The 55853-nt window shown below is 71.3% G+C and carries 51 protein-coding genes, 2 tRNA genes, 9 pseudogenes and 1 riboswitch (2 of these 63 running past the window's edge); of the genes and pseudogenes, 35 read left to right on the forward strand and 27 right to left on the reverse strand.

Going from position 1 to position 55853, the window contains the following annotated elements; translation table 11 throughout:
- The 3 genes in view from treZ to glgX are tightly spaced (each overlapping or abutting the next) and all read right to left on the reverse strand, a layout consistent with a single transcriptional unit that may run on beyond the window.
- Positions 1-556: the start of a malto-oligosyltrehalose trehalohydrolase gene (treZ, locus tag JN350_RS08190; RefSeq protein ID WP_205464180.1), read on the reverse strand. Its footprint begins 1199 nt before the window's first position; only the first 556 of its 1755 coding nucleotides appear in the window; it begins with the start codon at positions 554-556; its stop codon lies beyond the left edge, outside the window.
- Positions 553-3054 (reverse strand): malto-oligosyltrehalose synthase, encoded by a 2502-nt coding sequence (gene treY, locus JN350_RS08195; RefSeq protein WP_205464181.1) that lies wholly within the window; start codon positions 3052-3054, stop codon positions 553-555. The genes treZ and treY overlap by 4 nt, the downstream gene beginning before the upstream one ends.
- The gene (gene glgX, locus JN350_RS08200) at positions 3051-5285 is read right to left on the reverse strand and encodes a glycogen debranching protein GlgX (RefSeq protein ID WP_205464182.1); all 2235 of its coding nucleotides are present in this window, start codon (positions 5283-5285) and stop codon (positions 3051-3053) included. The genes treY and glgX overlap by 4 nt, the downstream gene beginning before the upstream one ends.
- 129 nt (positions 5286-5414) lie before the next feature.
- On the opposite strand from glgX, the gene JN350_RS08205 reads away from it, so the two are divergent.
- The 7 genes and pseudogenes from JN350_RS08205 (at position 5415) to JN350_RS08230 (ending at position 9738) form a co-directional block, all read left to right on the forward strand.
- A complete protein-coding gene (locus JN350_RS08205) occupies positions 5415-5735 on the forward strand; it encodes a hypothetical protein (protein WP_111086838.1) in 321 nt (106 codons plus the stop codon).
- Between the two features lie 99 nt (positions 5736-5834).
- A riboswitch (TPP riboswitch) is annotated at positions 5835-5946 on the forward strand.
- On the forward strand, positions 5942-6580 hold the full coding sequence (locus JN350_RS08210) for an ECF transporter S component (protein ID WP_123294023.1): 639 nt from the start codon (positions 5942-5944) through the stop codon (positions 6578-6580). Its footprint overlaps the riboswitch before it by 5 nt.
- A gap of 76 nt (positions 6581-6656) precedes the next feature.
- Positions 6657-7085, forward strand: a pseudogene (locus JN350_RS20740) (ABC transporter ATP-binding protein); the annotation flags it as partial.
- A gap of 497 nt (positions 7086-7582) precedes the next feature.
- Positions 7583-7678 (forward strand): annotated as a pseudogene (locus JN350_RS20745) (ATP-binding cassette domain-containing protein); the annotation flags it as partial.
- Positions 7679-7785: 107 nt separating this feature from the next.
- A pseudogene (locus JN350_RS20750) lies at positions 7786-7980 on the forward strand (ABC transporter ATP-binding protein); the annotation flags it as partial.
- 263 nt (positions 7981-8243) lie between these two features.
- The gene (locus JN350_RS08225; protein WP_205464406.1) at positions 8244-9059 is read left to right on the forward strand and encodes an energy-coupling factor transporter transmembrane component T family protein; all 816 of its coding nucleotides are present in this window, start codon (positions 8244-8246) and stop codon (positions 9057-9059) included.
- On the forward strand, positions 9052-9738 hold the full coding sequence (locus JN350_RS08230; RefSeq protein ID WP_275898023.1) for a nucleoside/nucleotide kinase family protein: 687 nt from the start codon (positions 9052-9054) through the stop codon (positions 9736-9738). Before JN350_RS08225 ends, JN350_RS08230 begins: the two co-directional genes overlap by 8 nt.
- A 105-nt stretch (positions 9739-9843) precedes the next feature.
- Here the strand turns inward: JN350_RS08230 and JN350_RS08235 are convergent, their stop codons facing one another.
- Entirely contained in the window at positions 9844-11226 is a 1383-nt protein-coding gene (locus JN350_RS08235; RefSeq protein ID WP_240347640.1) for an MFS transporter, read from the reverse strand.
- Between the two features lie 102 nt (positions 11227-11328).
- Between JN350_RS08235 and JN350_RS08240 the strand changes: the two are divergent.
- Positions 11329-12749, forward strand: a pseudogene (locus JN350_RS08240) (LLM class flavin-dependent oxidoreductase).
- Positions 12746-14008 carry an acyl-CoA dehydrogenase family protein gene (locus JN350_RS08245; RefSeq protein WP_240347641.1) on the forward strand — a complete coding sequence of 421 codons (1263 nt, stop codon included), beginning with the start codon at positions 12746-12748 and terminating at the stop codon, positions 14006-14008. Before JN350_RS08240 ends, JN350_RS08245 begins: the two are co-directional and overlap by 4 nt.
- Before the next feature lie 216 nt (positions 14009-14224).
- Here JN350_RS08245 and JN350_RS08250 read toward each other — a convergent pair whose 3' ends face one another.
- The 5 genes and pseudogenes from JN350_RS08250 to JN350_RS08270 form a co-directional block, all read right to left on the reverse strand.
- Positions 14225-14569, reverse strand: a complete 345-nt coding sequence (locus JN350_RS08250) for a metallopeptidase family protein (RefSeq protein ID WP_240347704.1) — start codon at positions 14567-14569, stop codon at positions 14225-14227.
- A gap of 124 nt (positions 14570-14693) precedes the next feature.
- Positions 14694-14769: transfer RNA gene (locus tag JN350_RS08255), tRNA-His, on the reverse strand.
- A gap of 75 nt (positions 14770-14844) precedes the next feature.
- Entirely contained in the window at positions 14845-15483 is a 639-nt protein-coding gene (gene orn / locus JN350_RS08260) for an oligoribonuclease (protein ID WP_205464185.1), read from the reverse strand.
- An 812-nt stretch (positions 15484-16295) separates the two neighbouring features.
- A pseudogene (locus JN350_RS08265) lies at positions 16296-17536 on the reverse strand (MFS transporter).
- Complete coding sequence (locus tag JN350_RS08270; protein WP_205464186.1) at positions 17533-17976, reverse strand: MarR family winged helix-turn-helix transcriptional regulator; 444 nt, start codon at positions 17974-17976, stop codon at positions 17533-17535. Before JN350_RS08270 ends, JN350_RS08265 begins: the two are co-directional and overlap by 4 nt.
- A gap of 71 nt (positions 17977-18047) precedes the next feature.
- Between JN350_RS08270 and JN350_RS08275 the strand changes: the two genes are divergently transcribed.
- Together JN350_RS08275 and JN350_RS19230 are read left to right on the forward strand one after the other, a co-directional pair.
- Positions 18048-18476: a hypothetical protein gene (locus JN350_RS08275; RefSeq protein WP_205464533.1), complete on the forward strand. Its 429-nt coding sequence runs from the start codon at positions 18048-18050 to the stop codon at positions 18474-18476.
- Positions 18463-18627: a thioredoxin domain-containing protein gene (locus JN350_RS19230; RefSeq protein ID WP_240347642.1), complete on the forward strand. Its 165-nt coding sequence runs from the start codon at positions 18463-18465 to the stop codon at positions 18625-18627. The genes JN350_RS08275 and JN350_RS19230 overlap by 14 nt, the downstream gene beginning before the upstream one ends.
- On the opposite strand, the gene JN350_RS08285 is transcribed toward JN350_RS19230, so the two are convergent.
- The 3 genes and pseudogenes from JN350_RS08285 to JN350_RS08295 all read right to left on the reverse strand — a co-directional run bounded on the left by JN350_RS08285 (position 18571) and on the right by JN350_RS08295 (position 21854).
- The gene (locus tag JN350_RS08285) at positions 18571-20178 is read right to left on the reverse strand and encodes a DUF6716 putative glycosyltransferase (RefSeq protein ID WP_205464187.1); all 1608 of its coding nucleotides are present in this window, start codon (positions 20176-20178) and stop codon (positions 18571-18573) included. The two genes, JN350_RS19230 and JN350_RS08285, sit on opposite strands and share 57 nt — an antisense overlap.
- Before the next feature lie 41 nt (positions 20179-20219).
- Positions 20220-21091: pseudogene (locus tag JN350_RS08290) on the reverse strand (N-acetylneuraminate synthase family protein).
- Between the two features lie 31 nt (positions 21092-21122).
- On the reverse strand, positions 21123-21854 hold the full coding sequence (locus tag JN350_RS08295; RefSeq protein ID WP_205464188.1) for an acylneuraminate cytidylyltransferase family protein: 732 nt from the start codon (positions 21852-21854) through the stop codon (positions 21123-21125).
- A 112-nt stretch (positions 21855-21966) separates the two neighbouring features.
- Between JN350_RS08295 and JN350_RS08300 the strand changes: the two genes are divergently transcribed.
- Positions 21967-22039, forward strand: a tRNA-Arg gene (locus JN350_RS08300).
- Between the two features lie 110 nt (positions 22040-22149).
- Here JN350_RS08300 and JN350_RS08305 read toward each other — a convergent pair.
- Complete coding sequence (locus tag JN350_RS08305; protein ID WP_205464189.1) at positions 22150-23442, reverse strand: hypothetical protein; 1293 nt, start codon at positions 23440-23442, stop codon at positions 22150-22152.
- 89 nt (positions 23443-23531) lie between these two features.
- On the reverse strand, positions 23532-23798 hold the full coding sequence (locus JN350_RS08310) for a hypothetical protein (RefSeq protein ID WP_111086795.1): 267 nt from the start codon (positions 23796-23798) through the stop codon (positions 23532-23534).
- 158 nt (positions 23799-23956) lie between these two features.
- Between JN350_RS08310 and msrA the strand changes: the two genes are divergently transcribed.
- The 3 genes from msrA to JN350_RS08325 all read left to right on the forward strand — a co-directional run bounded on the left by msrA (position 23957) and on the right by JN350_RS08325 (position 25457).
- Entirely contained in the window at positions 23957-24484 is a 528-nt protein-coding gene (msrA, locus tag JN350_RS08315; protein WP_205464190.1) for a peptide-methionine (S)-S-oxide reductase MsrA, read from the forward strand.
- 37 nt (positions 24485-24521) lie between these two features.
- Positions 24522-24725 carry a methyltransferase gene (locus tag JN350_RS08320; RefSeq protein WP_205464191.1) on the forward strand — a complete coding sequence of 68 codons (204 nt, stop codon included), beginning with the start codon at positions 24522-24524 and terminating at the stop codon, positions 24723-24725.
- Between the two features lie 123 nt (positions 24726-24848).
- A complete protein-coding gene (locus JN350_RS08325; RefSeq protein WP_205464192.1) occupies positions 24849-25457 on the forward strand; it encodes a single-stranded DNA-binding protein in 609 nt (202 codons plus the stop codon).
- Between the two features lie 29 nt (positions 25458-25486).
- Here the strand turns inward: JN350_RS08325 and JN350_RS08330 are convergent, their stop codons facing one another.
- On the reverse strand, positions 25487-26083 hold the full coding sequence (locus JN350_RS08330) for a hypothetical protein (RefSeq protein ID WP_205464193.1): 597 nt from the start codon (positions 26081-26083) through the stop codon (positions 25487-25489).
- 253 nt (positions 26084-26336) lie between these two features.
- Here JN350_RS08330 and ettA point away from each other — a divergent pair.
- Both ettA and JN350_RS08340 read left to right on the forward strand, forming a co-directional pair.
- Positions 26337-28021, forward strand: a pseudogene (gene ettA / locus JN350_RS08335) (energy-dependent translational throttle protein EttA).
- 32 nt (positions 28022-28053) lie between these two features.
- Entirely contained in the window at positions 28054-28509 is a 456-nt protein-coding gene (locus JN350_RS08340) for an acyl-CoA thioesterase (RefSeq protein ID WP_205464194.1), read from the forward strand.
- Here JN350_RS08340 and JN350_RS08345 read toward each other — a convergent pair.
- A complete protein-coding gene (locus JN350_RS08345; protein WP_123294002.1) occupies positions 28496-29359 on the reverse strand; it encodes an acyl-CoA thioesterase in 864 nt (287 codons plus the stop codon). The two genes, JN350_RS08340 and JN350_RS08345, sit on opposite strands and share 14 nt — an antisense overlap.
- Positions 29360-29579: 220 nt before the next feature.
- Here JN350_RS08345 and JN350_RS08350 point away from each other — a divergent pair, with 220 nt between their 5' ends.
- Both JN350_RS08350 and JN350_RS08355 read left to right on the forward strand, forming a co-directional pair.
- Complete coding sequence (locus JN350_RS08350; protein ID WP_461964245.1) at positions 29580-30098, forward strand: hypothetical protein; 519 nt, start codon at positions 29580-29582, stop codon at positions 30096-30098.
- Positions 30099-30143: 45 nt separating this feature from the next.
- Positions 30144-30986, forward strand: a complete 843-nt coding sequence (locus tag JN350_RS08355; protein WP_205464195.1) for an NAD-dependent epimerase/dehydratase family protein — start codon at positions 30144-30146, stop codon at positions 30984-30986.
- 167 nt (positions 30987-31153) lie between these two features.
- Here JN350_RS08355 and JN350_RS08360 read toward each other — a convergent pair whose 3' ends face one another.
- The 3 genes and pseudogenes from JN350_RS08360 to pepN form a co-directional block, all read right to left on the reverse strand.
- On the reverse strand, positions 31154-31666 hold the full coding sequence (locus JN350_RS08360; RefSeq protein WP_461964247.1) for a globin: 513 nt from the start codon (positions 31664-31666) through the stop codon (positions 31154-31156).
- Positions 31663-32730: a mechanosensitive ion channel family protein gene (locus JN350_RS08365; protein ID WP_205464196.1), complete on the reverse strand. Its 1068-nt coding sequence runs from the start codon at positions 32728-32730 to the stop codon at positions 31663-31665. The genes JN350_RS08360 and JN350_RS08365 overlap by 4 nt, the downstream gene beginning before the upstream one ends.
- A 77-nt stretch (positions 32731-32807) precedes the next feature.
- Positions 32808-35386: pseudogene (gene pepN / locus JN350_RS08370) on the reverse strand (aminopeptidase N).
- 122 nt (positions 35387-35508) lie between these two features.
- Between pepN and JN350_RS08375 the strand changes: the two are divergent.
- Complete coding sequence (locus tag JN350_RS08375; RefSeq protein ID WP_275898024.1) at positions 35509-36162, forward strand: mycothiol-dependent nitroreductase Rv2466c family protein; 654 nt, start codon at positions 35509-35511, stop codon at positions 36160-36162.
- A 36-nt stretch (positions 36163-36198) separates the two neighbouring features.
- On the opposite strand, the gene JN350_RS08380 is transcribed toward JN350_RS08375, so the two are convergent.
- Complete coding sequence (locus JN350_RS08380) at positions 36199-36726, reverse strand: GNAT family N-acetyltransferase (RefSeq protein ID WP_240347643.1); 528 nt, start codon at positions 36724-36726, stop codon at positions 36199-36201.
- Between JN350_RS08380 and JN350_RS08385 the strand changes: the two genes are divergently transcribed.
- Genes JN350_RS08385 through JN350_RS08395 form a run of 3 tightly spaced genes read left to right on the forward strand, consistent with a single transcriptional unit; the run spans position 36725 to position 38825 of the window.
- Positions 36725-37366, forward strand: a complete 642-nt coding sequence (locus JN350_RS08385) for a helix-turn-helix domain-containing protein (RefSeq protein ID WP_205464198.1) — start codon at positions 36725-36727, stop codon at positions 37364-37366. The two genes, JN350_RS08380 and JN350_RS08385, sit on opposite strands and share 2 nt — an antisense overlap.
- A 22-nt stretch (positions 37367-37388) precedes the next feature.
- Complete coding sequence (locus tag JN350_RS08390) at positions 37389-37886, forward strand: ribose-5-phosphate isomerase (RefSeq protein ID WP_205464199.1); 498 nt, start codon at positions 37389-37391, stop codon at positions 37884-37886.
- Between the two features lie 9 nt (positions 37887-37895).
- A complete protein-coding gene (locus tag JN350_RS08395; RefSeq protein WP_205464200.1) occupies positions 37896-38825 on the forward strand; it encodes an Fpg/Nei family DNA glycosylase in 930 nt (309 codons plus the stop codon).
- Between the two features lie 6 nt (positions 38826-38831).
- On the opposite strand, the gene JN350_RS08400 is transcribed toward JN350_RS08395, so the two are convergent.
- The 3 genes from JN350_RS08400 to JN350_RS08410 form a co-directional block, all read right to left on the reverse strand.
- Entirely contained in the window at positions 38832-40301 is a 1470-nt protein-coding gene (locus JN350_RS08400) for an amidohydrolase (RefSeq protein ID WP_205464201.1), read from the reverse strand.
- Positions 40298-40936 (reverse strand): FMN-binding negative transcriptional regulator, encoded by a 639-nt coding sequence (locus JN350_RS08405; RefSeq protein WP_205464202.1) that lies wholly within the window; start codon positions 40934-40936, stop codon positions 40298-40300. Before JN350_RS08405 ends, JN350_RS08400 begins: the two co-directional genes overlap by 4 nt.
- 133 nt (positions 40937-41069) lie before the next feature.
- Positions 41070-41213, reverse strand: coding sequence for a hypothetical protein (locus JN350_RS08410; protein ID WP_205464534.1), 144 nt, complete (start codon positions 41211-41213; stop codon positions 41070-41072).
- A 52-nt stretch (positions 41214-41265) separates the two neighbouring features.
- On the opposite strand from JN350_RS08410, the pseudogene JN350_RS20120 reads away from it, so the two are divergent.
- The 8 genes and pseudogenes from JN350_RS20120 to JN350_RS08445 form a co-directional block, all read left to right on the forward strand.
- A pseudogene (locus tag JN350_RS20120) lies at positions 41266-41763 on the forward strand (ABC transporter substrate-binding protein); the annotation flags it as partial.
- 70 nt (positions 41764-41833) lie between these two features.
- Positions 41834-42676 carry an ABC transporter substrate-binding protein gene (locus JN350_RS20125; protein WP_275898025.1) on the forward strand — a complete coding sequence of 281 codons (843 nt, stop codon included), beginning with the start codon at positions 41834-41836 and terminating at the stop codon, positions 42674-42676.
- Positions 42677-42692: 16 nt separating this feature from the next.
- Positions 42693-44084: a M14 family zinc carboxypeptidase gene (locus JN350_RS08420; RefSeq protein WP_205464203.1), complete on the forward strand. Its 1392-nt coding sequence runs from the start codon at positions 42693-42695 to the stop codon at positions 44082-44084.
- A complete protein-coding gene (locus tag JN350_RS08425) occupies positions 44084-45025 on the forward strand; it encodes an ABC transporter permease (RefSeq protein WP_205464204.1) in 942 nt (313 codons plus the stop codon). Before JN350_RS08420 ends, JN350_RS08425 begins: the two co-directional genes overlap by 1 nt.
- Positions 45026-45137: 112 nt before the next feature.
- Positions 45138-45911 carry an ABC transporter permease gene (locus tag JN350_RS08430; protein ID WP_240347644.1) on the forward strand — a complete coding sequence of 258 codons (774 nt, stop codon included), beginning with the start codon at positions 45138-45140 and terminating at the stop codon, positions 45909-45911.
- A gap of 96 nt (positions 45912-46007) precedes the next feature.
- Complete coding sequence (locus JN350_RS08435; RefSeq protein WP_240347645.1) at positions 46008-47417, forward strand: serine hydrolase; 1410 nt, start codon at positions 46008-46010, stop codon at positions 47415-47417.
- Positions 47414-47998 (forward strand): MarR family transcriptional regulator, encoded by a 585-nt coding sequence (locus JN350_RS08440; RefSeq protein ID WP_240347646.1) that lies wholly within the window; start codon positions 47414-47416, stop codon positions 47996-47998. Before JN350_RS08435 ends, JN350_RS08440 begins: the two co-directional genes overlap by 4 nt.
- Complete coding sequence (locus tag JN350_RS08445; protein WP_205464205.1) at positions 47995-49647, forward strand: dipeptide ABC transporter ATP-binding protein; 1653 nt, start codon at positions 47995-47997, stop codon at positions 49645-49647. Before JN350_RS08440 ends, JN350_RS08445 begins: the two co-directional genes overlap by 4 nt.
- An 82-nt stretch (positions 49648-49729) precedes the next feature.
- Here the strand turns inward: JN350_RS08445 and JN350_RS08450 are convergent, their stop codons facing one another.
- Entirely contained in the window at positions 49730-50311 is a 582-nt protein-coding gene (locus JN350_RS08450; RefSeq protein WP_205464206.1) for a hypothetical protein, read from the reverse strand.
- Positions 50312-50442: 131 nt separating this feature from the next.
- On the opposite strand from JN350_RS08450, the gene JN350_RS08455 reads away from it, so the two are divergent.
- From JN350_RS08455 to JN350_RS08465, 3 genes are read left to right on the forward strand one after another with little or no spacing between them, the layout of a single operon-like run.
- The gene (locus JN350_RS08455) at positions 50443-51999 is read left to right on the forward strand and encodes a sensor histidine kinase (RefSeq protein WP_205464207.1); all 1557 of its coding nucleotides are present in this window, start codon (positions 50443-50445) and stop codon (positions 51997-51999) included.
- A gap of 39 nt (positions 52000-52038) precedes the next feature.
- On the forward strand, positions 52039-52701 hold the full coding sequence (locus tag JN350_RS08460) for a response regulator transcription factor (RefSeq protein ID WP_111084503.1): 663 nt from the start codon (positions 52039-52041) through the stop codon (positions 52699-52701).
- A 13-nt stretch (positions 52702-52714) separates the two neighbouring features.
- On the forward strand, positions 52715-53578 hold the full coding sequence (locus JN350_RS08465) for an EamA family transporter (RefSeq protein ID WP_205464208.1): 864 nt from the start codon (positions 52715-52717) through the stop codon (positions 53576-53578).
- 8 nt (positions 53579-53586) lie between these two features.
- Here the strand turns inward: JN350_RS08465 and JN350_RS08470 are convergent, their stop codons facing one another.
- The 3 genes from JN350_RS08470 to JN350_RS08480 form a co-directional block, all read right to left on the reverse strand.
- Positions 53587-53739, reverse strand: coding sequence for a hypothetical protein (locus tag JN350_RS08470; protein WP_159572741.1), 153 nt, complete (start codon positions 53737-53739; stop codon positions 53587-53589).
- A gap of 100 nt (positions 53740-53839) precedes the next feature.
- A complete protein-coding gene (locus JN350_RS08475; RefSeq protein ID WP_205464209.1) occupies positions 53840-54148 on the reverse strand; it encodes a hypothetical protein in 309 nt (102 codons plus the stop codon).
- Positions 54149-54272: 124 nt separating this feature from the next.
- Positions 54273-55304 carry a LacI family DNA-binding transcriptional regulator gene (locus JN350_RS08480; protein ID WP_205464210.1) on the reverse strand — a complete coding sequence of 344 codons (1032 nt, stop codon included), beginning with the start codon at positions 55302-55304 and terminating at the stop codon, positions 54273-54275.
- Between the two features lie 115 nt (positions 55305-55419).
- On the opposite strand from JN350_RS08480, the gene JN350_RS08485 reads away from it, so the two are divergent.
- Positions 55420-55853, forward strand: the 5' end (the start) of a protein-coding gene (locus JN350_RS08485) for an ABC transporter substrate-binding protein (RefSeq protein ID WP_205464211.1). It continues 859 nt past the right edge of the window; the window shows 434 of its 1293 coding nt (coding positions 1-434); it begins with the start codon at positions 55420-55422; its stop codon lies beyond the right edge, outside the window.

Raw genomic sequence — 55853 nt, forward strand, 5'->3', positions numbered from 1 at the left:
CGACGTCCTGGATGACCCCCAGACCGAGCGAGTGCGCCGTGTCGACGAACCGGTCGTAGGCGTCGGGGCCGCCGTACGGGGCGTGCACCGCGTACCAGGCGACCCCGTCGTACCCCCAGTTCCACTCGCCGTTCACACCGTTCACGGGCAGCAGTTCGACGAACTCGACGCCGAGCTCGACCAGGTGGTCGAGCTTCTGCGCCGCCGCGTCGAGGGTGCCCTCCGGCGTGTAGGTGCCGACGTGCATCTCGTAGATCACGGCGCCGCGGGCCGGTCGTCCGGTCCACGACTCGTCGGTCCACGCGAAGCGCGCGGGGTCGACGACGGCGGACGTGCCGTGCACCCCGTCCGGCTGGAAGCGACTGCGGGGGTCGGGTCGGACCGCGTCGTCGTCGCCGAGGCGGAACCCGTAGCGGGCACCGACGACCGGCATGATCGCGTCGGTCGACCACCAGTCGTCGTCGGCCCGGGTCAGCGGGTACTCGACGTCGTCGACGACCAGCCGGACGCGGTCCGGCTCGGGCGCCCAGACGGCGTAACGGTCGGGTGCGGTCATGCGTGACCCTCCAGGATGTCGATCTCCGCTTGCGCGTCGGACTCGGTCGCCGGGGTGGTCCGGGCGGTCGACCGGGAGGCCCGTTCCGCGTCGGACGCGTCGGTCACCGTGTCGGCGTGGCCGGGCTCCCCGACCGTGGCGGCCGGCACGAGCAGCGCGATCGGGTAGGTGGTGAGCAGGTCCGCGAGTGCGATGCCGCGGCTGGCCGGGAAGGTCCTGCCGGTGAGCAGGTCGACCCGGTCGACGGGGACGGCGTGCACGAGGGTGTCACCCCAGCCACCGACCCGTTCGAGGCCGATCGGCAGTCGCGTGGCGACCGTGACGGCACCGCCGCGGTCGAACGCGACGACGTGGTCCGCCGCGCTGCCCGTCGCTTCGAGCGCGAGGTACCGCGTGAAGAGCTCCGGCTGGTCGCGGCGGAGACGGAGTGCACGGGCGGTCACGAGGAGCTTCGCGGCGCCGTCGATCCCGATCGCCGGAAGGTCCTCGGGGCCGTCGTCGTCCGGGCCGTCGATCTCGGCGAGGACGTGGCGCCGTTCGGCGTAGTCCACGGCTCGGCGGTTGTCGGGGTCGACGAGGGACCGGTCCCAGAACTCGGTGCCCTGGTACACGTCGGGGACGCCGGGAGCCGTGAGCTGCACGAGCTTCTGCGCGAGCCCGTTCGACCACCCCGCGGCGTCGATCTGCTCGTCGAGGGCGTCGAGCACGGCGACCACGTCCGGGTCGTCGAACGCGGCGTCGACGATCGCGTGCATCTGCTGCTCGAACGCCTCGTCGGGCTCGGTCCAGGTGGTGCTGTCGCCGGCTTCGCGTGATGCCTTCTCGGCGTAGGCGTGCAGCCGCTCACGACTCGCGGGTCGGGCACCGACGATCGCCTGCCAGAGGAGGTCGGCGAACACGCGGTCCTCGAGCGGGACGAGGGACTGCAACCGGTCGAGTGTGTCGGCCCACTCGCTGCCGAGCTCGGCCAGGACCGCGATGCGTGCGCGGGTGTCCTCGCTGCGCTTCGTGTCGTGGGTGGTGAGCGTCGTCATGGTGTGCGGCCAGCTGCCGAGCCGGTCGCGCTGCGCCTGGTGGAAGTCGGCCACGGACACCGCGAACACGCTCGGGTCGCCACCGACCTCGCTCAGGGACGTCAAGCGAGAGGTGCGGTAGAACGCCGTGTCCTCGACGCCCTTGGCCATCACCATGCCGCTCGTCTGCTGCAGGCGGATCGCGGCGGCGTTCTCCGGGTCGACGAGCGCCGGGGCGATCCGGTCGATGACGTCGTCGAGGTCGGGACGTGCCTCTGCCGCGCGTTCGAGCGCCGCGATGAGGTGGTGCGCGCCCTCGGGCAGGTAGGTGCGGTACACGTCGAACGATGACACGACCTCAGCGAGGGCGTCGACGAGCCGTTCGTGCGTGATCGCGTCCGCTCCGGCGGCGACCGGAGCGAGCAGCCGGGCGAGTCGCTCGACCTCGCTGCCCAGGATCCCGTCGGCGATGCCGCGGCGGGTGTCGTGCGTGAGGCGCTGCCAGTCGGCTGGTTCCGCGCCGGACGCAGCGGTCAGCGAGGGTTCGCCCGCGGGGTCGACGAGCACGCGGTCCAGGACGCCCAGGGCGTCGTACCCGGTCGTGCCGTCGACGGGCCAGGAGCTCGGGAGCTCCTCGCCGGGTTCGAGGATCTTCTCGACGAGGGTGTACGCACCGCCGGTCAGCGCGGCGAGGTCCTGCAGGTAGCCGGCGGGGTCGTAGAGTCCGTCCGGGTGGTCGATGCGCAGTCCGTCGACGAGGCCGTCGCGGAACCAGCCGCCGATGACGCCGTGCGACGCCGCGAACACCTCGGGTTCCTCGACCCGGATGGCGGCGAGCGTATTCACCGCGAAGAACCGGCGGTAGTTCAGCTCGTGGTCGGCACGCTTCCAGTGCACGAACGCGTAGTGCTGCAGCGCGTGCACGGCCTCGACCGAGTCGCCCGGGTGGGCGGTGCCCGGCGCGGTCGGGTACGCGGTGTCGCCGACCCGGAGCACCGGGCGCTCGGCGTCGGACGTGTCGAGCGTGACTGCTTCGAGCAGCCGGTCGTCGAGGACCGGCACCCGGACCTTGCCGTCGCCGGCGTCCCAGTCGACGTCGAACGCCCAGGCGACGGGAGAGCCCTGGCCGAGTTCGAGCAGGGACCACCACCACGGGTTGACCGCAGGGGTGGCGACCCCGACGTGGTTCGGGACGACGTCGACCAGCACGCCGAGCCCGACCGCGTGCGCGGCCTCGGCGAGGACCCGGAGGGCTTCGTCCCCACCACGGTCGGTGTCGACGTGCGTGTGGTCGACGACGTCGTAGCCGTGGTCCGAGCCGGGCTCCGACTGCAGGACCGGCGACAGGTACAGCCAGTCGGCGCCGAGGTCGTGCACGTAGTCGACGAGGTCGCGTGCCGCGGCCAGGTCGAAGTCGGCGGAGACCTGCAGGCGGTAGGTCGAGACCGGGACGCGACGCCCGGCTCCCGGTGTGCCGGCGCTCATCGTGCGGTGCCGCTCGGCGCGGTGGAACCGGCGGGGTTCGCTGGCGTCACGGCGTCCTGCGGGGACCGGAGCTCTGGATCGCCCTCGTGGTGCTGGACCTCGACCGGTGCGACGGAGACCTCGTGGTTCGGCTCGGCGCGGAGGACGATCATCGACCGGGCGGGGACGTCGAGCGGCGTGCCCGCCTCGACGATCTCGTCACGGGCGCCGGGCTCGGCGGTGTCGATGCGGACCGTCCAGCCGGGTGCGTACTCCTCGGGCGGCAGCGTGAAGGTCACGACGTCGTCGTGGGCGTTGAAGTACGTGATGAACGCCACGTCGGTGACGCGCTCGCCGCGGGAGTCGCGCCCACGGATGCCGTCGCCGTTCAGGTACATGCCGACGCTCTTGCCGAAACCGGAGTCCCAGTCCTCCGGCGACATCGCGTCGCCCTCGGGCGTGAGCCAGACCACGTCGGGCAGCGGCTCGTCCTGACCACGGCGCACCGGGCGCCCGTTGAAGTACCGGGTGCGGCGGAACGTCGGGTGGTCGTGGCGCAGCTTGACCACGTCGGCGGTGAACTGGACGAGGTCGTCGTCCGCGGACTCCCAGTCGATCCAGCTGAGCTCGGAGTCCTGCGCGTAGACGTTGTTGTTGCCGGACTGCGAACGGCCGAGCTCGTCACCGTGGGCGATCATCGGCACGCCCTGGCTGAGGAGCAGCGTCGCCAGGAAGTTCCGGCGTCGCTGGAGCCGCAGGGCGTTCACGGACTCGTCGTCCGTCGGACCCTCGGCGCCGGAGTTCCAGGACCGGTTGTGGCTCTCGCCGTCGTTGTTGTCCTCGCCGTTGGCGTCGTTGTGCTTCTCGTTGTAGGCGACGAGGTCGTACAGCGTGAAGCCGTCGTGCGCGGTGATGAAGTTGATGCTCGCCTTGGGCGTCCGGCCGTCGTGCTCGTACAGGTCGGCCGAGCCGGAGATGCGCGAGGCGAACTCACCGAGGGTCGACGACTCGCCGCGCCAGAAGTCGCGCACGGTGTCGCGGTACTTGCCGTTCCACTCGGACCACTGGGGCGGGAAGTTGCCGACCTGGTAACCGCCGGGGCCGACGTCCCACGGCTCGGCGATGAGCTTGACCTGCGACACGATCGGGTCCTGCTGCACGAGCTCGAAGAACGCGGACAGCCGGTCCACCTCGTAGAACTCGCGGGCGAGCGCCGAGGCGAGGTCGAAGCGGAAGCCGTCGACGTGCATCTCGGTCACCCAGTAGCGCAGGGAGTCGAGGATGAGCTGCAGCGAGTGCGGGTGCCCGACGTTGAGCGAGTTCCCGGTGCCCGTGTAGTCCATGTAGAACTTCTTGTCGTCGTCGACCAGGCGGTAGTACGCCGCGTTGTCGATACCGCGGAACGACAGCGTCGGCCCGAGGTGGTTGCCCTCGGCGGTGTGGTTGTAGACGACGTCGAGCACGACCTCGATGCCGGCGCGGTGGAGCTCCCGCACCATCGTCTTGAACTCCTGCACCTGCTGCCCCTGGTCGCCCGAGGACGAGTACGAGGAGTGCGGCGCGAAGAAGCCGATGGTGTTGTAGCCCCAGTAGTTCGACAGCCCCTTGTCCTGCAGGGTCGAGTCGTTCACGAACTGGTGCACCGGCATGAGCTCGAGCGTCGTGATGCCGAGTCGCTGCAGGTGCTCGATGACCGCCGGGTGCGAGACGCCGGCGTAGGTGCCGCGCTGCTCTTCGGGCACGTCGGGGTGGGTCTCGGTGAGGCCCTTGACGTGCGCTTCGTAGATGACCGTCTCGCCGTAGGGCGTGCGCGGTGCGCGGTCGCCCTGCCAGTCGAAGAACGGGTTGATCACGACGCCCTTCATCATGTGCGCCGCGGAGTCGTCGTCGTTCGTCGAGTCCGGGTCGCCGAAGGTGTACGCGAAGAGCGACTGGTCCCAGTCGATCTCGCCGCTCGTGGCCTTGGCGTAAGGGTCGAGCAGGAGCTTGGACGGGTTGCAGCGTGCGCCGTTGTCGGGGTCGTACGGGCCGTGGACACGGAAGCCGTACTCCTGGCCGGGACCGATGTTCGGCAGGTAGGCGTGCCAGACGTAGGCATCGACCTCGACGAGGGGGACGCACTCTTCGTTGCCGTCGGTGTCGAACAGACAGAGTTCGACGCGCTCGGCGACCTCGCTGAAGAGCGCGAAGTTCGTGCCGCTTCCGTCGTAGGTCGCCCCGAGCGGGTACGGGTTGCCGGGCCAGGTGTGCAAACGGTCCTCCAGGTGATGGTCGCGCCAACATATCGGTGACACCCGTCCGCGTCCGCAGACAAGCGCCAGCTGTGTACCCGTGCGCGCGTGGCCCGGCCTGTGGAGGAACGGACGAGTAGCGTCGCGCGCATGGCCAACATCGTCACGCAGATCGCAGACAAGGTACGCCCGATCGGCGTCTCCACGAACTACGGGGACCCCGTCGAGGTCGGCGACCAGACCCTCATCCCGGTGTCCCTCGGCTGGTTCGGCTTCGGGGGCGGTGGGGACGACGAGAACGGCGGCGGCGGTGGCGGCGGCGCGTCGATCCCGGTCGGCGCCTACATCCGTCGCCCCGGCAAGGACCTGGAGTTCGAACCGAACCTCATCTCGCTCGTCGCGGTGAGCATCCCGCTCGTCTGGGTGACCGGCACCGTGCTCCGCAAACTGGTGCGCGTCCTGAAGAAGTAGCGACACACCGGACGGGAGGCCCGTGGCGGACCCGCCACGGGCCTCCCGTCCGATGTGTGGTCGCGACCCGTCACGTGGACGCGACCACGTCTAGACTGCTGGGACACACACGGGAGTCCGGGACCGCCGGGCTGAGAGGGAGCGAGTGGCGCTCCGACCGTCGAACCTGATCCGGATCATGCCGGCGCAGGGAGGAGTCCAGCACCATGTCTTCTGGCACGTCATCAACCGTCCACACCGCCCCGCGGCGATCGCTGCGCTGGCGGGTCGTCGACATCGTCGTCGCGAGCGTGCTCGCGGTTGCGCTCGGCGTCGTCTTCCGGCTGTGGGAGTTCGGATACGAACCCATCAGCGCCGTCATGGACCTCGTCCTCCCGGGAACGAAGGCCCTGTTCGGCGGAGTGTGGTTGCTCGCCGGACCGCTCGTCGCGATCGTCGTCCGCAAGCCCGGCGCTGCGCTCTACGGCGAGATGGTCGCCGCGTCCGTCGAGGCACTGTTCGGCACGCAGTGGGGGTGGCTGACGCTCGAGGCCGGACTCGTCCAGGGGCTCGGCGCCGAGATCGTCCTCGCACTCTTCCTCTACCGCGTGTACCGGCTGCCGGTCGTCGTCCTGGCGGGCGCCGCAGCCGGCCTCGCGCTCGGAATCAACGACACCGTGCTGTGGTACCCGGGTCTCGACGCCGCGTTCAAGGTCGTCTACGTCGTGTGCGCGATCGTGTCGGGTGCTGTCATCGCGGGCGCCGGCTCGTGGCTGGTCGTCCGCGCGCTCGCACGCACCGGCGTGCTGTCCTCGTTCGCGGCCGGCCGGGAGCACAGCCGGCGTCGGCCGCGCGAACTGGTGTGACGGTGTCGGCTCCGTCGTCGACGTCCCCGGACGTCGTCGGCGTGCGCGCCGCGCGCATCGTGTTCCGTGACTGGGGATGGCGCTACCCAGAGCGTGCCGAGTGGGCTGTCCGGGGCGTCGACCTGACCGTCGAGCCGGGGAGCGGGTCGCGATCGTCGGGCCGTCCGGCTCCGGCAAGTCGACACTGCTGCGGGCGGTGGCCGCCGTGCTGCCCGACGAACCCGACCCCACCGACGACACCGCAGCTTCCGTGCAGGGCTCGGTCCTGGTCGACGGTTCCGACCCCCGCGCGGTCCGCGGGCGTGTCGGCCTCGTCATGCAGGACCCTGAGGCGCACACCGTGATGTCGCGGATCGGCGACGACGTGGCCTTCGGGTGCGAGAACCTCGGCGTCCCGCGCAACGAGACCTGGGCACGGGTGCGGTCGGCGCTCACGGTCGTCGGACTCGAGTTGCCCCTCGGCCGTTCGACCGCGATGCTCTCCGGCGGCCAGCGGCAACGACTGGCGCTCGCCGGGGTGCTCGCGATGCGTCCGGGAGCCCTCGTGCTCGACGAACCGTGCGCGAACCTCGACCCGGCCGGCGTGGCCCAGGTGCACGACGCCGTCGCTGCGCTGCTCGACGAGACGGGGGCGACCCTGCTCGTGGTGGAGCACCGGATCGGCACCTGGCTCGACCTGGTCGATCGGCTCGTGCTGCTCGAGCCCGGCGGCGGGGTCGTCGCGGACGGCGCGCCTGCCGAGGTGCTCGCACGCCACGGCGCCGCGCTCACTGCGGCGGGGGTGTGGGTGCCCGGCGCCGAACCCGAGCGGGGCGCCGCCCGCGGACGGCTCCGTCCGGCTGCGCGAACGGGCGGAATACCCGGGTCGGCCGCCGAGGTGACCGCGGCATTCCGCCCGCTCGGCGAATCGGCGGGCTCGGGCATCGGCGAGGGGCCCGCGCGGGGGCGGGCGTGCTGCTCGAGGCGCGGGACCTCGGGACCGGCCGGGCCAAGCGGCAGCGGGTGGGCAGCGGCATCGACCTCGGGCTCCGAGCCGGACAGGTCCTGGCGATCACGGGGCCGAACGGGATCGGCAAGTCGACGCTCGGCCTCACGCTCGCGGGGCTCCTGCCTCCGGCCGCGGGGAGCTCGCCGCCACGACGGACCTCGCCGTCGGCCTCGACCCGGCGCCGCACACGTGGTCGAGTCGCGAACTCGCCGCCCGCATCGGCACCGTCTTCCAGGACCCCGAGCACCAGTTCGTCGCCGGCTCGGTCCGCGAGGAGGTCGAGGCCGGCCCCCGCGCGACCGGCGCTCCGGACGTCGCCGGCCGGGCGGACGCGCTCCTCGGCGAGTTCGGCCTCGCCCACCTCGCCGAGGCCAACCCGTTCACGCTGTCCGGCGGCGAGCAGCGACGGCTCGCCATCGCCGCGGTCGTCGCCGCGCGGCCACCGGTCGTCGTGCTCGACGAACCGACCTCCGGGCAGGACCGGTCCACGTGGGACGCTGTCGTCCGGCACCTCGGGGCACTCGCCGACGCCGGCACCACCGTCGTCGCCGTCACGCACGACCGCGACCTGATCCGGGCGCTCGACGCCGACGAGGTCGTACTCGGGGCGGACGGCGCCCGGCGCGTGGACCGCGACCAGGGGGTGCGACGGCGACCGCCCCGAAGCCGAGGCCGATGTCGACGGGCCGAGCCGCGCCTCCAGGCCGAACCGACGCGACGACCGCCACCGACCCGACCGATCACCACCGCGGCGTCCGAGCCGTCCAACCGGTGGCCTCGCTCCTCGGCGTCCTCGCGCTCGGCGTGTGCCTCGTGCTGAGCCTGGACGTCGTGTCCGCAGCCGTCGCCCTCGCGGTCGAGCTCGCGCTCCTGCCACTCCTGCGGCTGCCGGTGCGGACACTGCTGCTGCGGGTGTCACCGGTCCTGGTGGCCGTGCCGCTCACGGCGGTGAGCATCGCGCTGTACGGACGACCCTCCGGACGAGAGTGGTTCGACTTCGGCTTCGCCCACGTCACCGACGGGTCGCTGACGCTCGCCCTGGCGACGGCGCTCCGCGTGCTCGCGGTGGGGCTGCCCGCGGTCGCGCTGTTCATCCGCGTCGACCCCACCGACCTGGCCGACGGGCTCGCGCAGGTGCTGCGGCTGCCGGCCCGGTTCGTGCTCGGGGCCCTCGCGGCCATCCGGATGATGACGTTGCTGGTGGACGACTGGCGGCAGCTCGCGATGGCGCGGCGTGCGCGGGGTCTTGCCGACACCGGGCGGCTGCGGCGCGGGGCGTCGATGGCGTTCGCGCTGCTGGTCCTGGCGTTGCGACGGGCGACGACGTTGGCGGTGGCGATGGAGTCGCGCGGGTTCGGGGCTCCCGGGCGACGCACGTGGGCGCGGGCCGCACGGTTCGCGTGGCCGGAGTGGGCGATGGTCGCTGTGCTCGTCGGGATCGGTGTCGCGTCGATCGCGGTCGCCGTGGCAGCGGGGACCTGGCGTGCGTGAGTCGGCGGACCCGGCGGACCCGGTGAACCCGGCGGACCCGGCGGACCCGGCGGACCCGGTGCACCCGGCGGACCCGGTGCACCCGGCGGACCCGGTGCACCCGGTGCACCCGGCGGACCCGGCTGGCCCGGCGGACCTGGCGGACCCGGCGGACGGCGAGGGCCTCGCCGCAGGCGTCGCCGCGGCCGCAGCCGGTGCTGCGGCGGCATCGGGCGGGCGCCTCGTGGTCCTCGTCGACGGCCGTTCCGGCACCGGCAAGACGACCCTCGGCGACCAGCTCGCGCAGGCGCTGGGGGCGCAGGTCGTGCACCTCGACGACGTCTACCCGGGGTGGGACGGACTCCGTGCGGCGGCCGACGCCGTGGTGCGCGACGTGCTCGGGCCTCCCAGCGGGTACCGCCGGTGGGACTGGGTGGCCGACGGCCCGGCTGAGTGGACCGCGGTCGACCCCGACCTGCCGATCGTGATCGAGGGCTGCGGGGCGGTGTCCCGGGCATCGGTGCCGCTGGCTTCGCTGGCGGTGTGGCTCGAGGCAGACGATGCGGTCCGCTGGGACCGGGCGATCGGCCGTGACGGCGACACCTTCGCGCGCGAGTGGGACCGGTGGGCGGCGCAGGAGCAGGACTTCATCGCCGCCGAGGACCCGGCGTCCCTGGCCGACGTGGTGCTGCGGACGTAGCGGGTCGGTCGCCGCGACCATCAGGCCGCGCCGAGTCTCGGGCTGGCCGCGCCGAGTCTCGGGCTGAGCGACAGTTCACGGGCTCACGAGCGAGAGAACTGTCGCTCACCGCGAGACTCGGCCCCGCGCAGCGCCCGCCCGCGCAGCGCCCCGCGCAGCGCCGCGCGCCCGCGCGACCGGATCCACCGCGAACACCGCCGCCACGACGGTCAGCACCGCGTACACCCCGAGGTACCCGCACAGGATCCACGGCGAGCCCCCACCGAGCTCCACGAACACCGCGGCGAGCAGCGGCGTCAGCCCCACCGAGAAGATCGACCCGATCTGGTACCCGAGCGACATCCCCGAGTACCGCCGCCCGGTCGGGAACTGCTCCGCGAACCAGGCTGCCTGCGGCCCGTAGATGCTGTCGTGGAACACACACATCCCGATCAGGGCCACGAGCGGCAGCAGCACGAGCGGCCCGGCGTCGAGGAACGCGAAGAACGGCCAGATGAGCACGGCGATCCCCACGGCCGACCAGATCGTGAGCACTCGGCGCCCCACCCGGTCCGACAGCCAGCCCCAGAACGGCGTCGACACGAGCGACACCGCCGAGATGACGAGCACGGCCTGCAACCCGGCGTCCGAGCCCGACGGTCCCCGTACGGCCGCGAGGTAGGTCAGCGAGTACGTCGTCAGGATCGAGTACAGCGCGGGCTGCACCAGGCGCAGTCCGGCGGTCACCAGGATCGCGCGCGGGTGGTGCCGGATCGCCTGCCAGACCGGGAACCGTTCGACCCCGCCGGAGGCCCGCAGCTCCTGGAACACCGGAGCGTCCTGCACGCCGAGCCGGATGACCAGGCCGACCGCCACGATCACCGCGGAGAACAGGAACGGCAGCCGCCAGCCCCAGGCCAGGAACACCTCGTTGCCGAGCAGGGACCGCACCAGGGTGAACACGCCGGTCGCGAGCAGCATCCCACCCGCCGACCCCATCTGCGTGAACGCCCCGAACAGCCCGCGGTGCCGTTCGGGTGCGTGCTCGACGGACAGCAGCGCGGACCCGCCCCACTCCGCGCCGGCCGCGACGCCCTGCAGCAGCCGCAGGAACACCAGCGCGACGACGGCACCGACCCCGATGGTCGCCGCCGACGGTACGACCCCGATCAGGGTCGACGCGATGCCCATCAGCACCAGGGACGCGACGAGCAGCTTCTTGCGTCCGATGCGGTCGCCCAGGTGTCCGGCGATCACCCCGCCGAGCGGCCGGGCGACGAAGCCGACCCCGTAGGTGGCGAACGACGCGATCACCCCGACCGCGGGCGTCACCGACGGGAAGAAGGTGGGCGCGAACACCAGGGCGGACGCCGTCGCGTACAGGTAGAAGTCGTAGTACTCGACGGTCGTGCCGACGAACGAGGCGAGGGCGACGCGACGGCGGGTCGCGGTGGTCGACGGTGCGGCGGGACGGCCGGGAGGCGCGGTGACGGTGCTCGGGGTCGGCATGCCTCAGGAGCATGGTCGCCTCCAGGGCCGGGGGGAACACCGCGCGTAACGGAGGGTCACGTCGCTGTCGTCGGGCGGTGCCCGCCGACCACGATGGGATGCATGAGCGATGCACCGAACCGACCGCTGCGCTTCGCGGCCTTCGTCATGAACACGACGTCGCACATCCAGCACGGCCTCTGGCGGCACCCCGACGCCCGTCAGGCGGACTTCGACGACGTCACGCTCTGGACCGACCTGGCGAAGACCCTCGAGCGCGGCCGGTTCGACGCGATGTTCTTCGCCGACGTCGTCGGGACCTACGGGCCGGGGCGCGGCGACTACTCGACGAACCTGCGCGAGGGGCTGCAGATCCCCTCGAACGACCCATCGGTGTTGCTCTCCGCGCTCGCCGTGTCGACCGAGCACCTCGGCCTGGCGTTCACGTCGAGCGTCATCCAGTCGCACCCGTTCGACTTCGCCCGCAAGGTCTCCACCCTCGACCACATCACCCGGGGCCGGATCGGCTGGAACGTCGTCACGAGCGCCCTCGACAGCGCCGCCCGGAACTTCGGCGCCGACCGGCTCGAGGAACACGACGAGCGGTACGTCTGGGCCGAGGAGTACCTCGAGGTCTGCGCGAAGCTCTGGGAGGGCTCGTGGGAGGACGGCGCCGTGCTGAAGGACCCGGTGCGTGGCTACGCCGACCCCGACAGGGTGCACCGCATCGACCACCACGGGAAGCGCTACGACGTGCAGGGGCCGCACCTGAGTGCGCCGAGCCCGCAGCGGACGCCGGTGCTGTTCCAGGCCGGTTCCTCGCCCGCCGGTCGGGCCTTCGCCGCACGGAACGCCGAGGCCCAGTTCATCCTGACCTCGAACCGCGACGCCACCGAGCAGCTCATCCGCGAGACCCGCGACCTCGCCCGGGCAGCCGGGCGTCGACGGGAGGACATCGCGTTCTTCCTCGGGCTGACCTTCGTCACCGGGTCCACCGAGGCCGAGGCGAAGGCCAAGGAAGCGGAGATCGACGAGTACCTGGCGGCCGACGGCTTCCTGGTGCACTCGAACCTCGGCTTCGACCCGGCCACCGGCGAGGCCCTCGACCCGGACACCCCGCTGTCCGAGGTCCGCACCCACGCCGGGCAGTCGCACCTGCAGTGGCTCCGCGAGGCTGCCGGCGACCGCGAACCGACGATCGCCGACCTCGCCCGCCTGTCCGCCAAGCTCCGTGCGCGGGTCGTCGGCACCCCGGAGCAGATCGCCGACGAACTCGCCGACTGGCAGCGCGTCGGCGTCGACGGGGTGAACGTCATCAACTGGACGCTGCCTGGCTCGTACGAGGAGTTCGTCGACCACATCGCGCCCACCCTGCAGGAGCGTGGGTTGATGCAGTCCGAGTACCGCGAGGGAACCCTGCGCGAGAGCTCTTCGGGCACGCGCAGCTGCCGGACTCGCACCCCGCCCGGCAGTGGCGCGGCGCGTTCTCCGGCGGCGCGAGCGGTGTGGCGGACGCGGCACGTGCCGTGGAGGTGACCGCATGACGCACGCGACGACGACCGACGGACGGGTGACGGGCCTCCCGGCCGATCGTCTGGCGACCCTGCGCGAACGCTTCGCACCCGTGTTCGCGACCATCCGCGAGGGCGCGGTCGAGCGTGAGCTCGCCTCGGGCACCCCCGGCGACCGGCCGTTGCCGCACGCCGAGGTCCGTGCACTCGCCGACGCCGGGTTCGGGCGGCTGCGCGTGCCGGAGGACCGCGGCGGGTTCGGCGTGAGCCTGGTCGAACTCGTGCACCTGGTGGCGGACCTGGCGGCCGCGGACTCGAACATCGCGCACCTGTGGCGTGGTCACTTCGGGTACACCGAACTCGTGCTGCTCCGGCCATCGTCGGCCGGACGGGACGAGTGGCTCCAACGCATCGTCGACGGGGCGATCGTGGGGAACGCGACCTCGGAGCGGACCGGGGCGACCCTGGCCGACATCTCGACGACGGTGACGCCGGCTGGCGAGTCCCTCCGTCTCGACGGGCGGAAGTTCTACTCGACCGGCACGCTCTACGCCGACTGGATCTACCTGGCGGCGGACCGCTCGGGGGACCGCGTGACGTTCGCCGTGCCGGTGGACGCGCCGGGCGTGACGAGCGTCGACGACTGGGACGGGTTCGGGCAGCGGCTGACCGCGTCCGGCACCACGGTCTTCGAGGGTGTGCCGGTCGACCCCGCCGTGGTGTCGGCGTACAAGGACGCACCGCTGTCGCACATCCAGGCCTTCTTCCAGCTGTACCTGCTGGCCGTCCTGGCCGGCATCGGACAGGCGGTGTCCGACGATGCGGTCGCCTTCGTGCGGCCGCGGACCCGGACGTACATCCACGCGAACGCCGCCACTCCGGGGAGGACCCGCAGGTCCTGGCGGTCCTCGGGCGGTTGTCCGCCGGGGCGTTCACCGCGCGGTCGCTCGTCGTCGCTGCCGCGGGGCTGCTCGACGCGGTGGTGGCGACGAACGAGCCGGGCGTCGGGGTCGACCACGCACTGCTCGATGCCGCCGAGAACGCCGTGTACCAGGCGCAGGTCGAGATCGGGCCGCGCGTGCTTCGGTCGGCGTCCGAACTGTTCGAGGTCGGGGAGCCTCGGCGGCCGACCGCACCCGGGCGCTCGACCGGCACTGGCGGAACGCCCGCGTGGTGGCGTCGCACAACCCGGCCGTCTACAAGGAGCGGCTCGTGGGGAGTACGCGCTGCACGGGCGGGGGCCGGTGGAGGCGTGGGAGAAGTACCACGAGGTGGGACCGACGCGGTTCTGACGGGCACTGTGCAGCGTCCGATGCCGGAGCTCGTGTGTCAGTCGCGCGTGCCGCGGGCGCGGCGCGGCGCGGCGCGGGCGCGGCGCGGCGCGGGCGCGGCGCGACCTTTCGCGATGAGCGACAGTTCTCGCGCTCGTGCGCCCGAGGAGTGTCGCTGAGCCCGAAACTGGGGCGCCGGGCGCCGGGCGCCGGGTGCCGGGTGCGCCGGGTGGGCGCCTACGCCCAGCCGAGCTCGTGCAGCCGCTCGTCGTCGATGCCGTAGAAGTGCCCGATCTCGTGGACGAGGGTGGTGTGCACCTCGTCCTTCAGCTCCTCGACGGTGTCGCACTCGGCCAAGTGCTGCTTGCGGAACACCACGATGCGGTCGGGCAGTTCACCGAAGCCGTACTGCCCGCGCTCGGTCGCCGCGATGCCGTCGTACACGCCGAAGAGCTCGTCGCCGTTCTCTGGTTCGTCCTCGACGACGAACACCACGTTGTCGAGCCCGTCGACCATCTCGTCGGGGAGCAGGTCGAGTTCGTCGGTCACGAGCTGCTCGAAGTCGTCGGCGGACATCTCCATCACGCAGGGATCGTCCCACACCGCGCTGACCACTCGCGGCGAAGCCGCACGGCGCCGGAGGCGCCCGGACAAACACTGAGGGAGAGCCCCGGTTGCGTCACACGCAACAGGACTCTCCCTCGACTGGGGTGAATAACGGGTCTCGAACCCGCGACCTCCTAGACCACAACCAGGCGCTCTACCAACTGAGCTATATCCACCATGCACACACCGGCGGACCGGCGCGACCACTCAATAGTAGTACATGCTGCGGGCGGTGCTGACCACCCGTGTCGTCACTCGGCCGCAGGCTGGGCCAGGCGCGGTTCCCACTTCTCGACGACCTCGGCCTGGACGGCGCGGACGTCGTCGGTGGTCGGCCCGGGCTCGGCGACGAAGCCGGCGCGACGGTAATACTCGAGCTCACGGATCGACTCGAGGATGTCCGCGAGCGCGCGGTGCCCGCCGTGCTTCTCCGGCGAGTTGAAGTACACGCGCGGGAACCAGCGGCGGCAGAGCTCCTTGATGCTCGACACGTCGACGCTGCGGTAGTGCAGGTGACCGTCGACGCGGGGCATGTACTTGGACAGGAACGCCCGGTCGGTGCCGATCGTGTTGCCGGCCAGGGGAGCGGTGCCCTCGGCGGGGACGTGCTCGAGGATGTACTCGAGCACCTGGTACTCGGCGTCCGCCAGGCTGACGCCGTTCGGGATCTCTTCGATGAGCCCCGACGTGACGTGCATGTTCGTCACGAACTCGTTCATGTTGTCGAGCGCGGACTGGTCCGGCTTGATCACGATGTCGAATCCGGGGTGCACGGGCTCGAGGTCGAAGTCGGTGATGACCACGGCCACCTCGACGAGTTCGTCGACCTCGAGGTCGAGGCCGGTCATCTCGCAGTCGATCCAGACGAGGCGGTCATTCGCGGTTGCCATGTGCACGATCCTATTCCCGGCCCGCGTGCGCCCCGTGCGCGGGTGGCGTGCGGCCGGTGCGCGGTCGCGTCCCCCGCTGGTGCGCGGTCGCGTCCCCCGCTGGTGCGCGGTCGCGTCCCCCCGAACCCGCGAGCGGGCGAAATGCCCGGGTCGCGTCGCGAGGCACACGGGTGTTTCGCCCGCTCGCGGGCGCGGCGGGGCCGAAGGCGCGTGGGGCGGTGGTGGTGACGGCACGGAGGCCCGGTGCCGGTCCGCGGGGCGGGTGCCGGGCCTCCAGGCTGGTCGCGTCCAGTGCGCGCACCGCGAGCGGGCGAAATGCCGCGGTTGCGCGGCGGGGTGACGCGGACATTTCGCCCGCTCGGCGAGACGCTCGGCGAGACCTTGGGGAGGGGCTGCGCTCTGGCCACTCCGCGCCAGCGCGAGCGGGCGAAATGCCCGGGCCGCGTCGGGAGGCACCCGGGTGTTTCGCCCGCTCGCGGAAGAGGGGCGGGGCGGATGGTGAGGGGGCCGTGGTGGTGACCGCCTGGAGGCCCGGCGGCGGTCCGTCGGACTGGTGCCGCGCCTCCAGGCTGGTCGCGCCCAGTGCGCAGAGCGCGAGCGGGCGGAATACCCGGGCCACGTTGCAGGGAACCCAGACATTCCGCCCGCTCGCGGCCAGCCAGCCAGCCAGCCGGGCGGACGACCGCTGGCGGACGCGCGTGCGAGCAGTGCGCAGAGCGCGAGCGGGCGAAATACCCGGGCCGCGTCGGGAGGCACCCGGGTGTTTCGCCCGCTCGCGGAAGCGGAAGCGGCGGGGAGGGTGAGCTGTGCGGCTAGGACATCTCGCCGGCGCCGATGGCCTCGGCCTCGACGCGCTCCGGCTCGGCACCGTCGTCCACGCGGCGCAGGACCTTCGTGGTGCAGAGGATGACGACGAACGCGACGGCGACGGACGCGCCGGCGAAGACGTACGCGGCTGAGGGGCGTACGCGTCGGCGAGCAGGGTCGCGACGGGCGGGGCGATGGCGCCGCCGATGAAGCGGACGGCCGAGTAGGCGCTCGAGGCGACCGAGCGGGGCAGGTCCGTGGCCTCCATCACGCACTCGGTGAGGACCGTGTTCAGGACGCCGAGGACCAGACCACCGACGATGACGCAGATGATGAGGCCGACCTGCGAGTCCACGACGACGGCCGCGGCGAAGAGGTCGAGTGCCAGCAGGGGCAGCGCGATCTTCAACACGGTCGTCCTGCGGAGACGGGCGGTGAGCATCGGGGCGACCCAGACGGAGGTGATCGCGAGACCGAGCCCCCAACCGAAGAACGTGAAGCCGATGCCGAGTGCACCGAATCCGAGTGGGAACGGCGTGTAGGCGAGCAGGACGAAGAAGCCGATGTTGTAGAAGAGCGCGGTCGCGGCCAGTGCGGCGAGCGCGGGACGGCCGAGGGCACGGAACGGTGCCGAGAGCTTGGTGGGCGTGGGCTTCTCGAGGCTGCCGGTCTTGAGCAGCGCCACGATGGCGATGAACGCGACGGCCATCAGCGTGGTGACACCGAAGAACGGGCCACGCCAACTCACCGACCCGAGCAGGCCGCCGACGAGCGGGCCGACGGCGATGCCGAGACCGAGTGCTGCCTCGTACAGGATGATCGCCGAGGCGGTCCCACCCGACGCTGCACCGACGATGGTCGCCAGGGCGGTGGAGATGAAGAGCGCGTTGCCGAGGCCCCAACCCGCGCGGAAGTCGATGATGCTCCACACGCTGTTCGACGTCGCGGCGAGGACCGAGAACACGACGATGAGCGCCAGGCCGATGAGCAGGGTGCGCTTCGCGCCGATGCGGCTCGAGACCCAGCTCGTGAAGAACATCGCCACACCGGTGACGGCGAGGTAGCTCGTGAAGAGCAGTTCGGTCTGCGCCGGGGTCGCCTTGAGCGATGCGGCGATCGCGGGGAGGATCGGGTCGACGAGGCCGATGCCCATGAAGGCCACGACGCAGGCGAAGGCGATCGCCCAGACCGCTGAAGACTGCTTGAGGATGGAGCCGGACTGGCCGGCAGGTGCGTGGGCGTTCACGCGGTGGTCTCCGTTCTGGTGGGTGCTGTGCGCTGGGCGATCAGGACGGACGCGTGGTGCAGCACATCCCAGTCGTCGTCGGTGAGGTCGGCGAACAACGGGCCGACCGTTTCGGTGAGCGTGGCGCGCCAGGCGGTGAGTCGGGCGCGGCCTGCGTCGGTGATCTCGATGAGCTGGCCGCGGGAGTCGTCGGGGTCGACGCTCCGTGTGACCAGACCGTCGGCGAGCATGCCGGTCACGAGTCGGGTCATCGTGGGCTGCGCGACGCGCGAGGCCGCCGCGAGTTCACCGAGCCGGAGCGGCTCGTCGGACTCGAGGATGCCGAGCGTGCGCCAGACCGCGGCCGACGTGGTGTTGCCCGTCGACTGCACGGCGCCGCGGATCAGGCGGTTGACGGAGACGAGGAGCGTCTCGACCGTCTGCGCTCGTGTTGTTTCCATAGCTGAACTATATAGCGATGCTATGCGTTGCGCAACAGACCGCATCAGGGGCCGCCTGGTAGAAGGGATGCATGAGCGACATCACCATCCACGAAGGCGACGAGTACACCGCGATCTTCCACGGCGGACCCTTCGACGGCACGACCGACACCCGCACCGCGACGAGCGACGCGCTGGACGACGAGGTCACGGTGTTCGCCGACGTCGAGGGCCTGCAGACGGCCTTCACCTACCGCGCCACCAAGTCCCGTCAGGTCCTCGACCAGACTTCGGTCGAGTTCACCTACGAGCCGGGGAGTCCGACCCGGTGGACGACCTGGCCGACCGCGGCGACCGCAGCGGCGAGTTCGACCGGGAGTAGAACCCCGCGCCGCCGCGTTGCACGGTCACATGCAGCTCGACCTCTGGACGTCCGCCTTCTGTGCGCCGTGCGCCGCCGCCCGCCGGGTGTCGGCCGAGGCGTCGGCGCTCGTCCCCGGGCTCGCCGTGACCGAGCGTGACGTGGCGTCGTACCCCGACGACGCAGAGGACCTCGGCATCCGTTCCACGCCCACGATCATCGTGCGGCGGGAGGACGGCGCCGAGGTCTTCCGTTCACCCGGGGTCCCCACCCGCGACCAGCTCCTGCTGGCGATCGCCAAGGCCCTCTGACCCGCCGCCGGCCGCGCTGCTGGCGCCCGCCGCGCTGCTGGCGCCCGCCGCGCTGCCGGCACCCGCGCTTGCCGCGCGCTGCGACGTCGGCGTCGCCACCACGACCGGCTCCGGCGGGTCGACCAGCGCCCTGGCCTTCCGAGCCAGCCGCTTCGTCGTCCGGATCGGTGCCCCGATCACGAGTGCGAGCCAGCCCAGCGCGGAGCGGTCCGCGCCGCCGAGTGCGTTCTTCCGCTCCCAGGCCCGGCGCAGCACACCGCCTCGGCTGCGGCGTGCGGGTTCCCGGTCGACGAGCGTCCCGGCGTCCCGTTGCACCATGAGCTCCGTGAGCCGACGCTGCCAGTCGTCGTCCGCAGCTGGGTGGAAGTAGTTGTCCTGCATCCAGCTCGGTCGGACCGTCCCGAACCGGCCGTCCACCAGGTCGACCGAATCGCCCTCGAGGCCGCTCGACACGAACACCTCGTTGATGAGGTGGCGGCCGATGCCGAAGTCGGTCAGGGTCAGCGCGGGCACACCACGTGCGGCGGCTTCGAGCACCGCCGTCGAGCTGATCGTCACGAGGGCCACCGCACGGTCGAGGTGTTCGGCCATCGGCCCGCTCTCGACCACGAGGTTCGCCGGTGCGTCGGCCGGGACGAGGTCGGGGTAGGGATGTTCCTCGCGGTGCGTCTGGTGTTCGCCGGCGGCCGCGCGGGTCTTGATCACGACGCGCCACTCCGGGTGCTGCTGTGCGGTGGCGACGAGCCACTGCACGACGAGGGCCCGGTCGACGCGCTCCAGTGGGACGCTCGGCTGGGCGGCGAAGACGACGGCGTCGCGGACGGGCGCACCGGTCGCTCCGGGGACGCCCGTGCTGACGCTGGCGGTCGCGCCCGCGCCCGCGCCCGCGCGCGCGCTGGCGATCGCGCCCGCGCCCGCGCCCGCGCCCGCGCTCGCGCTCCGGGCGAAGGGCAGCGTGGCGAGCGCGAAGTGCGGCTCGACACCGCCCTCGATCGCCATCTCCTCGTACGCCCGCACCTCGCGGTGGCTGTGCAGCACGAACAGGTCCGCACGCGCGCGGAAGAAGATGCCCTTCCACTTCGCCGGGAACGAGATGCCCGGCAGGCCGGACACCAGCACCGGCCGGTCCGGGATCCGGCGGTGCACCTCGTCGATGACGAGTTCGGCGACCGGGCCGATCAGGGACACGAGGACAGCGTCGGGCGGATCGACGCGCAGCTCCTCGACGACGGCATCGACGTCCTGCGGCGTCGGCGGAGCCGTCCGCAGGTGTGCGAGCCGCGCGTCGAGCCCGCGAAACGCCGAGCGCAGCTGCTTCGCGCTGGCCGAACGCGGCGTCGCGACGGTCCGCAGGTCGAGGTCCCAGTCGGCCGGTGCCGCCGCGAGCAGGTGGGCACCCCACTTGGCGAACGAGTCGGTGTCGACCAGGGCGACCACCCGTCGGCCGCGGGGTGACGGGCCGGACGGGAGGCGCGCCTCCCGTCCGACGGTCGACGCACCCCCGTCAGCCGGCACGTCCAGGGCACCCGTCTCGTCGACCGGGCCGCTCACGCGGTCTCCGCTCACGTGGTCTCTGCTCACGTGGTCTCCGCTCACGCGCCGACGCGGCGCAGCTTGGCGAGCGGTACCCGCTCGCCGGGGAAGATGCGCTTCACCCCGTCACCGAGCGCGGTTTCGATGATCCGGATGTCCCGCGCCAGGGTCTTCAGGCCGTGCGGCTCGAGCGAGGCCGCGTGGTCCGAGCCCCACATCGTGCGGTCGAGGGTGATGTGCCGTTCGACGGCGGTCGCGCCGAGGGCGACGGCGGCGATCGAGATCTGCAGCCCCGGCTCGTGACCGGAGTACCCGACCGGCACGCCCGAGTAGCGGTGTGCGAGGGTGTCGATCATGCGCAGGTTCGCCTCCTCGGCGGGGAGCGGGTACGTCGACGTCGCGTGCATGAGCACGAGGCGGTCGGTCCCGAGGGCGTCGACTGCCGCGTCGATCTGCTCGAGCGTCGACATGCCCGTCGACAGGATGACGGGCTTGCCGGTCGCGGCGACGGCGGCGAGCATCCCGAGGTCGGTCACCGACGCCGAGGCGATCTTGTACGCGACGACGTTGAGGTCCTCGAGGAAGTCCACGGACGGCTCGTCCCAGGGGAGGCGAACCAGTCGAGGCCGCGGAGCGTGGCGTGGTCGCCGATCTCGATGTACTGGTCGCGGTCGAACTCGACGCGGTAGCGGTACTCCAGGTAGGTCATCTCGCCCCACGGGGTGCTGCGGGGCGTGTGCTTCATGTGCTCGGGCGTGGAGATGGCCGGGGTGCGCTTCTGGAACTTGACGGCCTGCAGTCCGGCGTCGGCGGCGACGTCGATGAGATGCTTGGCGATGTCGACGTCACCGTTGTGGTTGAGGCCGATCTCGCCGATGAGGTACGCGGGGTGGCCCGCGCCGATCGTGGACGTGCCGATGGTGACGGTCATGGTGCTCCGTTCAGTGCGGGGGCTGCCCGCGTCAGGGATGGGTCGTGGTCCGTGATCTGGGGGCGACGGCTTCAGCTGTGGCGTCGGCTGTGGCTTCGGCCGCGATCAGGTCGGTCTCGTCGTCGATGTCGATCGCGCCTACGGGGTCGACGGCGATGAGTTCGACGCGGCCGTGGAACCGGTGCCGGTGCTGCCGGAAGCCGTCGGTCCGCATGACGTACGAGGCGCCGGTCTCGCGGTACTCGGCCGCGCGGTCCTGGCGACGCGGACGGGTGGCCGCGTCGTGGTTCACGGCGACGGCGGAACCGTCGTCGGCGACGCGCCACAGGAACACGTGCGACGGCGCCGCGGCGAACACGACGTCGGCGTGCCCCTCCGAGACGCGCCGGATCGCCGTGTCGAGGTCGTCCGGGTCGATGAACGGCGAGGTCGCCTGCAGGAACACCAGGACCTCGGGCAGCGCATCGCCGGCGGCCTCGAGTTCGTCGAGCACGTGGAGCAGCGCGGACTCCGACGACGCCTGGTCGCCCGCGAGGTCGGCCGGCCGTCGGACCACGTCGGCACCGGCGGCGCGGGCCTCCGCGGCGATGGCGTCACCGTCGGTCGTGACGACCACGGCGTCGATCAGTGCCGCGCTGCGTGCCGACTCCACGGCCCGACGGACGAGCGACCGGCCTCCGACCGTCCGGAGGTTCTTGCCCGGGATGCCCTTCGAGCCGGCGCGTGCGGGGACGACGGCGAGGACGGTGGCAGAGGAGTGCATCTCCCGGACGGTACGAAGCGCGGGTGTCCCGGAGGCGAACTGCGGGCAGACGACGGCCGAACCGTTCCGGAACCGCTCGACCGGCGGGTCCCGGTTAGAATCGACGTCGCTCGCCTCCGTAGCTCAGTGGATAGAGCAGGTGGTTTCTACCCACCGTGCCGCGGGTTCGATTCCTGCCGGGGGCACGACGCGAACGGGCCGCCATCCGATCGGATGGCGGCCCGTTGCTCGTTCGTGGCGGAGTCGGACGCTGCGTGCTGGGCGCTGCGTGCCGCGTGCTGGGTGTCCGTGCCCGCTACTCGTCGTCGTCGGCGGCGCGGCGGCGGAGTTCGGCGGCGCTGATCGGCTGCGTGTGCGTCGCCTCGGACGTCTCGTCCGCGTCCGTGGGCTCCGCCGGCGCCTGGGTGATGCGGGTCGGGATCGACGTCGTGTTCGTCGTGCCCGGGGTCTCGACCCTCTGAGCCGGAGCGGACGCCGGCCTCGTCGGTGCGCCCGGAGTCGTCGAGACGTCGTTGGCGGGCGTCCGGTTGACGTGGGCGTCGGCCGAGGTGGGCGCCGGCGTCGCGACGGTGGACGACGCGGGACGGTCGGTGCCGCGTGCCGGGGTCACCCGGTCGGTGTCACCGAAGGCCTTGGTGACGGCGTCGTCGTCCACCACCTCGGTGTCGTCGGTGCCGCGGCTCGGGGTGGAGCGTGCGGGGGACGTGGGTGTGCCGAGCACCGGGCGCACGGGCGGTGCGGCGTCGTCACCGTAGACGCGGGTGGTGTTCTCGCCGTAAGAGCGGGTGGCGTTGGCGTCCGACCCACCGCGGTTCACCGAGAACCCGGGTCCTGCGGCGGCGGTGGACGCCGACCCGGCTGCGGCAGCGGGGGCGCCACCGGCGAGGGCCGACCCGGCGTCGGCCGGGGCCGACGGCGCGGAGGCGGGCGTGCCTCCCGGACGCTGTGCCGGACGCAGGGAGGTCGTCGTCGGCGTCGGGCGCTCGACGGGAGCGGCCTGGGCGGACGCCGCCGGGGTCTGCGGGCGGGCGGCGCCGTTCTGGTCGGCGTTCCAGTCCTGCTGGCGCTTGATCAGGTCGGCATCAGGGTCGGGGGACTCGAACTTCCAGCGCTCGAGGTCGGCCTTGAAGAGCTTGCGTGCGCGGCCCGGACGGGCCTGCCACTCGAGCAGGCGGTCGCGGAACTCCGCGAGCGACTGGTCGGCCTGGAAGCTGAAGGTCGACGAGTTCTTCTTGATGTCGGCGATCTCGTGCTGCGCCCAGTTGGCGGCGAGGGGTGCACCCGGCACGGGGAGCAGCCGGAGCCGGATGTCGGCATCCTCTGCCAGGTGGTCCGCGTAGCTGCGTTCGTCGTGCCCGAGTGAGCCCCAGGCAGCGGCCTTGCGCGCCGCGGAGATGATCGCCGCGACGGCGGCGTTCTTCGACTCGCGCTCCTGCAGGGCGACGACCCGTTTGGTCGCACCCCGTCCGATGAGCGCCGCGATCACGCCGGCGACGACGATGGCGACGAAGGGGATCACGGCACCCGAGATCACCCGCCACCCGTCGTCGGACGAAGTCCAGTCGGTCAGGTCGTTCCACCAGTCCATGCGCGCACCATACTCACGAAACGGTCAGGCCCCGGGGAGGACGAACGGCGTTCCGCGCATCCGACCCGAGATGATTCCAATCTGGAACATCATGACCAGCGGAGGCAGTCCACGGCGTCGTCGGCCGACCACACGTTCGGCAGCTCGACGAACCGACGCTCGGTGGCGACGTAGCGACGGGCGCGGTAGGCGGTGTCACCAGCGACGTCGATGCGGTCGACGTAGCCGACGATCTCGCCGTTGGCGCGGGTCACGCGGCTCAGGTCGTCGCGGACGTCGAGGATGCGGTAGTCGCCGCGGGACCGGGAGAGCGGGACAGTGCGGATCCGCAGTGCGGGTTCGGTCGTGGTCTGCATCGTGGCCTCCTGGTCGGTGTGGTCTCGACGCTACGGGCCACCACCGACACGCCGTCGCCATGCTGACGCATCGTGGACGGCGCTGCGGGCGGTGCGTGCTGTGGAGGGGATGTCCCCGGTCCGGCCCCGCGCGGATGTCGGGGAGGTAGGTTGTGGCAATGACCACGTTCGTGCTCGCAGGTGGATGTTTCTGGTGTCTCGATGCCGTGTACCGCACGCTCCAGGGCGTGCAGGACGTGGAGTCCGGCTACATCGGCGGTCGGGTGGAGAACCCGTCGTACGAGTTGGTGTGCACGGGCTCGACCGGTCACGCCGAGGCGGTCGCGGTCACCTTCGACGAGACGGTGATCCCGGCCGAGGTCATCCTCGACGTGTTCTTCACGCTGCACGACCCGCGGCAGCTCAACCGGCAGGGCGCCGACGTCGGCACGCAGTACCGCTCGGCGGTGTTCCCGGCGGACGACGCGCAACGCGCGCTGTTCGAGCGGGCGATCGAGCGCGCGTCCGACGTCTGGGACGGCGGGATCGTCACCACGATCGAGCCGCTCTCGACGTTCTACCCGGCGGAGGAGTACCACCAGGACTTCTTCGCGAAGAACCCCGGTCAGGGCTACTGCCTCGCAGTCGCGCTGCCCAAGGTGAACAAGGTCCGCAAGGCCTACAGTCAGTACATCCTGACGTCCTGATCCTCGGGCGTCGGGGCCACGAGGAGGTGGTCGAACGATGACGAACAACACCGGGACCTGGGTCGCGATCGGTCCGGCAGGTGCGGTGGGCAGCATCCACCGTGCCGCGGACGGCTTCCAGGTCGAGCTCTACGGACGAGGGCGCAGCGGCGGGCTGTACCCGTCGCTCGAGTCGGCGAAGGGTGCGGTCCACGCCGCGCTCGGCCCGCTCGCGGCGCGGCCCGAGTTCCGAGCGCACTAGCGGTCCAGGGTCGGACAGGAGGCCCGGGGGACTCGTCCTCCACAGGTCGCCTGATCGGGTCCACACGCCACAGATCGAGCCCGGGGCTGCTTCCGCAGCCCCGGGCTCGATGACGATCGACGCATGAACGACATCATCACCGTTTGCGGAATCGTCGCCACGGAACCCCGTCACCTCGTCACCGAGACCGGCATCGCCATCACGAGCCTGCGCCTCGCCTCACCGTCACGTCGATGGGACCGGGCCAGCGCGGCCTGGGTCAACGGTGCGACCAACTGGTACACCGTCACCGCGTTCCGCTCCCTCGCGTCGAACGTGTTCAAGTCCCTGAAGAAGGGTGACCGCATCGTCGTGTCCGGCCGCGTCCGGATCCGCACCTGGGAGCGCGACGGCCGGGGCGGCACGTCGGTCGAGATCGACGCCGACGGCATCGGGCACGACCTGGCGTGGGGCATCAGCAACTGGGTCCGGGTGCCGCGTCACACCGGGGAGCCGACCGCGCCTCCCGGACCTGCCCAGACGGTCGACCCGCGCACGGGCGAGATCGGCGCTGCCGGTCCGGACGCGGACACGCAGATCGACGGCGACCACCCCGACCTCGACCATCACGACCTCGACGCCGACGGCGGGCACCCGGAGCCCGATCCTGCCTCTCCGGACGACGCGATCGGGCAGGATCCTCGCCGACCCGCAGACGACGACGGGGACCCCGGCACGCGGATGGCGGCGTGAGGTCCCCTCGACGGAATCCGACCCGGGCGCTACCAGCGCTGGGTGATCATGGCGATGCCGGCGACCTCGGTCGTGTCCCAGTTGCCGCCCTTCGGCAGCCCGGACACCCGACCGTCGACCCAGAACGTCGCGCCCTGGACCTTGCCCGGGTTGGTCTGCTTGGCCTTCAGTCCGTGGAACGAGAAGTTCGGGTTCCAGGTGCCCTGGAGTCCGCTCACACCGGGCTTGTTGCGCACGGTGATCTTCACGTCACGCATCGAGGAGTGGACGACGTCGCCGTTGAGACGGCCGTTCCCCTCGACGTTGAAGAACAGGCGGCCCTTGAGGTTCAGGCCGACCGCGGCGATGGTGTGGCCGTTCGCGAAGAACGTGCCGACGTTGTTCGGGTAGAAGCGGAGTCCGACGGGGGTCACGTTGTGCGTCGCCGGACCGAGGTACCCGTAGGTGAACTTGCCGTTCTGCACGCGCTCCCAGATGAACCGCGGGGCGCCCTTGCTGACCGTCGACCCCTTGTCCGACTGGATCCCGACCGAGAAGGCGTTGTTGTAGGCGTCGTGCACGTTGATGTAGGACGAGTAGCCCGTCCCCGAACCACCCTCGGTGATGTTGGCCGTGTACTCGACCAACGGGGTGCCGTGGGGGCGACGGTCGCGGCGGACGCCGTCGACGTGGTGCCCGTCGGGACGACGAGGGCCGCTGCCAGGGCGATGGCCCCGACGAAGGGGAGTGCGAGTCGGTGCAAACGTGTTCTGGTCATGATCCTGATCTCCGCATGGACGACGATGCCTCTGGTCGAAGGCGAGGCCACGGTACGTCGAAGGAGGCGAGGACAACACCCCCGTGCGGGTTCCGGCGATCCGTCAGTAGACTTGCACCGATATGGCTGAGTACATCTACCAGATGGTCCGCGCCCGCAAGGCGGTCGGCGACAAGCTGATCCTCGACGACGTCACGATGTCGTTCCTCCCCGGCGCCAAGATCGGCGTCGTCGGACCGAACGGTGCGGGCAAGTCGACGATCCTGAAGATCATGGCCGGTCTCGACCAGCCGTCGAACGGTGAGGCGAAGCTGACGCCGGGCTTCACCGTCGGCATCCTCATGCAGGAGCCGGAACTCGACGAGACGAAGACCGTGCTCGAGAACGTCCAGGAAGGCGTCGGCGAGATCCACGCGAAGCTCGCCCGCTTCAACGAGATCTCCGCCCTGATGGCCGAGCCGGACGCCGACTTCGACGCGCTCCTCGCCGAGATGGGCACGCTGCAGGAAGAGATCGACGCCGCCGACGCGTGGGACCTCGACTCGCAGCTCGAACAGGCCATGGCCGCGCTCCAGTGCCCCCGGGGGACGAGCTCGTCACGCACCTGTCCGGCGGTGAGAAGCGTCGTGTGGCGCTCTGCAAGCTCCTGCTCCAGAAGCCCGACCTGCTCCTGCTCGACGAGCCCACCAACCACCTGGACGCCGAGAGCGTGCAGTGGCTCGAGCAGCACCTGCAGCAGTACCACGGTGCCGTCCTCGCCGTGACCCACGACCGGTACTTCCTGGACCACGTGGCCCAGTGGATCGCCGAGGTCGACCGTGGTCGCCTCTACCCGTACGAGGGCAACTACTCGACGTACCTCGAGAAGAAGCGTGCGCGCCTCGAGGTGCAGGGCAAGAAGGACGCGAAGCTCGCGAAGCGCCTGTCCTCCGAGCTCGACTGGGTGCGCAGCAACACCAAGGGTCGTCAGGCGAAGTCGAAGGCTCGTCTCGCCCGGTACGAAGAGATGGTCACCGAGGCCGAGCGCACCCGCAAGCTCGACTTCGAGGAGATCGTGATCCCCGTGGGCCCGCGTCTGGGCTCGCAGGTCATCGACGCCGAGAAGCTGCACAAGCAGTTCGGTGAGCGCGTCATCATCGGTGACTTGTCCTTCACGCTGCCCCGCAACGGCATCGTCGGTGTCATCGGCCCGAACGGTGTCGGCAAGACGACGCTGTTCAAGACGATCGTCGGGCTCGAGCCCCTCGACGGCGGCACGCTCAAGATCGGCGACACGGTCGACATCTCGTACGTCGACCAGAGCCGTGGCGGCATCGACCCGAACAAGAACCTGTGGGAGGTCGTGTCCGACGGGCTCGACTACATCCAGGTCGGCAAGACCGAGATCCCGTCCCGCGCGTACGTCTCGCAGTTCGGGTTCAAGGGCCCGGACCAGCAGAAGCGTGCCGGCATCCTGTCCGGTGGTGAGCGCAACCGTCTGAACCTCGCGTTGACGCTCAAGCAGGGCGGCAACCTGCTGCTCCTCGACGAGCCGACCAACGACCTGGACGTCGAGACCCTCGGCAGCCTCGAGAACGCCCTGCTCGAGTACCCCGGTTGCGCCGTGGTCATCACCCACGACCGGTGGTTCCTCGACCGCATCGCGACCCACATCCTGGCGTGGGAAGGCCTGAACGAGGACGGCACGCCGAACTGGTACTGGTTCGAGGGCAACTTCGAGGCGTACGAGGAGAACAAGATCGAGCGCCTCGGTGCCGACGCCGCGAAGCCCGGGCGCGCGACGTACCGCAAGCTCACCCGCGACTGACCCGCGTGGCGAGACTGCACGCTCCCATCCGCATGCGGTGGAGCGACATCGACGCCTACGGCCACGTCAACAACTCCGCGATGCTGCGCCTGCTCGAAGAGGCGCGCATCGTGGGGTTCTGGGGTCCGGACGCGGGTGAGCTGTCGGCAGACGGCAGCCTTCCCGATCCGATCATCGACGGTCGGCCGGGCTCCGGCACGATGACGGTGATCGCCGGACAGCGCCTCGAGTACCTCGCGTCGATCCCGTACCTGCGCCAGCCGCTCGACATCCAGATGTGGATCGGGCGGCTCGGCGGGGCGAGCATCGACCTGTCGTACGAGGTCTGGTCGCCGGTCGGGCAGCAGCCGGCCGAACTCTACACGCGGGCGACGACCGCGCTCGTCATGGTGGACGTCGTCACGAACCGTCCTCGGCGGCTGACCGCGGCCGAGCGTGCGGCGTGCGAGCAGTACCTCGAGGCACCGGTGGAGTTCAGCCGCCCGTAGGGACCCGCATCATGCCCTCCTGCGCCACGGTCGCCAGCAGGCGTCCGTCGCGGGAGAACATCCGACCGAACGCGAGCCCCCGGCCGCCCTGGGCGCTGGGGGACTCCTGCGTGTACAGGATCCACTCGTCGGCCCGACCGTCGCGGTGCCACCACATCGCGTGGTCGAGGCTGGCGCTCTTCACACCGGGCGTGCCCCAGGCGACGCCGTGCCGACGCATGATCGGTTCGAGGATCGACAGATCGCTGGCGTACCCGAGGACCGCACGGTGCAGCGCCGGGTCGTCCGGCAGGTCGCCCTGCACACGGAACCAGACCGCCTGGTGCGGCACGTGCTCGCCCTGCACGTCGACGAACACCGGACCCTCGACGTGCCGCAGGTCGATCGAGCGCTCGGCCCAGGCCTTGGCGACGGGGTGGTCGATGGTGGACAGGATCGACGCGGCGGACGGCAGCGACTCCGGCGACGGCGTGTCCACCGGGTACGGGTCCTGGTGCTCGACCCCGGTGTCGGGCACCTGGAACGACGCGATCATCGAGAAGATCGGCACACCGCGCTGGTAGGCCTGCACGCGCCGCGTCGCGAAGGACCGACCGTCGTGGATGCGTTCGACGCCGAAGGTGATCGGCACGTCGATGTCGCCGGGGCGCAGGAAGTACCCGTGCATCGAGTGGATGTCACGCCCCTCGATGGTGGCCTGCGCAGCGACGATGCACTGGGCGAGCACCTGACCGCCGAACACCCGCCCACCGGGGGACCAGTGGTTCGCGCCGGTGAGGATCGTCTCACCCGTGCTCGCACCGGTGTCCTCGAGTCGGAGTGTCCGCAGGAAGTCGGGTTCGCCGTTCACGTGGTGCAGTCTACGAACACAGGGTGCGCCGGTAGGATCGGTCCGACATGGGCACCTCGTTCACGCTTCCCGACGCCGCCTCCCTCGGTGACCTCCGCACGTACCTCGGACGTGCCGCTCGGATCGAGGACGGTTCGGTCCGGCTCATCGCCGACTCCGGTGTCCTCGCGGTCTACACGGCGATCCTGTACCCCTCGGGCTCCTCGACGAGCTGCCGACGGTGCTCGGCCTCCGCACGTTCTCGCTCACCGAGCCCGCGACGATCGACGTCGTGGTGCCGCTGCAGTCCCTGCTCGAGCGGCTCCGGCTCCTCGCCGAGGCGCAGGACGCCGAGCACGCCGACGGCGCCGACCCGACGCGGGCCACCCCGATCGAGGTCGAGCTCCCGCACGAGGTCCACACCGTGACGTGGGCGGCGATCTCCCCGCCCCGTGGCGGATGGGTGCCGCTGCCCGACGTCTCGCCGGAGCTGCTGCGCCGCGCCACCCGTGACGGCATCGCCGAGGTCGCCGACGCCGTCCCGACGAACGCGGGCGAGGCGATCATCCGCAAGGTGCGCTCCGAGGTCTGGGGCCGTCCGGTGCCGGGCATCGAGCACCTGCCGGCTGGTGCAGGCTTCGCGGGGAGAGCCTCGGCTTCCTCGGGCACGACCCGGTCCGCTTGTTCGAGACGGGTCCGTGGAGCCGTCTCACGACGTCGCGCGGGCACGTGCTGGTCAAACGCCGCGCCTGGACCCTGAACCCGTAGCGAGCGTCACGGCCGGGCCTGGTGGTTGGCTGGCCGCATGCACGTCTTCCTCACCGGCGCGTCCGGGTACATCGGTTCCTCTGTCCTCCGCGCCCTCGTCGCCCACGGGCACGAGGTGACCGCCATCGTCCGATCCGACGAGAAGGCGCAGCACGTGCGTGACGCCGGTGGGCACGCCCTCGTCGGGGACGTCACCGACACCGAGGTCGTCGAACGACTGCTCCACGAGACCGACGGCGTCGTCCACACGGCGTCCGCCGCCGACGTCGACCCGGACTTCACCGCGACGGTCCTGCGCGCGTCCGTCGGCACACCGAAGCCGTTCGTGCACACCGGCGGCATCTTCACCTTCGGCAACTCGACGGACATCTCGGAGCAGTCGCCGATCGATCCGCCCGAGCTGACGTCGTGGCGTACGGCGAACGAGGCTGCCGTGCGGGCGAGCGACGTGCGGACCACGATCGTCGCCCCGGGCATCGTGTACGGGCGAGGTGTCGGCATCCCCGCGATGTTCGTCAGCGACGGCACCCAGCCGGTCACGCTGGTCGGTGACGGCTCGCAGCGCTGGACCACGGTGCACGTCGACGACCTCGGCGAGCTCTACGTCCTCGCGCTGGAGCGTGCCGAGCAGGACGGGTACATCGTCGCCGTGTCCGGGGACAACCCGACGGTGCGCGAGCTCGCCGAAGCGGGGGCGCACGGTGCACCGGTCGTCCCCGAGAGCGCCGATGCTTCGCGCGAGCGACTCGGCGGGGCCTTCGCGGACGCGCTGCTCCTGCACCAGGAGGCGTCCGGTGCCCATGCGCGCTCCGCCTACGGGTGGAACCCGACGCACCCGTCCCTGGTCGAGGACCTCGCCACGGTCTCGTACGGGCGCTGAGGACCACGTTCCGCCCTCGGCGGCGGCATCAGCGCCGCCGAGTTCCACGACATGCCGCGCGCCGTTCGCCGAGGTTCCATGAACGGGACGAGGCGCCGCCGAGATGTGCAGATTTCTGAACCTGAAGGGGGCCGGGGCCGCGGGCGCGGGCGCGGGCGCGCCCCGGGTCAGTCGAAGGTGTTCGTCATGGCGTGCGCGGCGCGGTCGAGGTACGCCCACAGCTCGGCCTCGTCGAGGGGCGCGAGCTGCAGCGACTCGACGGCCTCGCGCATGTGGTGCAGCCATCGTTCGCGGGCCTCGGACGTGATGCGGAACGGGTTGTGCCGCATCCGGAGCCGGGGGTGTCCGCGCTCCTCGCTGTAGGTTCCCGGCCCGCCCCAGTACTGCTGCAGGAAGGCCGACAGACGCCAGATCGCGCCCTCGAGGTCGTCGGCCGGGTACATCGGCCAGATGACGTCGTCCTGCTGCACGCCCTCGTAGAAGCGGCGGACGAGCCGGTCGAAGGTCGGGGCGCCGCCGATGCGGTCGAAGAGCGAGCCGGTGGCCGAGACCCCGTGCTCACCGACCCGCAGCGTGATCGGCTGGGCCGGCACCCCCGGCACCCCCGGCATCCCCGGCACCCCCGGCATGCCGAGGCCCGCTCCGCCGGTGCCGCTGTTCGGGGACGTGGGATCGGTCACTGGGAGTCCTTCCCACCGTCGTGGTGGTCGTCGGTCCGGATGGGTTGCCCGAGCACGTTGCGCTTGGTGCGGCGCGGCTTGGTCGGCGCCGGGGTCGGCCGGGTCTGCACGGAGCGCAGTCCGTTGATCGAGGTCGCGTTCTCCCAGCCCTCGGGCATGATCATCGCCATCGCGGGCAGGGTGATGCCGAGCTCGTCGACGGCGTGCTTCAGGCGGGCGCGGAGTTCGCGGCCGACGACGTCGAGCTCGGACGCGCGGGTCTTCACGACGAGGCGGAAGACCATGCCGTCCGTGGACACCGACTGCAGGCCCCAGATCTCGGGCTTCTCGACGATGCGCTGGCGCCAGCGGGGCTCCTGCGACATGGTGACGGCGGCCGTGAGCAGGGCGTCCTGCACGGCGTCGATGTCGGTGTCGTAGGGGACGGTGATGTCGACGAGGACCCGCGACCACCCCTGCGACAGGTTGCCGACGCGCAGGATCTGGCCGTTCGGCACGAACCACAGGATCCCGTTGACGTCGCGCACCTGCATGACACGGAGCCCGACGTTCTCGACGACGCCCGTGGCCTGCCCGGTGTCGACGACGTCACCGACGCCGGCCTGGTCCTCGAGGATCATGAAGATGCCGGACAGCAGGTCCTTCACGATCGACTGCGCGCCGACGGCGAGGCCCGCGGCGACGAGCGACGCGCCACCGACGATGCCGACGGCGGCGTTCGGAACGAGGAGCGGGATGATCACGACCAGGGCGATCACCACGACGATGACCGTGGCCAGGTTCTGCAGGACGCTGCCGAGTGTGCGGGTGCGCTGCACGACGCGTGCGGTCTGCACCGGCGACGCGATGAGCGCCTGCGTGTCGGTCGCTCCCTGTCGCTTCTTGACGCCGGAGACGACGCGGTCGACGACCTGACGGATCACTCGGCGCAGGATCAGCCGGAGGATGATCGCGACGAGGATCGTGATCACGATGACGATCGCGTCGTGCCAGGTGGTGACGAAGTCGGTGAAGGCGTTGGAGACGGCCTTCGTGGTCTCATCGGTGGTTGCAGCGAGGCTCATGATCCGGTCGATGCTAGAGGGCGGGGCCTCGGCGTTCCATGAGGAACGCCGCGACCCCGCCCGTGTTCACGAGCGACTCACGCGTCGGCCGCCTGCACCCGGAGAGCACGCTCCGTGCCCGCGACGCTCTCGGACACGATGCGACGCAGCGCCGGGGTCTCCGGGTGCGCCTCGAGCCACGCGTGGGCGGCGTCGCGGAGCTCGGCCGACGCGAGCGGCGCCGGGTAGAGGCCCGAGACGATGGTGTCGGCCATGTGGTAGCTGCGCTCGGCCCAGATGCGGGTGAGCACTTCGAAGTACTTCGGCACGAGGCCTTCGAGCACGACGGGGCTGTTCACGTGCTGGAACCCGACCGTGGTCTGCCGCACGATCGCGTTCGGCAGCTCGGACGAGTCGACGAGCGACGCGAAGGCGGCCAGCTTGCCCTCGGCGGTCGGGATCGTCGCACGGGCGCGGGCCGCGGCCTGCTCACCCGACGCGGTCTTGTCGGCCGCGAGCTCGGCGTCGACGTCGGCATCGGAGGCGGCACCGGCGAGCACGAGGCCCTCGAGCAGCTCCCAGCGCAGGTCGGTGTCGATCTCGAGCCCGTTCAGCGTGACCGAACCGTCACGCAGCCCCTGCAGGGTGGCGACGTGCTCGGGCGTCGACGCGATCTGCGCGAAGAACTTCACGAACTGGAACTGGGCGTCCGACCCGGCCTCGGCCGAGGCCGCGAGCTGCCAGAGCGTCTCGCCCACCGTGCGGACCGTGGCGTCGACCTTCGACGGCGCGACGTAGTTGCGCGTCGTCAGGAGCAGCTGCGACAGGGTCGTGCGGATGGTCGTCGACTCGGACTCGGTCGCGATGTTGCCGAGCGCGAGCCGGACGTAGTCGCTGGCGGGCGACTCGGCGTCGCGCGTGGCGTCCCACATCGCGCCCCACACGATGGAGCGGGCGAGCGGGTTCGCGATGGCCGCGAGGTGCTCGATCGCCGTCGTGCGGGACTGCTCGTCGAGACGGATCTTGGCGTAGGCCAAGTCGTCGTCGTTGAGGAGCACGAGGTCGCCGCGATGCACGCCGACGAGCTCGGGGACCTCGGTGCGTGCGCCGTCGACGTCGATCTCGACGCGGTGCACGCGCTCGAGCTTGCCGCCCGAGGACGCGGTGTCGGCACCGAACGGCGCGGAGTCGTCCGTCCCGAACGCGTAGACGCCGATGGCGAGGCGGTGCGGGCGGAGCGTCGGGTAGTCGGCCGGCGCTTCCTGCAGGACGGCGAACGCGGTGATCGCGCCGGACGCGTCGACCTCGATCTCCGGGCGGAGCGTGTTGACGCCCGCGGTCTCGAGCCAGAGCTTCGACCACTCGGACAGGTCACGGCCGCTGGTCGCCTCGAGCTCGACGAGCAGGTCACGCAGCTCGGTGTTCGAGTGGTGGTGCTTCTTGAAGTAGGCCGAGACGCCGGCGAAGAACGCGTCGATGCCGACCCACGCCACGAGCTGCTTCAGGACGGAGCCGCCCTTGGCGTACGTGATGCCGTCGAAGTTGACCTGGACGTCCTCGAGGTCGTTGATCGTCGCGACGATCGGGTGCGTCGAGGGAGCTGGTCCTGGCGGTAGGCCCAGGACTTCTCCATCGCCTGGAACGTGGTCCAGGCCTCGGTCCACTCGGTGGCCTCGGCGGTGGCGATCGTGGAGGCCCACTCGGCGAACGACTCGTTCAGCCACAGGTCGTTCCACCACTTCATGGTGACGAGGTCGCCGAACCACATGTGCGCGAGCTCGTGCAGGATCGTGACGACCCGGCGCTCCTTGATGGCGTCGGTCACCTTCGAGCGGAAGACGTAGGTCTCGGTGAACGTGACGGCGCCCGCGTTCTCCATCGCGCCGGCGTTGAACTCCGGCACGAAGAGCTGGTCGTACTTCTCGAACGGGTACGGGACGTCGAACTTCTCCTCGTAGTAGGCGAAGCCCTTCTTCGTGGTCTCGAACACGTACTCGGGGTCGAGGTACTCGGCCAGCGACTTGCGCGCGAAGACGCCGAGCGGGATCGTGCGGCCGTCGCTGCTCGTGAGTTCGTCGCGGACGACCTCGTACGGGCCGGCGATGAGCGCCGTGATGTAGCTCGAGATGGTCGCGGTGGGCGCGAAGGCCCAGGTCGCGTGCTCACCGTCGACGTGGGGTTCGGGCGTCGGGGAGTTCGACACGACCTGCCACCGTGACGGCGCCGTCACGGTGAAGGAGAACTGTGCCTTGAGGTCGGGCTGCTCGAACACCGCGAACATGCGGCGCGAGTCGGGGACCTCGAACTGGGAGTACAGGTACACCTCGTCGTCCACGGGGTCGACGAAGCGGTGCAGGCCCTCGCCGGTGTTCGTGTACAGCGCGTCGCTGACGACCACGAGCTCGTTCTGCTCCTGCAGGCCGTCGAGCTGGATGCGGACGCCGTCGTTCACCGCGGCGACGTCGAGCGCGGTGCCGTTCAGGGTGACGGAGTGCACGGTCTTCGTGATCGCGTCGATGAACGTGGACGCACCGGCGGTCGCGGTGAAGCGCACGCGGGTGGTGCTGCCGAAGGTCTCGGCGCCGCGGGTCAGGTCGAGCTCGACGTCGTACGTCTGCACGCTGACGATGCCGGCACGTTCCTGGGCTTCGGTTCTGGTGAGGTTCTCTCCGGGCACGCAACGCTCCATCTTCGCTGAGGACGCGGACGATCGTGGTCCGCGCGGGGGAGTCCCGGCACGGCGTCGTGCACCGGCGGGACGGTCATCCCCAGCCTAGCGACGCCGCGTACGCTCGGAGCGTGAGCGAGACGACTGTGGACAAGACGACGGAACACACGACGGAACGCACCACCGTGGAGTTCTGGTTCGACCCGAACTGCCCCTGGGCGTGGATGACGAGCCGCTGGGTGGGCGAGGTCGCCGAGCACCGCGACCTCGACGTCACGTGGAAGGTGATGAGCCTGTTTGTCCTGAACGAAGACCAGGACATCCCCGACGAGTACCGCGAGCGCATCCACAAGGGGCAGCTCTACCCGCGCATCGTCACGGCGGCGCGGCTCCGGCTCGGCCAGGACATCGTGAAGCCGCTCTACGACGCCCTCGGTGAGCACGTCCACCACCGCCAGGAGCAGGACCCCGACCAGGTGGTCCCCGCAGTGCTCGCGGAGCTCGGCCTCGACGCCGACCTGCTCGAGTACGCCTGGACCGACGAGGTCGACGCCGCCGTGCGCATCAGCCACCAGGACGGCATCGACCGCGTCGGACAGGACGTCGGCACGCCCGTCATCGCCGTCGCCGGCACCGCGTTCTTCGGCCCGGTCATCTCCCCGGCACCCAAGGGCCAGGAGGCGCTCGACCTGTGGGACGGCGTCGTCGCCGTGGCCAAGTACCCCGGCTTCTTCGAGCTCAAGCGCTCGCGCACCGTCGGCCCGGTCTTCGACACCACCGACTGACGGGAGGCGCGGCTCGCCCCCGCCCCTCGGCTCGCGTCAGGCGAGCGGAAGGCGCATGAGCGTCAGGTCCAGCCAGCGGTCGAACTTGCGTCCGACCTCGGCCACGACCGCGACCGTGCTGAACCCGAGCTTGGTGTGCAGGGCGATCGACCCGGTGTTCGTGCTGCAGATCCCCGCCATCATGACGTGCCGGCCCTCGGCGGTCGCCCGCTCGACGAGCGACCGCATCAGGGTCGAGGCGATGCCCCGACCGCGGAACGACTCGACCACGTAGACGCTGTGCTCGACAGTGAGCCGGTAGCCGTGGTGCGGTCGCCACTGCGAGTACGTGGCGTACCCGGCAACGGTGCCGTCGACCTCGGCGACGAGCACGGGGTACCCGTCGCCCCGCCGTTCGGCCAGCCAGCCGTCGAAGTACGCGCGGGGGTGCGGGATCTCCTGCCAGACGGCGGTGGAGTGCAGCACGGCGTCGACGTGCAGGGCGTGCACGACGTCGAGGTCGCGGGGTTCGCAATCGCGCACCACGACCGGATCCGTCCCGTTCGTCGCATATGCTGTCGTCATGTCTCACATCGTAGACGAACCGATCGTCGATGACGCAACCGCCGCCGACGACACGGTCGCAGACGAACAGCGTGCTCTCGGCGAGCGTCTCCAGCGCCTGCGCACCGAACGGAAGTGGAGCCTCACCGAGCTCGCCGAGGAGTCCGGTGTCTCCCGCGCCATGATCAACCGCGTCGAGCGCGGGGTGTCGAGCCCCACCGCGACGATCCTCGGCCGGCTCTCCGGCGCCTTCGGCCTGACGATCTCGCGGCTCCTCGACGAGGCCCTCGAGCACGAGGTGCCCAGGGCGACCGACCCCGACGACGCACGGGGCATCCAACGCGGCGCGACCGCGGAGTCCTGGACCGATCCCGACACCGGGTACCGCCGCCGTCCGGTCTCGAGTGCGGCGTTCCCCGCGGACGTCACCGAGGTGCGCCTCCCGGCCGGCCGCGAAGTGGCCTACCCGGCGTCCGCCTACGCGTTCCTGCGGCACTGCATCTGGGTGGTCGACGGCGTGCTCGAGCTCGTCGTCGGCGGCGAGCCGACGCGGCTCGCCGCGGGCGACCGGATCGAGCTCGGTGACCCCGCCGACGTGGTCTACCGGAACCCGGGCGAGGGGCCCACGCGGTACGTCGTCGTGGTGGTCCGGGGGCAGTAGCCGCAGGAATAGGATCGGTTCCATGCGCATCCACCTCGGAACGGACCACGCCGGCCTCGAGTTCAACCAGACCCTCGCAACGCACCTGACCGAAGCCGGGCACGAGGTCGTGGACCACGGACCGACCGAGTACGACGCGCTCGACGACTACCCCTCGTTCTGCATCAACGCCGCGCACGCCGTGGTGCACGACCAGCGTGCCGGCGTCCAGGCGCTCGGCGTCGTGTTCGGCGGCTCCGGCAACGGCGAGCAGATCGCCGCGAACAAGGTCGAGGGCGTCCGCGCAGCGCTCGTCTGGAACGATTCGACCGCACTCCTCGCACGCCAGCACAACGACGCCAACGTCATCTCGATCGGTGCCCGCCAGCACACCGAGGACGAAGCGATCCGCTTCGTCGACCTGTTCATCGCCGAGCCGTTCTCAGGCGAGGAGCGTCACGCACGCCGCATCGCGCAGCTGGCCGAGTACGAGCAGACGGGGCACATCGCCGGCAAGCAGATCGACGGCTCGGCCGAGTAGACAGGTCCCATGCCCGAGGGTCACTCCGTCCACCGAATCGCCAACCAGTTCACCCGCCACTTCGTCGGCAAGCGCTGCGAGGTGTCCAGTCCGCAGGGGCGGTTCGCCGCCGGGGCCGCGCAGCTCGACGGCAAGAAGCTGGTCGCCGCCCGCGCGGTGGCGAAGCAGATGTTCCTCGAGTTCGAGGACGACCTGTTCCTCCGGGTCCACCTCGGCCTGTACGGCGCATGGGACTTCGCGGGGGTGATCTCCACCGCCGAGGCACTGTCGGACGACGACGACCGCGAGGAGTCGCTCAGCTCGATCGGCGCACCACGGCTGGCGCGCTACCGGATGGCCGAGCAGGAGAAGGCCGAGGACCCGATCGAGTCCTTCCCGCCGGACCCGGTCGGCCAGGTGCGCGTCCGCATCCTGACCGAGGACACCGTCGCCGACCTGCGCGGGCCGACCGCGTGCGTCGTGGAGACGCCGGCCGAGGTGCAGCGCGCCCTCGACAAGCTCGGCCCCGACCCGATGAACGACGACGGTCCCGAGGCCGAGAAGGCCTTCGTCGACAACGTCCGGAAGCGGAACGTCGCCATCGGCCAGCTGCTCATGGACCAGTCCGTCGTGAGCGGCATCGGCAACATCTACCGGGCCGAACTGCTGTTCCGGCAGCGCATCGACCCGTACAAGGTCGGCAAGAAGATCACCGTCAAGCAGGCGAAGGCGCTGTGGGCGGACTGGTCGAAGCTGCTGCACGACGGCGTCCGCGACGGCCTGATGATGACGATGGACGGACTGTCCGACGCCGAGTACAAGAAGGCGCAGCGGTCGCGCAAGGACCGGCACTGGGTCTACCACCGCCAGGGTGAGCCCTGCCGGGTGTGTGGCACCGAGATCCGGATGGCCGACATGGCCGGCCGGAAGCTCTACTGGTGCCCGAAGGACCAGAAGTAGCGCACTTCAGAGCTCTGAGTACGTGAACCGTCCGGCGATCGCGGTCGCGAGCACCCGCGTCGAGCGCAACGAGGACGACGACGCTGCCAGCGGGTCCGACCCGACGAGCACGAGGTCCGCGACGTCACCGACTGCGACGCTGACCCGACCGTCCGTCGAGCCCTGCCACGCGGCGAGCGCGGAGAGCCGTTCGGCGGGGTGCCACGGGTCGCGGCCGTCCCGGTCGCGTCCGACGGCCGCGGCCATCGAGATCCACGGGTCGAGCGGTGCGACGGGGGCGTCCGACCCGAGCAGCAGCCGGGCACCGGCTCGGGCGAGCGACGCGAACGCGAAGGCGCGGTCGGTGCGGCCCGCCCAGTGCCGGTCGGCGATGTCGCGGTCGTCCATGGCGTGCTCGGGCTGCACCGAGGCGGCCACCCCGAGCCTGGCGAACCGGTCGACGTCGGTGTCGACGAGCAGCTGGGCGTGCTCGATGGTGCCGCGGGCGCCGACGGCTTCGAAGACGTCGAGCGCGAGGGTGTTCGCCCGGTCGCCGATGGCGTGGATCGCGGGCACGAGTCCGGCGTCGACGGCCCGGCGGGTGATGGCCACGAGGCCGTCGAACTCCCACGCCAGCACGCCGGAGCCGTCGGTCATGGCCGCGGTCCGGGTGCCGAGCGAGCCGTCGGTGACGACCTTGAACGGCCCCATCGTGAGCAGGCCGCGGGTCCGGTCGACGACGTCGCCGGTACGGAGTCCGCGGTCGATCACGGCGTCGAGTTCCGCCGGGTAGACGCCCGACGACACCCGGAGCGCGTCGGTGCCGGCGTGGATCCGGCGCGTCCAGCGGTCGAGGCCGAAGCGCATCTCGAGGTCGACGATGCCCGTCACTCCGCGGGCCGCGGCGGCCTCCACGGCGTCGGCGACGTACCCGTCGAGGAGGTCGTCCGGCACCTGCGAGAGCGCGCCGGTCACGTCGAAGGCGTCCTGCTCGCGCAGGACCCCGTCCGGGCCCGCCTCGAGCGGCCGGCCGACGAGTGCGGAGAAGTGCGCGAACGCGAGGGCGTTGCACCAGACGGCGTGCAGGTCACCGCTGATGACGACGGTCGGGAGGCCCGGTGCGGCCTGGTCGAGCAGCTCGCGTCGTGCGGGGGTCGGCCACAACCCGTCGCGGTAGCCGTGTCCGATCAGCACGCGGTCCGGCACCCCGGTCCGCGCGACCGTGGCGAGGAGGTCGGCGGTCGACTCCGCGGAGTCGCAGCCGGAGACGTCGACGCGGCGGCGCACCAGGGCCCACTGGTCGAAGTGCGTGTGGTGGTCGCGGAGGCCGGGGCCGAGCCAGGCACCGGCGGCCTCGACGACCTCGGTGTCGGGGCCGGCGGGGTCGAGCGTGCCGGCCGGCGCGCTCTCGGTGACCAGGCCGTCGGCGATGCGGACGTCGGCAGGGGCCCCGGAGGTGCCCACCCGGCGGACGGTGCGGAGCAGGATCTCGCTCACCGTTCCTCCAGACGGTGCGCCCGTGCCATCTCGTCGGCGAGCGCCGGCGACGCGTAGGGGCCGTCGCCGCGCAGGCCGGCGATGATGCGGTCGACGACCTCGGGGGCCTTGTTCTGGGAGAGCTTCGCGCGGGCGTCGAACCGGGTGACCCGGATCCGGATGCCGACGGTGCCCTTCGCCATCCGGCGTGCGGTCTCCTCGTCGATCTCGAGGGACACCGGCTCGGGCATGATGCGCTCGAAGTGGTCGACGAGCTCACCGAGCACGCGGAAGTTCTCGTCGTCGGACAGCAGCTCCGGCGTGCCCCACAGGTGGGCGGTGACGTGGTTCCAGGTCGGCACGAACTGCTCGGGCGGGTACCAGGCGGGGGAGACGTAGCCGTGCGGACCCTGCACCACGACCAGGACCTCGTGGCGGCCGAGTTCGTGCGCGAGTTCGTCGGGGCGGCCGACGTGCGAGACGAGGACGATCGCGTCGGGGTCGTCGTCCGGACCGGGCGTCTCGAGCAGGAACGGGTAGTGCGACGCGACGATCCCGGCGTCGGTGTGCGACACGATCGTGGCCCACGGGTTGCCGGCGACGAGGCGCTTGACCTCGTCGACGTCCGTCATCAGGAAGTGGGGTGTGTGCCGCATGGTCCGAGCGTGGCACACGGCCCCGGTCGAGCGCGACACCTGTCGTTTCACGAGTGTTTCAGAACGGTAAAAGTTTCAGAGTGCATTGAAAGAAGCATTGTGCCGGGTGCTCCGACGGGCCTAGCTTCACTCATCAACGACGACCCGAGGAGACCCCCATGCGACGCAGGACCATCGCCGCCCTGGCCACGGCAGCCACACTGGCGCTCGTGGTGACCGGCTGTTCGGCGAGCGGCACGGCCGACTCCGCAGCGGACGCGAGCCTGGTGTACGCCACCGGCGAGCCCGACCACCTGACGCCCGGACGACAGACCGTCGCGTTCGACCAGGTGCAGAGCCTGTTCGCCCCGCTGACGCAGACCGACGCGAAGGGCGAGCTCCACGACGTCGCCGCGAAGAGCGTCGAGAGCGACGACGCCACCACGTGGACGATCACCCTCCGGGACGGCTGGACGTTCCAGAACGGCGAGGCCGTCACCCCGGAGAGCTACGTGAAGGCCTGGAACCACGTCGCCTACGGCCCCAACGCGTGGGAGAACAGCGGGCAGCTCGCCGCGATCGTCGGGTACACGGACCTCAACCCGGCGAAGGGCACCCCGAAGACGAAGGAGATGTCGGGGCTGAAGGTCACCGGCAAGGACACCTTCACGGTCACGCTCACGCACGCCGACAGCCAGTTCCCGCTGCAGCTCAGCCAGGCCCAGACGGCGTTCTACCCGATGCCCGAGGCCGCCTACGACGACCTGAAGGCGTACGACAAGAAGCCGATCGGGAACGGCCCCTACGAGATGCAGTCGGCGTGGAAGGCGGACAAGGAGTTCACCGTCACCGCGTGGAAGGACTACGAGGGCACGAAGCCAGTCACCAAGGACGTCACGTTCCGGAGCTATCTCGGACATGAACACCGCCTACACCGACGTCCTCGCGGGCAACGCCGACGTGCTGTTCCTGCCGACCGACAAGATGACGAGCGCGAAGGCCGACTTCGGCGACCGCCTGCACTCCTTCGACGCCCCGGGCATCGACTACCTCGGCTTCCCGCTCTGGGACGACCGCTACTCCGACCCGGACGTCCGACGCGCGATCTCCATGTCGATCGACCGCGACGAGGTGAACACCGCCATCTACGGCGGCCTGTACGACCCCGCCACCGCACTCACGCCCCCGTCGATGTCCGGCACGGAAGAAGGCATCTGCGGCGACGCGTGCGAGTTCGACCCCGCAGCGGCGAAGCATCTCCTGGCGAAGTCCGGTGGCTTCGACGGCACGATCACGCTCGTCTACCCCGGCGGCAGCGGCCTCGACTCGCTCTACGAGGCCTACGCCAACCAGATCCGGCAGAACCTGGGCGTCGACACCGTCGCGAAGGCCACCACCGACTGGGCCTCGTACTACTCCGAGCTGACGGACAAGAAGGTCGCCGGCCCGCACTTCGGTCACTGGGGTGCGCTGTACATCAGCCAGCAGAACACCCTCCGCGCCCTGTTCACCCTGGCCGGCGGCTGCTCGCCCTGCACCGGGTACTACCAGTCCGACACCGTCGACGCCCTGCTGGCGAAGGCCGACTCGGCCGGCTCGCAGGACGAGGCGAACGAGTACTACACGAAGACGCAGGAGGCCGTGCTCGAGGACTTCCCCGTCGTCCCGACCTTCTTCGACAAGTACTCGTACGTCACGAGCGACAAGGTCACGAAGCTCCCGCGGTCGCCGGCAGCCCGGTCGTCGCGCAGATCGCCGTGAAGTAGGGCACCACCACATGGACCAGCGCACCATCCTCCGCCTGGCGGCCGAGGTCCCCGCCCGAGACGGCTTCCCGCTCGTCGACGACCTGCACGCCCGGTTCGACGCGCTCGCCGCGGCGCACCCGGACCAGGTCACGGTCACCCGGATCGGCACCAGCCGGCTCGGCGAACCGCTGCACTCCTACCGGATCGGCACCGGGTCGCACGCCGCCGTCGTGGTCGGCGGCGTGCACCCGAACGAACCGATCGGTTCGTGGACGGCCCTGCACCTCGCCGAGACGGTGCTCACCGACGATGACGCCCGTGCGCTCGACGTCACCTGGCACATCGTCCCGACGATCGACCCGGACGGCATGCGGCTCAACGAGGCCTGGTTCCACGACCCGCACGACCGCGTGTTCTACTCGCGGCACTTCTACCGCCCGGCCCCGGACAGCCAGGTGGAGTGGACGTTCCCGAACCGCTACAAGTCGGTGTACTTCGACCAGGTGCTGCCCGAGACGCTCGCGTTCATGCGGCTCATCGACGACACCGAGCCGGACCTGCTGGTGTCGCTGCACAACGGCGAGATGGGTGGGGTCTACTACTACCTTTCCGAGGACCTGCCCGACGTCGTCGACACCCTGCACGCGGTCCCCGCCGCGCTCGGGCTGCCGCTCGACACCGGGGAGCCCGAGTCACCCTTCCTGCGCGAACTCGCCCCCGCGGTGTTCGCGATGGACGGGATCGAGACCGCGTACGACTACCTGGAAGGGCTCGGGGTCGACCCGGGCGAGCACATCCACGGTGCGTCGAGCGCCGCGTGGGCGATGCGGCACGGGGCACTGTGCATGGTGGCCGAACTGCCGTACTGGAGCCACCCGGACGCCGACGACCAGACCCCGACCGACGAGTCGTACGCCGACCTGCTGCGGCGCTGCTCCGCCGAGCTCGGCGCTTCGGGCGAGGAACTCCAGCAGCTGCTCGACGAGGCGTCGCCGATGCTGTCGATCGAGTCGCCGTTCCTCGAGGCGTCGCGGGCCTTCGTGCCGATGCTCGCCAGCACGGCGGACACCGACCGCCGCCGGGCCGACCGCGAGCCGGCCGACCGGCGGGCCACCGTCGCGGAGCGCTTCGGCTGCGAGGACCTGGTCCGCTGCTTCCGGCTGCGCTACGGCGGCATGCTGCTCCGCGCGGTCGAGGCGGAGACCACCGCCGGCACGGCGCCGGCGCCGGTCCGGCGGCTGCGCGACCGGCTGGCGGAGCGGTACGCGACCTGGCAGGCGGACGCGGCCACGGGCGCCGAACCGATCCCGATCCGCAAACTGGTGGGGGTGCAGTTCGGGGCGATCCTCGCCTGCGCGAGTCACGTGGCGGCGCCGACCCGCGCCTCCAGGCTGACCGTGTCCCTTCCTGGAGGCGCGTGATGCGTCCGACGCTCGCCGTCGGTCGCCGGCTCGGCGGCCTGGCCATCGTGTTCCTCGGGGTGACGTTCCTCATCTACGCGATGACGTTCGCGCTGCCCGGTGACCCGATCCGGGCGCTCGGCGGCGACCGGCCGCTCAGCGACGCGGTCGTCCGCACGCTCCGGGCCGAGTACCACCTGGACCAGCCGCTCTGGCTGCAGTACGTGCAGTACCTCGGTGGGCTGTTCCGCGGCGACTTCGGCACCGACTTCAACGGGCAGTCCGTCGGGGAGCAGATGGCCTCGCGGTGGCCCGTCACGATCACCCTGGCGCTCACCGCGTGGGCGCTCGAGATCGTCCTGGGCATCGGCCTCGGAGTGCTCTCCGCACTCAAGCGCGGGACCGCACTCGACAAGACGGTCCTGGTCGGCACCATCGTCGTCGGTGCGATCCCCGTGTTCGTCCTCGGCGTCGCCCTGCAACTCGTGTTCTCGGTGCGGCTGCACTGGTTCCCGGTCGCCGGCGTCACCGCGGGCTGGCCGACGCCGTACATCCTGCCAGCGTTCGTCATCGCGCTGTTCGGGCTCGCGGCGGTGTCCCGGCTCACCCGCACCTCGATGATCGAGACCCTCGACGCCGACTACGTCCGCACCGCACGGGCCAAGGGGCTCACGCCCGGTCGGATCGTCGGCGTGCACGTGATGCGGAACTCGCTCATCCCCACCGCCACCTACCTGGCGACCGACCTCGGGTACCTGATGGGCGGCACCGTGATCATCGAGGGCATCTTCAACCTGCCCGGTGTCGGCAACCTGCTGTTCCAGGGCATCCGGTCGCACGAAGGTGCTGTCGTGGTCGGCATCTCGACCGCGCTCATCCTGGTGTTCCTCGTCACGAGCGTGCTGGTCGACCTGCTGCACGCCGCCCTCGACCCCCGCGTCCGGACCGGAGCAGCCGCATGACCACCTCAGCGCTCAGCGCCACCGTCGAAACCGTCGTCGGCGGCCGACGACGCCCCTGCTGGCCGCGGCCCGCACCCCGGGCTTCTGGGTCCCCGCCTCGGTCCTGGTCGTCGTGCTGCTCGTCGCGTCGTTCCCGCAGCTGTTCGCCGGACTGTTCGGCCACGGCGACCCCCGGGTGTGCGACCTCGGGCAGAGCGGCGCCTCGCCGACCAGCGGACACCCGTTCGGCTTCGACCTGCAGGGCTGCGACGTGTACGCCAACGTCGTGTACGGCACCCGCTCGTCGATCGCCGTCGCGGTGCTCACCACCGTGCTCGCCGGCATGGTCGCCGTCGTCGTCGGGACGATCGCCGGCATGGTCGGCGGCTGGGTCGACGCCGTGCTCGCCCGCCTGACCGACGTGTTCCTCGGCTTCCCGTTCCTGCTCGGCGCCGTCGTGGTGCTCAACAGCGTGGGGGAGCGGTCCGTGCTGACGGTGTCGCTCGTGCTCGCGCTGTTCGGGTGGCCGACGATGGCCCGGCTCGTGCGGTCGAGCGTCCGCAGCGTGCGGAACGCCGAGTTCGTGCTCGCCGCCCGCACGATGGGGCTGTCCACCTGGCGGATCACCACCCGGTACGTGCTGCCGTCGTCGATCTCGCCGCTGCTCGTGCTCGCGACCATCACCGTCGGCGGCGTCATCGTGTCCGAGTCGTCGCTGACCTACCTCGGCATCGGGCTCGAGAGCCCGGCGATCTCGTGGGGACTGCAGCTCTCCGCCGCGACGTCGCAGTTCCTCCGCGCCCCGCACATGCTCATCGCACCCGCGACGTTCCTCGCCGTCACGGTGCTCTCCGTCATCGCGCTCGGCGACACGCTGCGCGCCGCGCTCGACCCGCGTCGGCGCTGAGGCGTGTCGGCGCTGACCGGCGCCGACGCGCGTCGCGGCGGGCGCCGTCGCGACCGACGCGCCAGACTCGAACCACCGCCCTTCGAAAGGACCACCGTGACCGACACCCTCTCCGCGTACCGGAAGACCCTGCCCTACATCCACGAGTGGGTCTCGTACAAGGTCTGGCAGCTGCGGGTGCCGGGCGTGCAGGTCGCCATCGGGTTCGGTGGCGAGGTGCTGTTCGACGAGGCCTGGGGCTACGCCGACGTCGAGGCCGGTCGCCGCCTGACCACCACCGACCTGTTCCGCATCGCCTCGCACTCGAAGACCTTCACCGCGACGGCACTGCTCCAGCTCGCCGAGCGCGGGTCGCTCCGGCTCGACGACACCGTCGGCACGTACGTCCCGGCGCTGGTCGACGGCGGCTCGCCGCTCGCCGACGCCACGATCCGTGAGCTCATGGAGATGGGCGCCGGGGTCATCCGCGACGGCCACGACGGCGACTACTGGTCGCTCCTGCGGCCGTTCCCCGACGAGCAGGAGCTGCTGGCACTCGTGCTCGACCGTGGGCAGAAGGTCCCCACCGGGTCGTCGTTCAACTACTCGAACCTCGGCTACTCGCTGCTCGGACTCGTCATCGCCGCGGTCTCCGGGCAGTCCTACAACGACTTCGTCCGCGAGTCGATCACCGAACCCCTGGGCCTGCGGAACACCGGCCCGGACTGGGACCCCACGCGTGCCGACGACTTCGTGGTCGGCTACACCGGGTTCCACACCGCGCGGCAGCGGCAGCGCATCGACCACGTGGACACCCGTGCCATGGCCGCCGCCACCGGGTTCCACGGCACCGCCTCCGACCTGGTCGAGTACTTCTCGCAGCACGTCATCGGGGCCGGCAGCCTGCTCGACGACCACTCGAAGCGGCTCGCGCAGCGCAAGGCCTGGAGCGCCACCGACGACCCGGCCGCCCGCGGCTACGGCGCCGGGTTCATCGTCGACCGCATCGGCGGCCGCGAGGTCCGCGGCCACTCCGGCGGGTTCCCCGGGCACATCACCCAGTCGCTGTTCGACCCGGCATCCGGACTCGTCGTGTCCGTGCTGACGAGCGCTGCCGCCGGTCCCGCCACCCTCATCGCCACCGCCATCGTGCAGATGCTCGACGCCGCGGCGGACACGTCCGCGCCGGGCACCCCCGTGCCCGACGACGTCGACACCGCCGCGTACACCGGACGCTTCGCCAACCCGTGGGGCGTCAGCGACATCGCCCGGATCGGCGACCGGCTCGTCGAGGTCGACCCGTCCGGACCCGAACCGCTCGACACCCCGACCCGGCTCGAGGTCGTCGACGCGGACACACTCCGGATGACGCACGGCAACCGCTTCGGCTCGGTCGACGAGGACATCACCTTCACGCGCGACACCGACGGTACCGTCCGGTCGATCCGTGCCGGTGGCGGCATGACGGAGGAACCGTGGACGATCCCGGCCGAGTCGCCCGAGGTCGCGGCAGGGCTGGCACCGTGAGTGACGTGGACGGTCGGGGCGACGGTGTCGGGCACGGCGACGGTGTCGGTCACGACGACGTCGTGCTCGGACCCGACCGCCAGGCGTTCGTCGAGGAGTTCGCCCTCATGCTCAACGACGGTGCGGGCATGCCCCTGACCGACGCCCGCGTGCTCGGCTACCTGATGATGACGCGCGCGCCGCACTCGTCCTCCGCCGATCTCCAGCGCGCGCTCGGCGCCAGCTCCGGTTCGGTCTCGATGGCGACGCGCCGGCTCGTCGACTCCGGGTTCGTGAAGCGGCAGATCGTCGCCGGTGAGCGCAGCCACTACTTCCGTGCCGAGGCCGACGTCTGGGGCTCCTGGCTCGCCGGCGAACGGAAGTACCTCGACCGGCAGCGCGACATCATCGGACACGGTTTGGCCGTCGTCGAGCACGCCGGCCGCACCGGGGCGGGCGACGTCGACGCCGAGGTGCGTGAGCGCCTGCTCAACGGCCGCGACTACATGCAGTGGTTGCAGGGCCACCACCACAAGATGCTCGAGGACTGGGAGGCGTTCAAGGCCGCCCGCGACCGCACCGACCGCTCGGAGACCCCATGACCGACGTCCTGACCGTCGACCACCTGTCCGTGACCTTCGACGTCGACGGCGCCGAGGTCCGCGCGGTCGACGACGCCTCGTTCACCGTCGGCCGCGGCGAGGTCGTCGCCGTCGTCGGGGAGTCCGGTTCCGGCAAGAGCATGACGGCGATGACGGCGATGGGGATCGCGCCGGACGGGGCGTGGTCCTCCGGCAGCATCCGGCTCGGCGACCTCGAGGTGCTCGGCACCGACGAGCGCACCCTGCGCGGGGCCCGCGGCCGCAGCGTGTCGATGATCTTCCAGGACCCGTCGGCTGCCCTCAACCCGGTGTTCACGGTCGGGTTCCAGCTGGCCGAGGCCGTCCGCCGCGCCGACGCCTCGCACGACCGCGCCGCCGTCCGTGAGCGGTCGCTCGAACTCCTGCGTGCCGTCGAGGTGCCGGAACCCGAACGCCGCCTCGGTCAGTACCCGCACGAGCTCTCCGGTGGACAGGCGCAGCGGGTGATGATCGCGATGGCGCTCGCCGCCGACCCCGACCTGCTCATCGCCGACGAGCCGACCACCGCACTCGACGTCACGGTGCAGGCCGAGGTGCTCGACGTCCTGCGTGCGCTGCGGGAACGCACCGGCACCGCGATCCTCCTCATCACCCACGACATGGGCGTCGTCGCCGACATCGCCGACCGCGTGGTCGTCATGCGCCGCGGCCGCGTCGTCGAGACGGGCACCGTCGCCACGGTCTTCTCCGCACCGTCCGCCGACTACACCCGCGACCTGCTCGCTGCGGTCCCACGCATGGGCACCGAGGTCGGCCGGGAGGCGCGGGTCGACCCCGTCACGGAGGCCCCGTCGGTCGTCCTCGACGTCCGGCACCTCGTGGTCGAGTACGGCGGTGCACTGCGCGGGCGGTTCCGCGCGGTCGACGACGTGTCGTTCACGGTCGGTCGCGGTGAGATCGTCGGACTCGTGGGCGAGTCCGGCAGCGGCAAGACCACCATCGGCCGCGCCGCCGTGGGGCTCGCACCGATCACGTCCGGTTCGGTCGTCGTCGAGGGCACCGACGTGGCGGTCGCCCGGCGAGCAGCTCGTCGGGAGATGCGGCGACACGTCGGCGTGGTCTTCCAGAACCCGCTCCGGTCGCTCAACCCGCGCTACACGGTCGGACAGACCGTCGCCGAGCCGCTGCGGCAGATCCTGCGCCTGCCGTCGGCCCAGATCGACGAACGGGTGGACCGGCTGCTCGCGGACGTCGGCCTGGACGGCGGGTACCGCGAGCGCTTCCCGCACGAGCTCTCCGGCGGACAACGGCAGCGCGTCGCGATCGCACGCGCCGTCGCACTCGACCCCGCACTGCTCATCGCCGACGAGCCGACGAGCGCCCTCGACGTCTCGGTGCAGGCGCGGGTGCTCGACGTCTTCCGCGAGCTGCAGGAACGCCTGGGCTTCGCGTGCCTGTTCGTCACCCACGACCTCGCCGTGGTCGACACGCTGTGCGACCGGGTCGTCGTGCTGCACGGCGGGAAGGTCGCCGAGCAGGGGACCCGCGACGCCATCCTCCGGTCACCGAAAGACCCCTACACGCGTCGACTCATCCAGGCTGCGCCGGTGCCCGACCCGGACGAGCAGGCAGTGCGCCGATCCGAGCGCCTGGCGGCACGGGCCGGCTGAGGGGCGCTCGCCGGCCCTGCGGCCTCAGCGGCCCTGTGGCCCTGTGGCCCTGTGGCCCTGCGGCCTCAGCGCCGTTGCGGAGTCAGCGCACCTCGGCCGAGGCCCAGAGCGCATTCACGCCCCGGCCCACCGGACGCAGGAGCGGGACGGCGACGAGCACCGTCGCCGCGAGGTACGCCACGGCCTGCAGCAGCCCCGGGACGGCCAGCACGATGCCGAGCGCCTCCTGCGGCAGCGCTGTGAGCAGGACCGTGTTCGACAGCAGCGCCGCGACGAACCACAGCGACGCCGCCACGGTGACGATCCAGCCGAAGGCCCGCTGGACGCCGTCCTCGTTCCGGATGGTCAGCACCCCGAACGCCACGAGTGCACCCTGCGCGACGACGAGGAGCACCTCGGTGACCCAGCTGGGCGCGGGCCACAGGAGCGCGAACGCAAGGACCGACACCGCGAACGCGAGCGCCCGACGGTCCCGAGCGCGCACCGCGGCGACGAGCACGACCACGCCGGCCAGTCCGGCGAGCGCCGTGGCGACGAGGAGCAGTCCGTTCGGCAGGTCCCACGGCGCGAGCCAGATCGTCCCCACCAGTCCGCGCGCCCCGAACACGACCGCTGCGACGACCGCCGCGGCCGAGACCACCCGAACCCCCGTGATGTTCTGCATACCCGGACACTACTCCCGCGCCCGTCACGCCGCCATGGTGCCCCGGTAGTCGGGGGAACGGGGGATAACCCCACCTGGGGTGGGGAGGGGGCAGGATGGGGGAACGGCCCCGTGATCGCGAGGCTGGAGTCATGACCGACACCGACCGCCTCGACCAGGCGCGAACCGTCCCGCTGGACGACGTCACACCCTCGCCCGACCAGGCCCAGACCGTCCCGCTGGGCGACTCCGTCCCACTTGGAGCCACCAAGCCGATGCCGCAGTACCCGCGACAGCACGAACAGCAGACCCCGCCGGCGTCATGGGGAGCGACCCCGCCGAACGGATCGGCACCGGGTGGCGGTCGTGGCGGCAGTGCGGGCTCCGGCATGACCGCCAGCGCGTTCTACCGCGAGTCCTGGAAGCGCCTGCCGCGCGATTTCGGGTACATGGCCCTGACCGGGGTGTTGCTCTGCACGCTCTACTTCGCGTTCCCCGCGGCGATCTTCGGCGGCGGCTTCCGCGATCTGTTCAACCCGTTCGTGCTGCTGATGTTCTTCATCGCGCTGTTCGTGGCGCGGTGGCTCGGACAGTTCGAGAAGCTCCGCATCGGATGGGCCGACCGGCGTCCGATCCGCCCGGTGGACTGGACGCCCCGTTGGCAGCAGAACTGGTGGACGCGCACCGGTTCCGCGGTCGCCAACCCGCACTACTGGCTCTACCTGCTGCATGCAGCGGTCGTGTACCCGCTCGTCGCGCTCTTCACCGTGGGCGCCGGCGTCCTGCTGCTCGCCGGGTTCCTCTGGCCCGTCGGGCTCGCGGTGGTCGCGTTCGCGAACGGCCTGAGCGCGCAGTACTTCGGGTGGGACATGACCTCCGTCGTCGGCTTCGGGTTCCTCGGGCTGCTGTCGATGGCCGCCTCGGTCGTGCTGTTCCCGCTCTGGGCCCGTGGCTCGGTCATCGCGCACTACTGGGTGGACTTCGGCCTGCTCGGCGGGTTCCGGGCCGAGCAGCTCGAGCAGCGCGTCGCCGGGCTCCAGGCCTCGCGTGCCGGTGCAGTGACCGCCGAGGGCCAGGCCCTGCGGCAGATCGAGCGCGACCTGCACGACGGCCCGCAGCAGCGCCTGGTGCGCCTCCGGATGGACCTGTCGGCAGCGGAACGCGCGTTCGACAAGGACCCGCAGAAGGCGAAACAGCTGATCGGCGAGGCCTCGGAGCACGCGCAGGACGCCCTCGACGAACTGCGTGCGCTGTCCCGTGGGTTCGCTCCGCCGATCCTGCTCGACCGCGGGCTCGTGGCGGCCCTCGAAGCCCTCGTCGCCCGCACCCCGATCCCGGTCGGCCTCGACGTCCGCCTGCCCGAGGGCCTCGAGCTCGCGACGGAGATCCAGCGCAACGTGTACTTCACGGTGAGCGAACTCCTGACGAACACCATGAAGCACGCCGGTGCGACGACGGCCGGGGTGTACCTCGGCCTCGTGGTCGACGCCTCGGGGCTCTGGTACCTGACCGTCAGCGTGACCGACGACGGCCGCGGCGGCGCACGACCCCAGCAGGGCCACGGCATCGAGGGCCTGATCGGCCGGATGCGTGCACTCGACGGCGACCTGGTCGTCGCGAGCCCCGAAGGCGGCCCGACCGAGGCCACGGCGCGGATCCCGCTCGGTGCCCTGAACGGCGTGCCCACGACGGCGAACCCGCGGTCGTGACCCCACGGGAGCGCCCGTGCTCCCACTAGGCTGGTCGGCATGACAGACGGCCCGGATGCAGCACGCATCCGCGCCGTCGTCGTCGACGACGCCGTCCTGCTGCGCGAGGGCCTGGCCCGCGTGCTCGACGAAGCCGGCATCGACGTCATCGGCCAGTACGCGGACGCCCGTGCGTTCCTCGCGACGCTGCCGGACGGCGCTCCCGACGTCGTCGTCATGGACGTCCGGATGCCGCCGACCTTCACCGACGAAGGCGTCCGCGCAGCCGTCGAGACCCGCAGGATCGCCCCGCGCACCGGGGTCCTGCTCCTCTCGCAGTACGTCGAGGCCACCTACGCCGAGGACGTCCTCGCCGCCGGTGCGACGGGCATCGGCTACCTGCTCAAGGACCGCGTCACCCGGCTCGAGGAGATCGACGACGCCGTACGCCGGATCGCCGCCGGCGGCACGGTGCTCGACCCCGAGGTCGTCACGCAGCTGATGAGCCGGCGGCGCGACCCGCTCGCCGCGCTCACCCCGCGCGAACGCGACGTGCTCGGCCTGATGGCCGAGGGCCGCACGAACGCGGCCATCGCCCGCGCCCTCGTCATCGGCACCGGCGCCGTCGAGAAGCACGTGTCGAGCATCTTCGGCAAGCTCGCGCTCGAGGACACCGGCGAGGACCACCGCCGCGTCCTCGCCGTGCTCGCCTACCTCGGATGAGCCGGGCCCGCGGATGAACCAGGCCCGCGGTACCGACCGGATCCCGGCTCCGCTGCTCGCCCTCACCGCGATGGTGTCCGTCCAGCTCGGTGCCGCGATCGCGAAGACCCACTTCGACGACGTCGGCGCGGTCGGGGCCGCGACGCTCCGGCTCGTCATCGGGGCGGTGGTGCTCGCCCTGGTCGTCCGTCCCCGCGTCGGGCACTGGACCCGCGCGCAGTGGCTTGGCGCGGTCGGCCTCGGACTGGCGCTCGGCGGGATGAACGTCTTCATCTACCTGGCCTTCGCGACCATCCCGATCGGGGTCGCGGTGACGATCGAGTTCCTCGGCCCGCTCGCCCTGTCCCTCGTGCACACCCGGCGGTGGCGGGACGCGCTCTGGGCTGCCCTGGCGCTCGCCGGCGTCGTGCTGCTCGGGGTCGGCCCGAGCGCCGTGACCGAGGTCGGCGGCGTCGTCTGGGCCGTGCTCGCGGCGGTGTGCTGGGCGGGCTACATCGTCATGAACCGGCACGTCGGCGCCGCGATCCCGGGTGTCGACGGCCTGGTGGTGTCGATGGTGGTCGCGATGCTCGTGTCGCTGCCGTTCGGGCTCCCGTCCGCGGTCGACGGCGTGGTCCGCGAACCCGTGCTCCTGCTCGTCTTCGGCGTGGTGGCCGTGCTGTCGAGCGTGCTGCCCTACGCCCTCGAGATGCTGGCGTTGCGGCGGATGCCGACGCGTGTGTTCGGCGTGCTGCAGAGTCTCGGCCCGGCGATCGCCGCGCTGGCCGGCCTCGTGGTGCTCAGCGAGGGGCTGTCCGTGCTGGAGACGGTGGCGCTGGTGTGCGTCACCGCTGCCAGCGTCGGCGTCACGCTGTCCGCGCGCCGCCGACGCCGCTGAACGACCGTCTACTCGTCGCCGAGGAAGTCGGCGTACGTGGGTTCCGTGTGCTCGCCCGACAACAGGGCCGGGTCGTTGACCCGCGCCTCGACGTAGGCGCTGATGACCTCGGGCGGGGTGAGCACGTGGGCCACCCAGGACGGCACCGCGGTGTTCTTCATGGTGCCTCCTCCCGAGACGACACTCGGACCGAATGTCTCGATCAGTGAGTTACTTGCCGAACCCGTGTTCGCTGAACGATCCTCCGACTGGTCCCGGAAGTCAACGCGCTGCGTTCTGCGGACTCCGCATCGCGCGTTCCGGCTGGTCGGCACGCAGGGTGCGGTGCTTCACGGCCGACCGCCACACCCAGGCGTCCGCCTGCTGTCCGAACTGCGCCCACTCGACCATGACGGCATCACGGGTCCAGCTCTTGGCGAAGGCCTTCACCCGGACGTGGAAGGTCGGGAACTGGATCCACGCCCAGACCGGTACGGGGGTGACGGCGTGGCAGACGTCGGGCCCGCGGGCGTCCTCGGACAGCGAGTAGGCGCGCGGACGTTCGACCTCCGGGTGTTCCGGGGCTGCCACCGGTTCTCGCGACGCCGTCCCACGACGGTATTCGAACGTGTGTTCGAACGGGAGTCAAGTCCGCCGCGCACCGTGGACGCAGACGAGCAGGGTGCTGGGCGTGTCGGATGGTGCCGACGACGGGTCAGGACCGCGCGCGTGCCGTCGATTCCCGGACGCTCAGGGTCAGTGGCGGCCCGGGGCGAGACGGCAACGGGACGTCGGCGTCGATCTGTGCGCGCAGGAGCGTCGCCGCGCGCTGCCCGAGCTCCACGGTGTCGCGGGTCAGCGAGGTGATGGACGGCCGGACGAGTTGGATCATCGCCGAGTCGTCGAACGACACGATCGAGACGTCGGTCGGCACGTCGATGCCCATCTCGCTCGCGACCCCGAGCCCGGCGACCGCCAGGACGTCGTTGTCGTACACGATCGCCGTCGGCCGACTGCTGCGGGACAGCAGGGTGCGGGTCGCACTCGCGCCAGCCTCGGCGGAGTAGTCGGTCGGGATCGACACGGCGTCCGCGAGCCCCTCGGCCGCCGCGAACGCCCGGACGCGTTCGATCCGCATGGCGGTGTGCTCGAACTCCGGGCGCCCGGCGACGTGCGCGATGCGCCGGTGCCCGAGCGCGTGCAGGTACCGAAGGACGGTGTCGGTCGCGTCGCCGTCGTCGATCCACACGCTCGGTGCGGAGCCCTCTGGTGAGGGGTGGGAGCCGACCACGACCGTGGGCATGCCGAGTTCGGCGAGCAGGGTGAGTCGGTCGTCGTCGCGCCGCGGGTCGATGACGACGACACCGTCGACCCGGTGCCCACGCCACCACGCCCGGTAGGTCTCGAGCTCCTCGGCCGCGTCGCGTGCCACGAGCAGGTTCATCCCGACGTGGGTGCCGGCGAGCCCGAGCTGGATGCCGGAGATCAGGTCGCCGAAGAACGACTCGGTGCCGAGCGTGCGGGCCGGCCGGTTCAGCACGAAGCCGATCGACCCGGCCTTCGCGCCGCCCAGGGCGCGGGCCGCGGTGTGCGGTTGCCAGTCGAGTTCGCGGGCGATCGCGCGGACGCGTTCGCGGGTCTCGTCGGACACGCCGGGGCGGTCGTTGAGGGCGAACGAGACCGCGCTGACGGACACGCCGGCACGCGCGGCGATGTCGGAGATCGTCGTTCGACGGTTCGTGGCCACGGGCTTGACTATAGCGTTTTAGTCCTTCATAGTCACTGCCACAAGCGGGTTCAGTCGCAGGGACTGAACCGGTTCAGCACGATGACGAAGCAGGATGACGAGGGAGTCAGACGCCATGAGGACCACCACACGTGCGACGAGGAGCCGCGCCGCAGCGCTGCTCGCAGGAGCTGCCGCCACGGCACTCGTCCTGACCGGCTGCTCGAGCGGCGGCAACGCGGCCGACACCGGCAGCGGGGAGATCAGCGGGTCGATCACGCTGCAGACCTGGGCGCTCACGCCGACGTACACGGGCTACCTGAACGGGGTGATCGCCGACTTCGAGAAGGCCCACCCCGACGCGAAGGTCAAGCTGCAGGACCAGCCGGGCGACGGCTACGCCGACAAGGTGCTCAGCCAGGCGTCGTCGAACTCGCTGCCCGACGTCATCAACCTGCCGCCGGACATCGCCCTGCCGCTCGCGAAGCGCGGGTTCCTGCAGGACGTCGCGAAGGACGACGCCAAGCTCGCGAGCACCTACGTCTCCGGCGCCCTGGACTCGTACCAGTA

Source organism: Curtobacterium sp. 24E2 (assembly GCF_016925595.1).
GTDB lineage: Bacteria > Actinomycetota > Actinomycetes > Actinomycetales > Microbacteriaceae > Curtobacterium.

Coding starts and splice junctions, on each gene's coding strand:
- treY (WP_205464181.1), bottom strand. CDS start 3,054: ATGAGCGCCGGCACACCGGGAGCCGGGCGTCGCGTCCCGGTCTCGACC.
- JN350_RS08205 (WP_111086838.1), top strand. CDS start 5,415: ATGGCCAACATCGTCACGCAGATCGCAGACAAGGTACGCCCGATCGGC.
- JN350_RS08210 (WP_123294023.1), top strand. CDS start 5,942: ATGTCTTCTGGCACGTCATCAACCGTCCACACCGCCCCGCGGCGATCG.
- JN350_RS08225 (WP_205464406.1), top strand. CDS start 8,244: ATGTCGACGGGCCGAGCCGCGCCTCCAGGCCGAACCGACGCGACGACC.
- JN350_RS08235 (WP_240347640.1), bottom strand. CDS start 11,226: ATGCCGACCCCGAGCACCGTCACCGCGCCTCCCGGCCGTCCCGCCGCA.
- JN350_RS08245 (WP_240347641.1), top strand. CDS start 12,746: ATGACGCACGCGACGACGACCGACGGACGGGTGACGGGCCTCCCGGCC.
- JN350_RS08250 (WP_240347704.1), bottom strand. CDS start 14,569: ATGGAGATGTCCGCCGACGACTTCGAGCAGCTCGTGACCGACGAACTC.
- orn (WP_205464185.1), bottom strand. CDS start 15,483: ATGGCAACCGCGAATGACCGCCTCGTCTGGATCGACTGCGAGATGACC.
- JN350_RS08270 (WP_205464186.1), bottom strand. CDS start 17,976: ATGGAAACAACACGAGCGCAGACGGTCGAGACGCTCCTCGTCTCCGTC.
- JN350_RS08275 (WP_205464533.1), top strand. CDS start 18,048: ATGAGCGACATCACCATCCACGAAGGCGACGAGTACACCGCGATCTTC.
- JN350_RS08295 (WP_205464188.1), bottom strand. CDS start 21,854: ATGCACTCCTCTGCCACCGTCCTCGCCGTCGTCCCCGCACGCGCCGGC.
- JN350_RS08305 (WP_205464189.1), bottom strand. CDS start 23,442: ATGGACTGGTGGAACGACCTGACCGACTGGACTTCGTCCGACGACGGG.
- JN350_RS08310 (WP_111086795.1), bottom strand. CDS start 23,798: ATGCAGACCACGACCGAACCCGCACTGCGGATCCGCACTGTCCCGCTC.
- msrA (WP_205464190.1), top strand. CDS start 23,957: ATGACCACGTTCGTGCTCGCAGGTGGATGTTTCTGGTGTCTCGATGCC.
- JN350_RS08320 (WP_205464191.1), top strand. CDS start 24,522: ATGACGAACAACACCGGGACCTGGGTCGCGATCGGTCCGGCAGGTGCG.
- JN350_RS08325 (WP_205464192.1), top strand. CDS start 24,849: ATGAACGACATCATCACCGTTTGCGGAATCGTCGCCACGGAACCCCGT.
- JN350_RS08340 (WP_205464194.1), top strand. CDS start 28,054: ATGCGGTGGAGCGACATCGACGCCTACGGCCACGTCAACAACTCCGCG.
- JN350_RS08355 (WP_205464195.1), top strand. CDS start 30,144: ATGCACGTCTTCCTCACCGGCGCGTCCGGGTACATCGGTTCCTCTGTC.
- JN350_RS08365 (WP_205464196.1), bottom strand. CDS start 32,730: ATGAGCCTCGCTGCAACCACCGATGAGACCACGAAGGCCGTCTCCAAC.
- JN350_RS08385 (WP_205464198.1), top strand. CDS start 36,725: ATGTCTCACATCGTAGACGAACCGATCGTCGATGACGCAACCGCCGCC.
- JN350_RS08380 (WP_240347643.1), bottom strand. CDS start 36,726: ATGACGACAGCATATGCGACGAACGGGACGGATCCGGTCGTGGTGCGC.
- JN350_RS08390 (WP_205464199.1), top strand. CDS start 37,389: ATGCGCATCCACCTCGGAACGGACCACGCCGGCCTCGAGTTCAACCAG.
- JN350_RS08395 (WP_205464200.1), top strand. CDS start 37,896: ATGCCCGAGGGTCACTCCGTCCACCGAATCGCCAACCAGTTCACCCGC.
- JN350_RS08405 (WP_205464202.1), bottom strand. CDS start 40,936: ATGCGGCACACACCCCACTTCCTGATGACGGACGTCGACGAGGTCAAG.
- JN350_RS20125 (WP_275898025.1), top strand. CDS start 41,834: ATGAACACCGCCTACACCGACGTCCTCGCGGGCAACGCCGACGTGCTG.
- JN350_RS08420 (WP_205464203.1), top strand. CDS start 42,693: ATGGACCAGCGCACCATCCTCCGCCTGGCGGCCGAGGTCCCCGCCCGA.
- JN350_RS08425 (WP_205464204.1), top strand. CDS start 44,084: ATGCGTCCGACGCTCGCCGTCGGTCGCCGGCTCGGCGGCCTGGCCATC.
- JN350_RS08445 (WP_205464205.1), top strand. CDS start 47,995: ATGACCGACGTCCTGACCGTCGACCACCTGTCCGTGACCTTCGACGTC.
- JN350_RS08450 (WP_205464206.1), bottom strand. CDS start 50,311: ATGCAGAACATCACGGGGGTTCGGGTGGTCTCGGCCGCGGCGGTCGTC.
- JN350_RS08455 (WP_205464207.1), top strand. CDS start 50,443: ATGACCGACACCGACCGCCTCGACCAGGCGCGAACCGTCCCGCTGGAC.
- JN350_RS08460 (WP_111084503.1), top strand. CDS start 52,039: ATGACAGACGGCCCGGATGCAGCACGCATCCGCGCCGTCGTCGTCGAC.
- JN350_RS08465 (WP_205464208.1), top strand. CDS start 52,715: ATGAACCAGGCCCGCGGTACCGACCGGATCCCGGCTCCGCTGCTCGCC.
- JN350_RS08470 (WP_159572741.1), bottom strand. CDS start 53,739: ATGAAGAACACCGCGGTGCCGTCCTGGGTGGCCCACGTGCTCACCCCG.